Origin of the sequence: Microlunatus endophyticus (assembly GCF_014646195.1) — a bacterium.
GTDB classification, from domain to species: domain Bacteria; phylum Actinomycetota; class Actinomycetes; order Propionibacteriales; family Propionibacteriaceae; genus Microlunatus; species Microlunatus endophyticus.
In genome coordinates, this window is record NZ_BMMZ01000011.1 from 115,343 (window position 1) to 164,356 (window position 49,014).

At 65.5% G+C, this 49,014-nt stretch carries 45 protein-coding genes and 1 pseudogene (1 of these 46 running past the window's edge); 35 read left to right on the forward strand and 11 right to left on the reverse strand.

The genetic code is table 11. The annotated features are described in order from the left end of the window. Positions 1-887 carry the 3' portion of an Lrp/AsnC family transcriptional regulator gene (locus IEY07_RS18960; RefSeq protein WP_188896971.1) on the forward strand. 115 nt of this gene lie to the left of the window's left edge, so the window shows 887 of its 1,002 coding nt (coding positions 116-1,002); the start codon falls outside the window, past its left edge; it ends in the stop codon at positions 885-887. Positions 888-908: 21 nt separating this feature from the next. Here the strand turns inward: IEY07_RS18960 and IEY07_RS18965 are convergent, their stop codons facing one another. Next, the gene (locus IEY07_RS18965; protein ID WP_188896972.1) at positions 909-1,346 is read right to left on the reverse strand and encodes a PaaI family thioesterase; all 438 of its coding nucleotides are present in this window, start codon (positions 1,344-1,346) and stop codon (positions 909-911) included. Positions 1,347-1,514: 168 nt separating this feature from the next. On the opposite strand from IEY07_RS18965, the gene polA reads away from it, so the two are divergent. The 3 genes from polA (at position 1,515) to IEY07_RS18980 (ending at position 5,766) form a co-directional block, all read left to right on the forward strand. Beyond that, positions 1,515-4,205 (forward strand): DNA polymerase I, encoded by a 2,691-nt coding sequence (polA, locus tag IEY07_RS18970; RefSeq protein WP_268239246.1) that lies wholly within the window; start codon positions 1,515-1,517, stop codon positions 4,203-4,205. 92 nt (positions 4,206-4,297) lie between these two features. Continuing rightward, positions 4,298-5,191: an aminoglycoside phosphotransferase family protein gene (locus IEY07_RS18975; RefSeq protein ID WP_188896974.1), complete on the forward strand. Its 894-nt coding sequence runs from the start codon at positions 4,298-4,300 to the stop codon at positions 5,189-5,191. Positions 5,192-5,265: 74 nt separating this feature from the next. Next, on the forward strand, positions 5,266-5,766 hold the full coding sequence (locus IEY07_RS18980; protein WP_188896975.1) for a GNAT family N-acetyltransferase: 501 nt from the start codon (positions 5,266-5,268) through the stop codon (positions 5,764-5,766). On the opposite strand, the gene IEY07_RS18985 is transcribed toward IEY07_RS18980, so the two are convergent. Then, the gene (locus tag IEY07_RS18985) at positions 5,702-6,664 is read right to left on the reverse strand and encodes an EamA family transporter (RefSeq protein ID WP_229670335.1); all 963 of its coding nucleotides are present in this window, start codon (positions 6,662-6,664) and stop codon (positions 5,702-5,704) included. The genes IEY07_RS18980 and IEY07_RS18985 overlap by 65 nt on opposite strands. 209 nt (positions 6,665-6,873) lie before the next feature. Here IEY07_RS18985 and IEY07_RS18990 point away from each other — a divergent pair, with 209 nt between their 5' ends. From IEY07_RS18990 to IEY07_RS19000, 3 genes are read left to right on the forward strand one after another with little or no spacing between them, the layout of a single operon-like run. Further along, positions 6,874-7,389, forward strand: coding sequence for a hypothetical protein (locus tag IEY07_RS18990; protein ID WP_188896976.1), 516 nt, complete (start codon positions 6,874-6,876; stop codon positions 7,387-7,389). A gap of 34 nt (positions 7,390-7,423) precedes the next feature. After that, positions 7,424-8,653 carry a sensor histidine kinase gene (locus tag IEY07_RS18995; protein ID WP_229670337.1) on the forward strand — a complete coding sequence of 410 codons (1,230 nt, stop codon included), beginning with the start codon at positions 7,424-7,426 and terminating at the stop codon, positions 8,651-8,653. Then, positions 8,650-9,303, forward strand: a complete 654-nt coding sequence (locus IEY07_RS19000) for a response regulator (protein WP_188896977.1) — start codon at positions 8,650-8,652, stop codon at positions 9,301-9,303. The genes IEY07_RS18995 and IEY07_RS19000 overlap by 4 nt, the downstream gene beginning before the upstream one ends. 6 nt (positions 9,304-9,309) lie before the next feature. Here the strand turns inward: IEY07_RS19000 and IEY07_RS19005 are convergent, their stop codons facing one another. Next, a complete protein-coding gene (locus tag IEY07_RS19005) occupies positions 9,310-9,615 on the reverse strand; it encodes a hypothetical protein (RefSeq protein ID WP_188896978.1) in 306 nt (101 codons plus the stop codon). A gap of 287 nt (positions 9,616-9,902) precedes the next feature. Here IEY07_RS19005 and rpsA point away from each other — a divergent pair, with 287 nt between their 5' ends. The 8 genes from rpsA to IEY07_RS19045 all read left to right on the forward strand — a co-directional run bounded on the left by rpsA (position 9,903) and on the right by IEY07_RS19045 (position 21,431). Beyond that, positions 9,903-11,393, forward strand: coding sequence for a 30S ribosomal protein S1 (gene rpsA, locus IEY07_RS19010; RefSeq protein WP_188896979.1), 1,491 nt, complete (start codon positions 9,903-9,905; stop codon positions 11,391-11,393). A 75-nt stretch (positions 11,394-11,468) separates the two neighbouring features. Next, a complete protein-coding gene (coaE, locus tag IEY07_RS19015; RefSeq protein WP_188896980.1) occupies positions 11,469-12,071 on the forward strand; it encodes a dephospho-CoA kinase in 603 nt (200 codons plus the stop codon). Between the two features lie 29 nt (positions 12,072-12,100). After that, positions 12,101-13,366 (forward strand): PrsW family intramembrane metalloprotease, encoded by a 1,266-nt coding sequence (locus IEY07_RS19020; protein ID WP_188896981.1) that lies wholly within the window; start codon positions 12,101-12,103, stop codon positions 13,364-13,366. Further along, positions 13,363-14,427, forward strand: a complete 1,065-nt coding sequence (locus IEY07_RS19025; protein ID WP_188896982.1) for a hypothetical protein — start codon at positions 13,363-13,365, stop codon at positions 14,425-14,427. Before IEY07_RS19020 ends, IEY07_RS19025 begins: the two co-directional genes overlap by 4 nt. 74 nt (positions 14,428-14,501) lie before the next feature. Further along, positions 14,502-16,613, forward strand: a complete 2,112-nt coding sequence (gene uvrB / locus IEY07_RS19030) for an excinuclease ABC subunit UvrB (protein WP_188896983.1) — start codon at positions 14,502-14,504, stop codon at positions 16,611-16,613. Between the two features lie 206 nt (positions 16,614-16,819). Further along, on the forward strand, positions 16,820-17,815 hold the full coding sequence (locus IEY07_RS19035; RefSeq protein ID WP_188896984.1) for a TerC family protein: 996 nt from the start codon (positions 16,820-16,822) through the stop codon (positions 17,813-17,815). 30 nt (positions 17,816-17,845) lie between these two features. After that, positions 17,846-19,138: an MFS transporter gene (locus IEY07_RS19040; RefSeq protein ID WP_188896985.1), complete on the forward strand. Its 1,293-nt coding sequence runs from the start codon at positions 17,846-17,848 to the stop codon at positions 19,136-19,138. A gap of 103 nt (positions 19,139-19,241) precedes the next feature. Further along, positions 19,242-21,431: a GxGYxYP domain-containing protein gene (locus IEY07_RS19045; RefSeq protein ID WP_188896986.1), complete on the forward strand. Its 2,190-nt coding sequence runs from the start codon at positions 19,242-19,244 to the stop codon at positions 21,429-21,431. A gap of 7 nt (positions 21,432-21,438) precedes the next feature. On the opposite strand, the gene IEY07_RS19050 is transcribed toward IEY07_RS19045, so the two are convergent. Both IEY07_RS19050 and IEY07_RS19055 read right to left on the reverse strand, forming a co-directional pair. Beyond that, entirely contained in the window at positions 21,439-22,098 is a 660-nt protein-coding gene (locus IEY07_RS19050; protein WP_188896987.1) for an MBL fold metallo-hydrolase, read from the reverse strand. Between the two features lie 13 nt (positions 22,099-22,111). Beyond that, positions 22,112-22,864 (reverse strand): maleylpyruvate isomerase family mycothiol-dependent enzyme, encoded by a 753-nt coding sequence (locus IEY07_RS19055; protein WP_188896988.1) that lies wholly within the window; start codon positions 22,862-22,864, stop codon positions 22,112-22,114. 130 nt (positions 22,865-22,994) lie between these two features. On the opposite strand from IEY07_RS19055, the gene uvrA reads away from it, so the two are divergent. Together uvrA and IEY07_RS19065 are read left to right on the forward strand one after the other, a co-directional pair. Continuing rightward, the gene (gene uvrA, locus IEY07_RS19060) at positions 22,995-26,147 is read left to right on the forward strand and encodes an excinuclease ABC subunit UvrA (protein WP_188896989.1); all 3,153 of its coding nucleotides are present in this window, start codon (positions 22,995-22,997) and stop codon (positions 26,145-26,147) included. A gap of 149 nt (positions 26,148-26,296) precedes the next feature. Further along, entirely contained in the window at positions 26,297-26,731 is a 435-nt protein-coding gene (locus IEY07_RS19065; protein ID WP_188896990.1) for a Rieske (2Fe-2S) protein, read from the forward strand. 18 nt (positions 26,732-26,749) lie between these two features. Here the strand turns inward: IEY07_RS19065 and IEY07_RS19070 are convergent, their stop codons facing one another. From IEY07_RS19070 to IEY07_RS19080, 3 genes are all read right to left on the reverse strand, one after another. Further along, on the reverse strand, positions 26,750-27,088 hold the full coding sequence (locus IEY07_RS19070) for an ArsR/SmtB family transcription factor (RefSeq protein ID WP_188896991.1): 339 nt from the start codon (positions 27,086-27,088) through the stop codon (positions 26,750-26,752). Beyond that, positions 27,085-27,534, reverse strand: a complete 450-nt coding sequence (locus IEY07_RS19075; protein ID WP_188896992.1) for an SRPBCC domain-containing protein — start codon at positions 27,532-27,534, stop codon at positions 27,085-27,087. Before IEY07_RS19075 ends, IEY07_RS19070 begins: the two co-directional genes overlap by 4 nt. Positions 27,535-27,631: 97 nt before the next feature. Then, positions 27,632-28,288 carry a bifunctional 4-hydroxy-2-oxoglutarate aldolase/2-dehydro-3-deoxy-phosphogluconate aldolase gene (locus tag IEY07_RS19080; RefSeq protein ID WP_188896993.1) on the reverse strand — a complete coding sequence of 219 codons (657 nt, stop codon included), beginning with the start codon at positions 28,286-28,288 and terminating at the stop codon, positions 27,632-27,634. 46 nt (positions 28,289-28,334) lie between these two features. Here IEY07_RS19080 and IEY07_RS19085 point away from each other — a divergent pair, with 46 nt between their 5' ends. Beyond that, positions 28,335-28,949, forward strand: a complete 615-nt coding sequence (locus IEY07_RS19085) for an NAD(P)H-dependent oxidoreductase (protein ID WP_188896994.1) — start codon at positions 28,335-28,337, stop codon at positions 28,947-28,949. A gap of 692 nt (positions 28,950-29,641) precedes the next feature. On the opposite strand, the gene IEY07_RS19090 is transcribed toward IEY07_RS19085, so the two are convergent. Next, a complete protein-coding gene (locus tag IEY07_RS19090) occupies positions 29,642-30,010 on the reverse strand; it encodes a VOC family protein (RefSeq protein WP_188896995.1) in 369 nt (122 codons plus the stop codon). 469 nt (positions 30,011-30,479) lie between these two features. Here IEY07_RS19090 and IEY07_RS19095 point away from each other — a divergent pair, with 469 nt between their 5' ends. From IEY07_RS19095 to IEY07_RS19120, 5 genes and pseudogenes are all read left to right on the forward strand, one after another. Further along, positions 30,480-31,004 carry an AAA family ATPase gene (locus IEY07_RS19095; protein WP_188896996.1) on the forward strand — a complete coding sequence of 175 codons (525 nt, stop codon included), beginning with the start codon at positions 30,480-30,482 and terminating at the stop codon, positions 31,002-31,004. A gap of 64 nt (positions 31,005-31,068) precedes the next feature. Then, the gene (locus IEY07_RS19100) at positions 31,069-31,626 is read left to right on the forward strand and encodes a P-loop nucleotide/nucleoside kinase family protein (RefSeq protein WP_188896997.1); all 558 of its coding nucleotides are present in this window, start codon (positions 31,069-31,071) and stop codon (positions 31,624-31,626) included. Positions 31,627-31,860: 234 nt separating this feature from the next. Beyond that, positions 31,861-32,775: pseudogene (locus IEY07_RS24295) on the forward strand (phosphotransferase enzyme family protein). Positions 32,776-32,998: 223 nt separating this feature from the next. Further along, positions 32,999-33,817 (forward strand): SDR family oxidoreductase, encoded by an 819-nt coding sequence (locus tag IEY07_RS19115; protein ID WP_229670352.1) that lies wholly within the window; start codon positions 32,999-33,001, stop codon positions 33,815-33,817. Between the two features lie 30 nt (positions 33,818-33,847). Next, complete coding sequence (locus tag IEY07_RS19120; RefSeq protein WP_188897001.1) at positions 33,848-34,318, forward strand: hypothetical protein; 471 nt, start codon at positions 33,848-33,850, stop codon at positions 34,316-34,318. Positions 34,319-34,608: 290 nt separating this feature from the next. Here IEY07_RS19120 and IEY07_RS19125 read toward each other — a convergent pair whose 3' ends face one another. Continuing rightward, a complete protein-coding gene (locus IEY07_RS19125) occupies positions 34,609-35,145 on the reverse strand; it encodes a VanZ family protein (RefSeq protein ID WP_188897002.1) in 537 nt (178 codons plus the stop codon). Positions 35,146-35,583: 438 nt separating this feature from the next. Here IEY07_RS19125 and IEY07_RS19130 point away from each other — a divergent pair, with 438 nt between their 5' ends. Next, complete coding sequence (locus IEY07_RS19130) at positions 35,584-36,411, forward strand: phosphotransferase family protein (RefSeq protein WP_188897003.1); 828 nt, start codon at positions 35,584-35,586, stop codon at positions 36,409-36,411. Positions 36,412-36,661: 250 nt separating this feature from the next. Further along, positions 36,662-37,153, forward strand: a complete 492-nt coding sequence (locus IEY07_RS19135; protein ID WP_188897004.1) for a GNAT family N-acetyltransferase — start codon at positions 36,662-36,664, stop codon at positions 37,151-37,153. A 93-nt stretch (positions 37,154-37,246) separates the two neighbouring features. Here the strand turns inward: IEY07_RS19135 and IEY07_RS19140 are convergent, their stop codons facing one another. Continuing rightward, positions 37,247-37,855 (reverse strand): P-loop nucleotide/nucleoside kinase family protein, encoded by a 609-nt coding sequence (locus tag IEY07_RS19140; RefSeq protein WP_188897005.1) that lies wholly within the window; start codon positions 37,853-37,855, stop codon positions 37,247-37,249. Positions 37,856-37,994: 139 nt separating this feature from the next. On the opposite strand from IEY07_RS19140, the gene IEY07_RS19145 reads away from it, so the two are divergent. From IEY07_RS19145 to IEY07_RS19190, 10 genes are all read left to right on the forward strand, one after another. Beyond that, on the forward strand, positions 37,995-38,525 hold the full coding sequence (locus tag IEY07_RS19145; protein ID WP_188897006.1) for a GNAT family N-acetyltransferase: 531 nt from the start codon (positions 37,995-37,997) through the stop codon (positions 38,523-38,525). 609 nt (positions 38,526-39,134) lie between these two features. Beyond that, entirely contained in the window at positions 39,135-40,004 is an 870-nt protein-coding gene (locus IEY07_RS19150) for a phosphotransferase (protein ID WP_188897007.1), read from the forward strand. A gap of 147 nt (positions 40,005-40,151) precedes the next feature. Beyond that, entirely contained in the window at positions 40,152-40,550 is a 399-nt protein-coding gene (locus IEY07_RS24840) for an aminoglycoside phosphotransferase family protein (RefSeq protein ID WP_373288891.1), read from the forward strand. Next, a complete protein-coding gene (locus tag IEY07_RS24845) occupies positions 40,510-40,812 on the forward strand; it encodes an HIT family protein (protein WP_373288892.1) in 303 nt (100 codons plus the stop codon). The genes IEY07_RS24840 and IEY07_RS24845 overlap by 41 nt, the downstream gene beginning before the upstream one ends. Before the next feature lie 639 nt (positions 40,813-41,451). Next, positions 41,452-42,624: a protein kinase family protein gene (locus IEY07_RS19165; protein ID WP_188897009.1), complete on the forward strand. Its 1,173-nt coding sequence runs from the start codon at positions 41,452-41,454 to the stop codon at positions 42,622-42,624. 713 nt (positions 42,625-43,337) lie between these two features. Then, positions 43,338-44,099, forward strand: a complete 762-nt coding sequence (locus tag IEY07_RS19170; RefSeq protein WP_188897010.1) for a hypothetical protein — start codon at positions 43,338-43,340, stop codon at positions 44,097-44,099. Between the two features lie 434 nt (positions 44,100-44,533). Further along, the gene (locus tag IEY07_RS24850) at positions 44,534-44,926 is read left to right on the forward strand and encodes a 2'-5' RNA ligase family protein (RefSeq protein ID WP_373288895.1); all 393 of its coding nucleotides are present in this window, start codon (positions 44,534-44,536) and stop codon (positions 44,924-44,926) included. 1,058 nt (positions 44,927-45,984) lie between these two features. Then, the gene (locus IEY07_RS19180; protein WP_229670342.1) at positions 45,985-46,560 is read left to right on the forward strand and encodes a recombinase family protein; all 576 of its coding nucleotides are present in this window, start codon (positions 45,985-45,987) and stop codon (positions 46,558-46,560) included. Positions 46,561-46,883: 323 nt separating this feature from the next. Then, complete coding sequence (locus IEY07_RS24855; protein WP_373288893.1) at positions 46,884-47,261, forward strand: class I SAM-dependent methyltransferase; 378 nt, start codon at positions 46,884-46,886, stop codon at positions 47,259-47,261. A gap of 587 nt (positions 47,262-47,848) precedes the next feature. Then, entirely contained in the window at positions 47,849-48,196 is a 348-nt protein-coding gene (locus IEY07_RS19190) for a hypothetical protein (protein ID WP_188897013.1), read from the forward strand. Positions 48,197-49,014 lie beyond the last annotated feature (818 nt).

A 49,014-nucleotide genomic window follows, 5' to 3' on the forward strand; every position in this document is an offset into this window, starting at 1 on the left:
GCGCGCTACGGCGCCAGGGCATGATCAGGATCTTCGGTCTGGTCAATCCGATGGCCCTCGGCCAGCAGGCGTGGAATGTCCGCGTGCGGTGCCGACCGGATGCCTCGACCTCGATCGCCACCGCCCTTGCGAAACGGCCGGACGTGGCGTGGGTGGGGATCTCCGGCGCCGGTTCCGAGGTGAGTTTCGCCGTCCGGTCGTTGTCTGCCGAAAGCCGGGAGCTGCTGCTCACCAGGAGCCTGCCGCGGACGGCTCAGGTGCTCGACATCGAAGCCCGCGTGATCCTGCACGTCTTCATCGGCATGGAGTCGATGGATTGGGCGGGACTGGAGACCGTCCTCAGCAGTGAGGAGGCGGCGCAACTGGCCGACTCGGCGGTGCCGCCGATCCAGAACGAGCAGGCGGCCGAGAACCGCACCGTCACGCTGGAGCCGTACGACACCGCCATCGTCGACTGCCTCGTCGTCGACGGGCGCGCCGGGACGGCGCGGCTGGCCGAGGCCGCCGGGATCAGCGAGGGACGGGCGGCCCGTCGATTGGCCACGCTGATCCGGAGCCGTACGGTGATGATCGATCTCGATCTGGCAGCGACACTTTTCGGCTATCCGATGTACGCCAGGATCGACATGATGGTGAGCCCGTCACAGCTGGACCGGGTCGGCCGGGAGATCGCCGACATTCCCGAGGTGGGTTATGCCGCGGCGATCAGTGGCCGGACCAACCTGATGGCCTCGCTGACCTGCCGTGATCTCGACCATCTCTACCAGGTGGCCAGCGACCGGATCGGCAGCATCGCCGGCATCGTCTCGATGCAGATCGAGCCCGCTACGCGGATCGTCAAGCAATCGGGCGGCCTGGTCGTCGACGGTCGCCTGATCGAGCCGTGACGTGGCCGGACGGTCGCCGGTTCAGCTGGGCGCGGGAAGCAGCTGACAGGTCAGCCGCGCGGTGCAGATCCTGTGGTCCTGGTCGTCGGTGAGCACGATCTCGTACATCGCCGTCGTGCGGCCGAGCCGGATCGCCGTGGCCACGCCGGTGACGTGACCGGACCGTACGGCCCGGTGGTGGGTGGCGTTGATGTCGACCCCGACCGGGATGGCGTCCGGTCGGGCATGGGCGAAGGCCGCCATCGAGCCGAGCGTCTCGGCCATCACGCACGACGCGCCGCCGTGCCACAGCCCGAACGGCTGGGTGTTGCCCTCGACGGGGACGCGGCCGACCGCCCGCTCCGGGCTGAGCTCGAGCAGCTCGAACCCCATCTTCGCGTCCAAGGCACTGGTGAAATCCTGGGTCCACTCGGGCAGGCCGCCCACTTTCTCGGGCAGGTCAGGGGTCACGTCCGGCATGGGCACAAACTATCGTCAGCCGCGCGATCCGGCGCTGAATGGCCGCTGTCGGTGGAGCCGTCTAGAGTCGGGTTCGTGCCGACGCAGACCCAAGCCGTACGAGCCGCCGCCAGGAAGGCGGCCGCGAAGAAAGCAACGCCCGCGCCGGAGCCGGAGAAACCGCGACTGTTGCTGATCGACGGGCATTCGGTGGCGTACCGGGCGTTCTTCGCGCTGCCGGTGGAGAACTTCTCGACCAAGACCGGGCAGCACACCAACGCCGTGTTCGGATTCACCTCGATGTTGATCAACGTGCTCCGCGACGAGCGGCCGACCCATGTCGGGGTGGCCTTCGACGTCAGCCGGCAAACCTTCCGGACCGAGGCCTACTCCGACTACAAGGCCAACCGGTCCAAATCGCCGGACGAGTTCAAGGGCCAGGTCGCGCTGATCCGGGAGGTGCTCGACGCGCTCAACATCCGCTACGTCGACAAGGACGGCTTCGAGGCCGACGACATCATCGGCACGCTGACCAAGCAGGCCGAGGAGCACGGCATGGAGGTGCTGATCTGCTCCGGTGACCGGGACTCCTTCCAACTGGTCGACGAGCAGGTCACTGTGCTCTATCCGCGGAAGGGTGTTTCGGACCTGGCACGGATGACGCCGGACGCGGTGCTGGACCGTTATCTGGTGACCCCGGCCCGCTATCCGGAGCTCGCGGCGCTGGTCGGGGAGACCAGTGACAACCTGCCGGGCATTCCGGGCGTCGGTCCGAAGACCGCGGCCAAGTGGCTGGACACCTACGACGGCCTGGAGAATGTGATCACCCATGCCGGTGAGATCAAGGGCAAGGCCGGCGACGCATTCCGGGAGCGGATCGCCGACGTCCAGCTGAACCGCCAGATCAACGCGCTGGTCTGCGACCTCGAGCTACCCCTGGGCGTGGACGATCTCGGGTGGCAGGAGTGGGACCGCGAGGCGGTGCACACGCTCTTCGACGGCCTCGAGTTCCGGGTGCTGCGGGACCGGCTGATGGAGTATCTGCCGCAGCACGATGCCGACGCCGAGCCCCAGGGCGGTTTCGAGCTGGCCGGCTCGGTGCTGGATCCGGGACAGTTGGGCGAGTGGCTGGCTGAGCACGCCGGCGTCGGACGGGTCGGCGTCGCCCCGATCGGCCACTGGGGTGCCGGCACCGGCGACATCACCGCGGTTGCGCTGGCCGCCGGCGACGGTGCGGCGGCGTACGCGACCACAGCTGAATTCAGCCCGGAGGACGAAGAGGCGTTCGCCGGCTGGCTCGTGGATCCGCAGCGGCAGAAGGTGATCCACGACGCCAAGGGCCCGCTGCTGGCGATCTGGGAGCGCGGCTGGGAGCTGCAGGGACTGGTGTCGGACACCCAGCTGGCCGCCTACCTGGTCCGGCCGGACCAGCGTACGTATCAGCTGGACGACCTGACGGTCCGCTACCTGAAACGCGAGCTCAAGATCGACGTCGCCGAGCTCGAGCCGACCGAGGAGGACAGCCAAGGCCAGCTGGCTCTGGAGTTCGAGTCCGAGGATGATCACCAGACGATCGCCAACGCCGCGATGGTCCAGGCCCGGGCCGTTGTCGATCTTGCCGCGGCGCTGGATTCAGAGATCGATGATCATGGTGGCACCAAGCTGTTGCAGGAGGTCGAGCTGCCGCTGCAGCGGACGCTGGCCCGGATGGAGCGGACCGGGATCGCCATCGACGTCGATCATCTGCAGGAGCTGGAATCCGACTTCGGCTCGACGGTCGACGAGGCCGCCCAGGACGCGTACTCCGTGCTCGACAAAGAGATCAATCTGGGCTCGCCGAAGCAGTTGCAGGCAGTGCTCTTCGACGAGTTGGGGATGCCCAAGACCCGGCGCACCCGGACCGGTTACACCACCGACGCCGATGCGCTGCAGGGCCTGTTCGTCAAGACCGAGCACCCGTTCCTGGCCCATCTGCTCAAGCACCGCGACGCGATCCGGCTGAAGCAGACCGTCGAGGGACTGCTGGCGGCGATCTCCGACGACGGCCGGATCCACACCACCTACATGCAGACGATCGCGGCCACAGGCCGGTTGTCCAGCACCGATCCGAACCTGCAGAACATCCCGATCCGGACCGAGGCCGGCCGGCGGATCCGTGAGGCATTCGTAGTCGGCAAAGATTTCGACTCGCTGATGAGCGCCGATTACAGCCAGATCGAGATGCGGATCATGGCCGACCAGTCCAAGGACGCCGGGCTGATCGAGGCGTTCAACTCCGGTGTCGACTTCCACACCGTTACGGCATCGCGAGTGTTCGGCGTTGCTGCCGACTCGGTCACCCCGGCGCAGCGGGCCAAGATCAAGGCGATGAATTACGGTCTGGCGTACGGGCTGAGTGCGTACGGCCTGAGTCAGCAGTTGGGGATCGAGGTGTCCGAGGCCAAGGGCCTGATGGACGAGTATTTCGAGCGCTTCGGCGGTGTCCGTGACTATCTGCGGTCGTTGGTCGAGGACGCCCGTCAGACCGAATACACCGAGACCATCCTCGGCCGGCGCCGCTACCTGCCGGATCTGGTCAGCGACAACCGGCAGCGCCGGGAGATGGCTGAGCGGATGGCATTGAACGCACCGATCCAGGGATCGGCGGCCGACATCATCAAGATCGCGATGCTGGACACGGAGAAGGCATTGGACGATTCGGGAATGAGATCCAGGATGCTGCTCCAGGTGCACGACGAGTTGATCTTCGAGATCGCGCCGGGGGAGCGGGATGATCTTGAGGCATTGGTACGCGACAAGATGGGCCACGCGGTCGAGCTTGCGGTGCCACTGGACGTGTCGGTGGGTATCGGCAGGTCCTGGTTCGACGCTGCCCACTAGGGCGATGGTTCCGTGCGCTACGGACCGAGCAGGCAAGGGATACGCTCGCGATGATCTCGCCGGAACAGTGCGACATCGACAGAATGTCGCACGTGCCCGGACCAGGAGACCTCGAGCTGTCCGATGTGCTGCCCTTGTCCGGCGGAGTCTCCGGGTCTGAGGTGGCGCGAGCCCGCTTGTCAGGTCAGGACGTCGTGGTCAAGCGCACCTCGCACTCGGAGCTGGTCGCGCTCAGGCTGTTCGCTGATCTCGACGAGCCGATGCTGCCGGTGCTGCTCGCTTCCGGGATCGATGATCGTGGACCGTGGATCGTGATCCCTTTCCACAGTGGTGAACCGGTCGGCATCATGGGTGAAGCACCCGACATCGTGCATCGCTGTATCGGCCGGCTGCACGCCAGCTTCGTCGGCCGGACGTCCGGTCTGGCTGGTGATCTTGAACCCATCGACGAAGAGTTCGTCCGCCGCGCGCTCACCGAATTCGGTCCCGATCAACTGCGGCGGGCGCGCGGGGTGCTGCGGGAGCAGCTGTTCACCCGGGCCTCCCACCTGCTCGACCGGTTGGCGACGGATGCCGACTTCGGCAGTTGCGTCGCGGGATTCACGCCGACTGTCCTGCATGGAGATCTCTACGGCCTCAACGTGCTCCGGTCGACGGGACCGGGTTCAGTGCCGTTGATCATCGACTGGAACGCCGCCCGGATCGGGCCGGCGATGTTCGACACCGCGATGACCTCGGCCTACGACAGCTCCGCCCGGCGTGCGCACGACCAGGGCTGGGCCGAGATCGCTGGAGCATCACCGGACGAGAGCGAGAACAGGGTGGCCCACGCCTGGTCGTCGGCCTTGATCAACGCCATGTATGCAGGCACAGTCGCGGTCCGCTCTTCGGCCCGGGACGCCGAGCAGATGATCATGATCGCCGAGGAGTCCCTCCGGACATTCCGACTGCTCCGCCGACGTGGTCGGGCAGCCCGCCTGACCTGACCAGGACGACCTTGTCGATCCGCTCTCGTCCGCCAGGGCAGGACCGTCACCCCACGCACGAAAGAGGTACATTCATGCAGATCCGCGACTGCACGCCGTCCGACATTCCGGCGCTGATCGATCTCACGATCGAGACCTTCCGGCCGCTGTTCGTCGGATCATTGGTCGACCTTCGGCCCGAAGTGACCGCGCACGATCACGGCCGATGGGAAGACGACTATCGCGCCGAGGTCCCGTCGCTGTTCGCACCGGCCGAAGATCGATTCATCACACTGGCGGAGGAGGACGGAAAGCCGCTCGGCTACGTGGGCTGGAACATCACGAACCAGACCTCGGGCCGGCTTGAGATGGTCGCCGTTCACCCCGATGCCCGGCGCAGGGGCGTTGCGCGGGCTCTCTGCCTGTCCGTGATCGACCGGCTGAGGGACGGCGGCGTGGTCGTCGTGCACATCGGAACCGGTGGTGATGCTTTTCACGCGCCGGCGCGCGCACTCTACGAGTCGCTGGGATTCATTCCGTATCCCACGGTCGACTACGCGCGAGCGATCCAGCCCGACCTGCGTCTCGGCGGATGAGCTCGCCAAGCCTGACCAGGACGACTCCGGCGATGATCGCCGCCGCACCGGCGAACTGCATTGGGGTCGGCACCTCTGCCAACAGCAGCGCCATCCAGACGATCGCGAAGATCGGCTCGCCGTAACCGATGAAGCTGGCCACGGTCGCCCCGAGGCGCCGGGTCGCGACGATCCCGGTGACGTACGGCAGCACGGTGGCGATCAGGATCAGCGCGATGATCATGGCCGGTGCCGGCCAGCCGCGATCGGCCAGAGTCGCGGCTCCCGCGCTCATCCGGACGGGCAGCAGTCCGACCGCCGCCACGATCGCCAGCAGGATGCCGCCGATGCCGAGCCCTAAACCTGCCAGCGCCACGGGCGGCAGACCGTGGGTCTGCGAGGCGCCCAGCGCCCAGTAGACGGCATTGCCCAGTGCGGCCAAGAGGCCCAACCCGATGCCCAACGGGTTCAGGTGAACCGAGCCGATCACTCCGGACACCAGCACCAGACCGACCAGGGCCACCACGACGCCGAGCAGGGTCAACCGGGCCGGAGCCTTCCGGGTGCGGGCGGTGGTCCAGCCGACCAGCAGGACCGGACCGAGATATTCGATCAGAAGCGCCAGGGCAGGTGGGATGAACCGGACCGCGCTGAAGAATCCGAGCTGAGCCAGGGTGACCGCAAAGATCCCGAAGCCGAGCAACTGCCAGCGGGCTCGCGACACCACGCCCCAGTCCCCGCGCAGTGATCGCAGCGCCGGCAGGAACAAGACCACTGCGGCGCCGAGGATCCGTACCGTCGTGATCGCTCCGGACGACCAGCCGTCGTCGATCAGCGAGCTGGCGAACATACCGCTCAGGGCGAACGACGCGGAGCTGACCAAGGCGATCGTGAGCCCGCTTCCACGGTGGTCCGGCACTCGAATCTCCTCAGGTCGTGAACGTCGGACCTATTGTCGTGCCTGTCGTTCGTGGTGCTGTGTTGTTTGTGGGTGGGTTGCCGCCGCGCCCGTGGGTGACCTCTCCACCCGGACTTCTCCACCCGCAACTCCACCCGGAGTTGGTGGGCTCGAGCTCGGCTTTTCCGAAGACTTGAGACATCACCAACCCGGACCTGGAGGTCGAAACGATGTCACCGCAAACCGTCCTCACCATCCTGATCGGCATCGCCGTGCTGATCTTCATCTCATTCCGCCAGATGCGTTGGCAACAGCCGGCCCGGCAGCTGCGGATGCCCCTGATTCTGGGCATCGTCGGCGTCGTCGAGGCCTCGAGCAGCTGGAACAATGCGCTGCTGTCCAAGATCAGCGGCCTGGATGTCGTCCTGATCGGCTTCGAGCTGTGCCTGGCTGTCCTCGGCGGTTGGCTGATGGGCCGACTGAGCCAGGTTGCGACCGTCAACGGATCCACCCAGACCCGGCTGCGGCCCGCCGGGCTGGTCGTCTGGTTCGGCTTCATCGCGTTGCGGATCGGGATGGCCACGCTCGGCGGCTTCCTGGGAGCGACGCTGGCCTCCAACACCGCGGTGATCATCTTCATGGTCGCGATCGTCAAGGGGATCCAGGTGCTGGTCGTCCGCGAACGGATCGCCCGGCACGAACTCGGCCAGGTCGACCAACGCGCCGATTCCGTGCTGGGTTCGTAGGATCGCGGTTGTGGACCGGGTCCCGAATCTAAGGGTGGCTATCGCCCGGCAGCTGCGCAGCAACCAGACCAGTGGGGTGCTGCTCCGGCTGCTGATGGCGATAGCCGCCTTCTGGTATTCGGTGGTCCTGGGCGCCTTCAGCCATGCGACGGCCGAGACGGTGGTGGTGATCATCGCCTTTGTCGGTCTGCTGGGGCTGCTGTATTCGGGGTTCTACGACAACGTGTCGGAGAGCACGCCGCTGTGGCCCTTCCCGGTGGCTGCGGTGGTCTGCGTGCTGGGCGGTGTGATCGCCGCCCCGACGAACTTCACCGGCTGGTTCCTCTTCGGCACCGGCTGCGTCATCCTGGTCGGTCGGCCGCGGGCCCCGTACCTGCTGGCGGCGGTCGGTTGGGGCGCCGGGGCGATCACCCTGGTTGCCCTGCAGGTGCGGGCCGAGCCGACCACCTCGGTGTTGCTGTGGAACACCGCCGGCGTGCTGGGCATCCTGCTGCTCGGGATCACCCGCAGGCAGTCGGCGATCCGCCGGCAGCAGCAGGCCGAACTGGTCGAACGCAGCCGCCAGCTGGAGCAGCGCAGCCTGGAGCTGATCAAACAGACCGAGCAGACCCGCACCGAGACCGCCCGCGCCGCGGCACTCGAGGAGCGCAACCGGATCGCCCGCGACCTGCACGACCTGCTGGCGCACGCGCTCGGCGGGCTGGTCGTCCAACTGGATGCCGCCGAGGCGGTCCTGGACGCGGGCGGAGGACGGGATCAGGTCGGCGAGCGGCTGCGGACGTCGCGGCAACTGGCCGTCGAGGGACTCCGGGACGCCCGGGCGGCTGTCCGCGAGCTGCGCAGTGACGAGCGGCCCGACACGGCCAGCGTCACCGACGCCGTCGCGGCGGTGCTCAACGGCCCGGTCGGCATGCGGCTCGGTCTGCGGCTGGACATCGTCGGTCCGCCACGGCTGATCCCGAGCCAGACCGCCGAGGCGTTCGCGGCGGTCGCCAGGGAGGCGATCACGAACATGAACAAACATGCGCCAGGCGGCCGGGCCTCCGCGTCGCTGATCTTCTCCGGGCCACAGGTCAAGCTGGAATTGATCAACGCCCTGAATCCGGATCGTGGGCACGGCGAGCTGGCCGACAGCGGAGACGGTTTCGGGCTGGAGAGCATGCAGCGGCGGATGAAGGACGTGGGCGGCGGACTACGAGCCGGTGCGGAGGGCGGCCGGTGGGTCGTGACCGCCGACTGGCCGGGAGAAGGAGTGGCGGAATGACCGAACCGGACCAGAGCGACGACGTTCGGGTGATCGTCGTCGACGACCAGGACATCGTCCGGGACGGGCTGGTGACCGTCCTGTCGCTGATCGAAGGGATCACCGTCGCTGGATCCGGCAGCAACGGCCAGGAGGCGTACGACTTGGTCGAGTCCCTGCATCCCGACGTGGTGCTGATGGACCTGCGGATGCCAGTGATGGACGGCGCCACGGCGACCGCTCGGATCCTTGCCGAGCATCCTGGCACCGGCGTGCTGGTGTTGACGACCTTCGACGATGACGCCTCGATCGCGGGTGCGCTGCGGGCCGGTGCCCGCGGCTATCTGACCAAGGACGCGTCCCGGGCCGACATCGCCGCCGCGATCCGGTCGGTCGCACGCGGCCAGGCGACCTTCGACCCGGCGGTCTCGGCCCGTCTGGTGTCCGGCCTCGGCACCGGCACGGCGCAGTCGCCGACCGCGCTCTCGGAGCTGACTCCCCGGGAACAGGAGGTCCTGGGCCTGATCGGTGACGGCCTGAACAACGCCGAGATCGCCGAACGGCTCTTCGTCAGCACCGCCACGGTGAAGACCCACATCAACAATCTGTTCGCCAAGCTCGGGCTGCGGGACCGGGCCCAGGCCGTACGCTTCGCCAACGACCTGCGCTGACCCGCCTCACCGGCCGGTTGCGGGGCGCCAGCTGAACGCCTCCCGCCACCACTGGTCCTCCTCAGCCCAGGACCGCAGCGTGTCCAGTGCGGCATCGGTGACCGGCATCTCGGCGACCAGCGTCGTGCCGCCCTCGGTCAGCTCGATCTGCCACCCGTCGGCCAGCCGGCGCGCCGTCGCGGAGCGATCCGGCCAGTCATCGCGCCGCAGCACCAAATGGTCGGTCGCTTCGTCGAGTGCCGCCAGTAGAACATCCGGGCCGACATCGGTCAGCTCGTTCCCGGCGGCGTCGGTCACGCTGTACGAGGGCACGCTTCGATTGTGCCAGGATGACCCGCGACCGACGACACGCCGCAAGTATGAGGGAATTAGTGACTCCTCGGCGGATCGGGGAATGCCCCGGACGGGCCCGGGGTTTACCCGTCTGCAACCTGAGCGGAATTGACCGCCTTCGCGGCACGACGTTAGGCTGTAACGTCGCTGTGGTCTGCGCAGACCTCGGACCGAGGAGGCCTCGCTCGCATCCGTGCACGTGGATGGGAAAGCCGCCCGCAGCAACACCGTACAACTCACTACATCCATAATCGGAGCCCTACTACATGACGTCCTCCCTTGAGGCAGCCCCACAGGTCGCCGTCGACGACTTCTCCTCGCCCGAAGAGTTTCTCGAAGCCGTTGACAAGACCATCAAGTACTTCAACGACGGTGACATCGTCACCGGCACCGTTGTCAAAGTCGACCGGGACGAGGTCCTGCTCGACATCGGTTACAAGACCGAAGGCGTGATCCCTTCCAAGGAACTCTCCATCAAGCACGATGTCGACCCGCATCAGGTCGTCAGCGTCGGCGATGAGGTCGAGGCCCTGGTCCAGCAGAAAGAGGACAAGGAAGGCCGCCTGATCCTGTCCAAGAAGCGGGCTCAGTACGAGCGCGCCTGGGGCACGATCGAGAAGATCAAGGAAGAGGACGGTGTGGTCACCGGCTCGGTGATCGAGGTCGTCAAGGGTGGTCTGATCATCGACATCGGCCTGCGCGGCTTCCTGCCGGCCTCGCTGGTGGAGATGCGTCGGGTCCGCGACCTGCAGCCCTACGTCGGCCAGGAGCTCGAGGCCAAGATCATCGAGCTGGACAAGAACCGCAACAACGTGGTGCTGTCCCGCCGGGCGTGGCTGGAGCAGACCCAGTCCGAGGTTCGCCAGAACTTCCTCACCCAGTTGCAGAAGGGCCAGATCCGCAAGGGTGTCGTGTCCTCGATCGTCAACTTCGGCGCGTTCGTCGATCTCGGCGGTGTCGACGGCCTGGTGCACGTCTCCGAGCTGTCCTGGAAGCACATCGATCACCCGTCCGAGGTGGTCGAGGTCGGCCAGGAGGTCACTGTCGAGGTGCTCTCGGTCGAGATGGACCGCGAGCGGGTCTCGCTGTCGCTGAAGGCGACCCAGGAAGATCCGTGGCAGGCCTTCGCCCGCACCCACCAGATCGGTCAGATCGTCCCGGGCAAGGTCACCAAGCTGGTGCCGTTCGGTGCGTTCGTCCGCGTCGAGGAGGGCATCGAGGGCCTGGTGCACGTCTCCGAGCTGGCCGAGCGTCACGTCGAGATCCCGGAGCAGGTCGTCCAGGTCAACGACGAGGTGATGGTCAAGATCATCGACATCGATCTCGAGCGTCGCCGGATTTCGCTGTCGCTGAAGCAGGCCAACGAGAGCGTCGACATCCACGCCGAGGAGTTCGACCCGACGCTGTACGGCATGGCTGCCAGCTACGACGACCAGGGCAACTACCTCTACCCGGAGGGCTTCGACCCGGAGACCGGCGAGTGGCTCGAGGGCTACGACGAGCAGCGGCACGCCTGGGAGCAGCAGTACGCCGAGGCGCAGGCCCGTTGGGAGCAGCACAAGAAGCAGGTTGCCGACGCTGAGGCTGCCGATGGCGCCGCTGCCGAGGCTCCGGCTTCGTACTCCTCCGGCGGCAACGGCGGTGGCAACACCGCCGCCCGGACGCCGGCGGCCGCACCGCAGGCACCGGAGGGTTCGCTGGCTTCGGACGAGGCGCTGCAGGCGCTCCGCGAGAAGCTCACCGGCGGATCGAACTGATCAGCTGATCACAACGACGGCCCCGCACCGATGGTGCGGGGCCGTCGTCGTCTTCCGACCTTGTAGCCTCCTGGCATGGCACGGCTGAGGATCGGACTCACGGGCGGCATCGCCTCCGGCAAGTCGACCGTCGCCGACCTGCTGGCCGAGTGCGGTGCGGTGATCATCGACTCCGACCTGCTGGCGCGCGAGGTGGTCGAGCCCGGCACCGACGGACTTGCCGGAATCGTGAGCCGGTTCGGTGACCAGGTGATCGCCGGCGGACGGCTCGACCGGGCCGCGCTGGGCCGGATCGTTTTCGCCGATCCCCAGGCCCGCCACGACCTGGAGGCGATCATCCACCCGGCCGTACGCCGCCGGGCCGCCGAGTTGGAGGCCGCGGCAGGACCCGATGCGGTGGTCGTCCAGATGATCCCGCTGCTGGTCGAGACCGGCCAGCAGAACGCTTTCGATGCTGTGATCGTCGTCGACGTGCCCGAGCGGGTTCAGCGCGACCGGTTGATCGCCCGCAACGGACTGTCCGGGCAGGAGGCCGACGCCCGGATCGCCGCCCAGGCCACCCGCGAGCAGCGGCTCGCAGCCGCCACCGTGGTGATCGACAACAGCACCGACCTGGCCGACCTGGAACAACGCGTACGGCAGGTCTATCGGGAGTTGACCGGCGAGCCCGGTTGCTAGGTGAACCTTTGATCGGCCACCCTAGCGCCGTGAGCTGTCAACGCTGTGGTGCGCAGACGCCCGAGGTTGCCCACTTCTGCCAGGTCTGCGGTCTGGACCTGCGGAGTGAGGATCTGCGCCGGGCCAAATCGTTCGCCGTGAAGCCGGACGAGCCGGTCGCCTCCTTCAACCTGATCTCGACGATCATGCCGCGGGGCGCCGGTCAGCGTCCCCAGACCTACCGGATCGCACTGGGCATCGGGATGGCCGTCGCGCTGGTGGCAGCGATCTTCGGCGCGCTCCCGGTCGCCATCCTGGTCGCCGCCTTCACCATCCCGGTGGTCTACATCGTCTACCTCTACGACGTGAACCTCTGGGAGGACGAGCCGGTCGTGGTGACCGTCGCAGCCTTCCTGCTCACCGGGGTGTTGGCACTGGCGTTCACCGTCGGCTGGATGCAGTTGCGGCCGACGGTCGCCCAGACGCCGGCGATCGGCGGCGGAACGGGAATCGGTCCGAGCGTCTCCGGATTCCTGCTGGTTGCGATCGCGGTACCGATCATCGGCCAGATCCTGACCCAGATCGGCCCGGTATACCTGGCCAGCCGGCCCAAATTCGACGACCTGATGGACGGGCTGACCTTCGGGGTCATCTCCGGGGTCGCGTACTCGACCTTCGACACCCTGGTCCGGCATTCCGGTGCCCTGTTCGGCGGGCTCGGCAGCCACCAGGATCCGGCGACCTGGGTCGTGCTGATCTTCCTCGAAGGTCTGGTCAAACCGCTCATCATGGGCACCGCGGCCGGTATCGCGGGTGCCGAATTCTCCGGGCTCGGCCGCGGCTACGACGGCTTCACCCTGCGCTACCTCCGCGGCTTCGCTGAAGCGGTGCTGGCCAACATCGCCTACGCCGCCGGTTCCTACCTCTTCTCCTTCCTGTCCGGCTCCAAGGGCACGCTCCTGACATTGCTGTGGGGGCTGCTCATCCTCGGCGTGCTGATCCTGCGGGTCCGTAATGTCCTGCACACCGGACTGATGGAGGCCGCGCTCGAGGCTGCCGCCCGCAGTGATGACTCGATCGGGGAGTCCGGCGAGCTGGAATTCTGCGCCGCGTGCGAGATGCCGCTGGTCGCCGGCGCCGCATTCTGCAACAACTGCGGCACCGCAGTGCGCACCAGTCCCCGGACCCAGCCGGTGGGCGCGGCGACCGGCCCCGCGGATCCGCATCCGCCGGCGCTGCCGGCCGCTCCGCCTGAACCCCATCCGTCGTCGATCCCGACGGCTGACCGCGACGAGGACCAGGGAGGCCAGGCATGAGTGACAATCCCTGGGGCAGTCGGCCGAACGACCCGCAACCGCCGCAGCAGCCGTCGTACGGAGGTCCACAGCAGCCGTCAGGTCAGCCCCAGTACGGGCAGCCCCAGTACGGGCAGCCCCAGTACGGGCAGCCCCAGTACGGGCAGCCTCAGTACGGGCAGCAACAATCCGGCCCCCAGTACGGCCAGCAGCCCCCGTACGGCCAGCCCTCGTACGGCCAGCAGCCCGGTTACGGGCGGCAGCAGGGATACGGGCACCAGCAGGGATACGGGCAGCAGCAGGGATACGGGCAGCAACCCCCGGGCTACCCGCCGTCGCAGGGCGGCGGACCCGGCGGCCGCAAGCGGCGCAGCACGGGGATGATCCTGGGGATCGTCGCGGGCTCGATCGCCTTCCTGGTGATCGTCGGGGTGATCATCGGCATCGTCAGCAACAACCACGCCAGCGCCGGCCCGACGGCCCCGATCACCCCCGATTCCGGGACGCCGACCGCCCACGCGCCGCAACCGCAGCCCGGCCAGCCCAGCGATGAGCCGAGTGACGAGCCGACCAAATCCCAGCCCACCTCGGGCAGCACCAACTCCGGGGGCGGCGGCACGACATCCGGTCCGATCAGCTTCGGTGGCTGCTCACTCACCCCGGCAGCCGGCTGGACCAAGCACAGCGTCAAGGCGTCGAAGGGGGTCGCGTCGGTCACCAACAGCGACGGGGACGTGTTCCAGGCCCAGTGCGTGCAGCAGGACGCCGGCGCTGATCCGAAGGACGTGCTCAGCAAGTGGTTCGACCAGATCGCCGAGGACTGCACCGACTCCGACAAGCAGCCGGCCGAGACGATCGACACCGGTTCGACCTCACTGACCGCGGCCCAGGCCCAGATGACCTGCTCGGTCTCGGACAGCCAGGGCTCCTACGACGAGGGCATCGCCTCCGCGGTGGCGGTCCGCAAGGACGGGATGACTGCGGTGACGACCATCATCTACACCAGTTCCAGTGACACCAACCAGATCAGCCAGGACTACAGCGACATGACGCTGACGGTCTGGAAGAGCCTGGAGAAGTAGGGCCTACGCTCCCCGGGAGCTCCGTGCGGGGCGACTGGGGAGGCACTGTCAGTGGGGCGGCATACGCTGGTCGTATGCGTCCTGTCGAAGAGCTCCAGCGCACCGTGCACCCGTTCCGGGTGGAGAGCGAATTCCAGCCCTCGGGCGACCAGCCGGCAGCAATCGACGACCTCGAGCGGCGGATCAATGCCGGCGAGCAGGATGTCGTCCTGCTGGGCGCCACCGGCACCGGCAAGACCGCTACGGTCGCCTGGCTGGCGGAGCGGTTGCAACGTCCGGTTCTGGTGATGCAGCCCAACAAGACCCTGGCCGCCCAGTTCGCCAACGAGCTGCGGCAGTTCTTCCCGAAGAATGCGGTGGAGTATTTCGTCTCCTACTACGACTACTACCAACCCGAGGCGTACATCCCGCAGACCGACACCTACATCGAGAAGGACTCCTCACTCAACGAGGAGGTCGAGCGGCTGCGGCACTCGGCCACCAACTCGCTGCTGACCCGGCGGGACACGATCGTGGTGGCGACCGTGTCGGCGATCTACGGGTTGGGTTCGGCGGCCGAGTATCTGCGGCAGGCGATCATGCTCAAGGTCGGACAGGAGATCGACCGGGACCAGCTGCTGCGCCGGCTCGTCGACATCCAGTACACGCGCAACGACCTGTCCGGCGCCCGCGGCACCTTCCGGGTCCGGGGCGACACCCTCGAGGTCTTCCCGAAATACGAGGAGATGGCGGTCCGGGTCGAATTCTTCGGCGACGAGATCGAGCGGTTGATGGTGATGCATCCGTTGACCGGCGAGATCATCTCTGAGGACGAAGAGGCGATCCTGATGCCGGCCAGCCATTACTCGGCCGGCGCCGACACGATGGAGCGGGCGATCAAGGGCATCGAGGCCGAGCTGGAGCATCGGTTGGCCGAGCTCGAGACGGAGAACAAGCTGCTGGAGGCGCAGCGACTGCGGATGCGGACGACCTACGACATCGAGATGATGCGTCAGATCGGCACCTGTGCCGGCATCGAGAACTATTCGATGCACATGGATGGGCGCTCGCCCGGCGAGCCGCCGAACTGTCTGCTGGATTACTTCCCCGAGGATTTCCTGCTGGTGGTCGACGAGTCGCACGTGACCGTCCCGCAGATCGGCGGGATGTACGAGGGTGACGTGTCCCGTAAACGCACGCTGGTCGACCACGGTTTCCGGCTGCCGTCGGCAGTGGACAACCGGCCGCTGCGGTTCGAGGAGTTCGTCGAGCGGATCGGCCAGACGGTCTATCTGTCGGCAACGCCAGGCAACTACGAGCTGGCCCGGTCCGAGGGCGTGGTCGAGCAGATCATCCGGCCCACCGGCCTGATCGATCCGGAAGTGATCATCAAGCCGACCCAGGGCCAGATCGACGATCTGATCGGCGAGATCCGGACCCGCGCCGAGAAGGACGAGCGGGTGCTGGTGACCACGCTGACCAAGAAGATGTCGGAGGACCTGACCGACTATCTGCTGGAGAACGGCGTTCGGACGCGTTACCTGCACTCCGAGGTGGACACCCTGCGGCGGATCGAGTTGCTGCGCCAGTTGCGGATGGGGGAGTACGACGTCCTGGTCGGCATCAACCTGCTGCGTGAGGGCCTCGACCTGCCCGAGGTGTCGCTGGTGTCGATCCTCGACGCGGACAAGGAGGGCTTCCTGCGCAGTGACAAGAGCCTGATCCAGACCATCGGCCGTGCGGCCCGGAATGTCTCCGGCCAGGTGCACATGTACGCCGACAAGATCACTCCGTCGATGGCGGCGGCGATCGACGAGACGAACCGCCGTCGCGACAAGCAGTTGGCCTACAACAAGGAGCACGGCATCGACCCGATGCCGCTGCGCAAGAAGATCGCCGACATCACCGACATGCTGGCCCGCGAGGATGCCGACACCACCGACATGCTGGCCGGCACCTCGATGGGCAAACGCGCCGGCAAGGACCGGAAGTCGCCGACACCGCGGCTGGGTGCCGACAGTGTGACCGAGCAGGCCCGCAAGATCGCCGGTATGCCGGCGGGTGATCTGGCCGATCTGGTCCAGGAGTTGACCGAGCAGATGCACACCGCCGCGGCGGATCTGCAGTTCGAGGTGGCGGCCCGGTTGCGGGACGAGATCTCCGATCTCAAGCGCGAACTGCGGCAGATGGTCGAAGCGAACCGGTAGTTTCGGGCGGGTTCGCCTACACTGGTGCGCGGAGGGGAGTATTCCTTCGCGTCTGGCATCGTCATCACGGGCAGTCACCCGACTGCAGCCCGCAATCCGGGCTCCCGGTGCCGTCGGTTGTACGACCCTGAGCTTGTCGAAGGGATCGTACGGCGGAAGAGACCTCCGAGATCGCGCAACCGTGCGCACTGACTCTCGGAGGACATGTGGACGTTTCTGTCACCACCTGGCTGATCACCATCGGCGCGATGGTCCTGGTCCTGGGCTTTGACGTGTTCGTCATCGGCCGCAGGCCGCACGAACCGTCGATGAAGGAAGCCGGGTTGCTGATCGGCGTCTTCGTCGCCCTGGCGGCGCTCTTCGGGATCGGGGTCGGGCTGTTCTCCGGTGGCCGCTACGCCGGTGAGTTCTTCGCCGGCTGGCTGACCGAATACAGCCTCAGCGTCGACAACCTCTTCATCTTCGTGATCATCCTGACCAAGCTGAAGGTGCCGCGGCAGTTCCAGCAGTACGCCCTGATGGTCGGCATCCTGCTGGCACTGGTGTTCCGCGGCGTGTTCATCGGCTTGGGGGCCGGGCTGATCGAGTTGTTCAGCTGGATCTTCTTCATCTTCGGCGCCTTCCTGATCTACACCGCGATCAAGCTGTTCGTCGACTACCGCAAGGATGATCACGACGACGCCGTCCCGGACAACCCCGTGATGCGGTTCGCGAAGCGCCGGCTGCCGTCGACCGAGGAATTCCACGGCACCAAGCTGACGGTCCGACTGTCCGGTCGCCGTCTGATCACCCCGATGCTGTTCGTGATCATCGCCCTCGGCAGCACCGATCTGCTCTTCGCCCTGGACTCGATCCCGGCGATCTACGGGCTCACCCGCGAGCCCTACCTGGTCTTCACCGCCAACGTCTTCGCCCTGATGGGCCTGCGCCAGCTGTACTTCCTGATCGGCGGCCTGCTCAAGCGGTTGGTCTACCTGTCCCTCGGACTGTCGGTGATCCTGGCCTTCATCGGCGTGAAGCTGGTCCTCCACGCGATGCACGAGTACCACCTGGACGAGCGGCTGAACATCCCGTTCTCCCTGGACGTGCCGATCTGGTTGTCGCTGACGGTGATCGTCGCCACCCTGGCCGTGACCACCGTCGCCAGCTTGATCAAGTCGTCCCGGGAGCAGTCCGGGGCAGTGCCCTCCGATGCACACTGATCGGTCCGGCGATGGGATGATCGTCTGGACATGATCGCACCAGAGTTGGGGACCGGGCCGAAGGCGTACCTCCGGTTGTTGCGTTATCCGCCCGCGGCCGGCCCGTTCGTGTCGGCTCTGGTCGCCCGGCTCACGGTGTCGATGGCGCCGATCGGACTGCTGCTGGAGGTGCAGTCCGAACGGCACGCCTACGGCGGTGCCGGCATCGTCACCGGAGCGTATGCGATCGGCATCGCGATCGGGTCGCCGGTCTGGGGCCGGACGATGGACCGCGCCGGCCAACGCCGTACGCTCCTGATCACCTCGCTGGTCAGCGCCCTGCTGCTGGCCGCCGACGCCATCTCGGCAGCCCGGAACGCCCCGATGGCCGCGCTGGTGCTGCTCGCCTTCGTTGCCGGGCTCGCGTTCCCGCCGATCAGCCCGGCGATCCGCTCGGCCTGGCGGGTGATCTTCCCCGACCAGGCGTCGCGCCGGGTGGCGTTCGCCCTGGACGCCACCGCGATGGAACTCAGCTTCGTCGCCGGACCGCTGTTGTTGTCGGCGATCCTGGCGCTGACCAATCCGGTCGTCCCGGTGCTGGTTGCCGCCGGGTGCATGGCCGGCGGCGGCATCGCCTACTGCCGTACGGCCGCGGCCCGGAACGCTCCCGCGTTGCACTCCGGCGACCAGGCGCCCCACCATGCCGCGCACCACCGGTCGGCGATCACGGTCCCGGGAGTCGCGTCGGTGCTGGTCGTGATGCTGATGCTCAGCGTCGGCTTCGGCCAACTCGACACCTCGATGGCCGGTACCGCCAGCCGGATCCTGGGCGGCAACGACCGGGTCGGATTGCTCTTCATGTGCATCGCCGGCGGCAGCGGAATCGGCGGCCTCATCTACGGGTCGAAGAACTGGGCACTGGAGGAGCGCCGGACGCTGCCGTTGACCACCGGCGCCTTCGGCATCCTGCTGGCCGGGATCGCCACAGCGGTCGGCAGCGGCCATCCGCATCTGTGGGTGCTGATGCCACTGCTCTTCGGCACCGGCCTGACCATCGCGCCGAGTCTGATCATGCAGCAGGGACTCCTTGATCAACTGACCCCGCCGAACCGGCTCAACGAAGCGCAATCCCTGCTCTCCTCGGTCAATCAGGTCGGCGCCGCGGCAGGGACCGCAGTCGCCGGCGTGGTGATCGACTCCCGGGGCCTCTTCTGGTCCTTCATCGGTGCGGCGGCCGCGGTCGCGTTGTGCTGCCTGTCGGCCTTCGCCGGCAACGCCCGCTGGTCGCGTCTGGTCACCGCACCCGGCCGAGCGTCCGCTGCCGTCGACGTCGGCGCCGACTGACCAGCGCCCGCGAGAATTTTTGCCATCACTATGGCGCAGGCTGGTTCTGCTTCACTAACCTCTGGGTCACCGACACTGTCGTCGTTCCCCCACGGAGGCTGTCATGCCAGCTCAGTCCGGCTCCGGAAGAGTCACCCGGAGAAAGTTCCTCACCACCAACGGCTTGATCATCGCCGGTGCCGCCGGCGTCTCATCCGGTATCGGCTCGAACATCTTCGGGCCCGCATCGGCTGCCTCGGCCGATCCCTCTCACCACCTGCCGGCATCCGGAGTGCGCTGGTCACCGGGACGGCTACTGCCGACCTTCGCCGAACCGGGTCACCTGCACGCGGCATCGGTCGCGACGCTGACGGGCGAGGATCAACTTCTGGTGGTGACCCTGCAGGGCATCGTCAACCGCACGAGGCCCGAGCTCTACTTCGTCTTCGACACCGGTGACGATCCGGTCGACCAGCGCTGGCTCGACGACTATGGCAAGGGCCGCTCGACCTGGCACGCCGACGCGCTGTCGCTGGTCCACAGATACCGCTCCCGGGTCCGGGGCGCGATCGTCTACGACCCCGATGTCGCGGACACGATCAACATCGCGACGACGATGGCCGGGCTGGAGGACGCGGTGGTCGCCACTGCCGACCAGGCGGCGACGTACGGACTGAAGATCATCAAGGACCTGCGCGGCCAGTTCACCGGGCAGGACAAGGTGGCGATCTACCAATGGCAGCTCGATCATCTCTGGCCGCGGTGTGATCACCGGCTGCTGACCGGCCTGACGCCGACGCAGGTGGTCGACGTCCCCGGCGTCACCTGGACCGAGATCGCCCGTGAGACCGAGCAGATCAGGGACTCGTCCAACCGCGCGACCCTGACCTGGGACCTGAGTCAGGAACTGGGTGGCGAGGGGGTCTTCCTTCGGTTCGCCGATTCCTTCACCGACGACGGGTGGGGTGCCTCCGTCGGACATCTGACGGCCACCGCCGACGGCACGGTGATCGCGGACTTCACTCCCGGTACGGACGCGGAGACGCCGTTCCTGTTCTCGGGCAACTCCTCGATCGGCGGCGACCAGAACCGATTCGCCGACGGCGGCAACTACTTCATCTACGAGTTCCAGCCGCCGGCCGGCACCGCCAAGCTCACCGTCACCGTAGACATCTGGAACCAGTATCTGGTCACGGCGACAGACACCGCGCCGACCCGGGTGGAGCCGGACGCGAACTTCCGCGACTATGTGGTGGCCAACCGCGCGATGGTGTTCTGGCTCGACCCGAACGGCGACCCGGGCACGCTGATGGGGGAGATCTTCGACCGGTCGGCGGTCAAGGCCACGCCGTATCTCGGCTGGTTCTCCAACGACGTCGCGGGTGAGTGGGGCGGAGTGGACATCGCCTCCCAGCACCGCGGTGAGGTGTTCGCCGCCGATTTCTACATGAACGGCACCGTGCACAGCGGTGTCCGGGCGCCGATCTCGACCAAGATCAAGAGGCGCCGACCGGCGCAGCCGGGAAACAAGATCATCATCACCATGACCTTCGGCGAGGGCGACAACATCCAGTTCTGCCAGCGCCGGCTTCGTGATCTCTGGGACGACCCGAACCGCGGCAAGGTGCCGACGAACTGGACGATCGACCCGGTGCTGGCCGACATCGGCCCGGCGATCTACCAGCACTACCAGCGGACCGCGACCGGCAATGACCTGCTGATCTGCGGCCCGTCGGGGGCCGGTTACACCTATGGCCCGTCCTGGCCGGGCGGCAGTTTCGTCGACTACGCGAAGCTGACCGAGGCGTACCTGGAGCGCACCGGACTCGACCTGGTGTACGCCTACAGCAGCGGTGACGGATCAGCACCTTTCAGCGATGCGGTGCTGCAGGACTACCGGAGATACACGCGGTTGCGCGGCATCATCAAGTCCTCCGGCCTGGGTGCGATCGAAGTGACCGGGCAGCTGCCGGTGATCGAGAACTGGAGTGCCCCCGGCGGTGCCGACGATTTCAAGTCGGCGCTGGATGATCATGTCGGCGACTGGGACGGGAGTGCGCCGTTCTTCGTCGCGGCCGGGATCGATGCCTGGAACTGGATGCCGACCGATGTGGCGGCACTCGGAGACCTGCTGAACGCCGATGGTCGCTATCGGATCGTGCTGGCCGACACCTTCTTCGACCTGTTGCGCTCGGCGACCAGCCCGCAGCCCCAGGCCGAGGCGCAGTCCTCATCACGTCGGCGGGCCGGTTCGCTGCCCTCGTCGGCGGTGCCGACGGTCAGGGCTACAAGCGGGGCCACAAGCAGGAGTTGACGCCCGGTCACCAGCCGCGAGTGCGCCACTGGGACAGGTGTGGCCGCTCCCGGCCGATGGTGGTGTCGTCCCCGTGCCCGGGATGAATCTCGGTGTCGTCGTCGTAGACGTCGAAGAGCTTGGTTTCCACGTGGTTGATCAGTGACTGGAAATCCGCAGCGGAGTTGGTCTTGCCGACGCCACCGGGGAAGAGGCCGTCACCGGTGAACAGGTGGGTGACCTCGCCGCGGTAGACGACCACCACCGAACCAGGGGTGTGACCGACCAGGCCGATGATCTCGACGTCTTCGTCATCGCCCAGCGGAAGCCGGTCGCCGTCCCAGACGCCGCGAACCTCGGACACCCCGGCGCCCTGGCCGACCGCGGCAGCGTCCGGCTGCCCGGCGCACAGCGCTGGCTGCCAGCGGCCGGCAAGATCACCCAGTGCCTGCCAGTGATCGCCGTGACGGTGGGTGGTGATGATCGTCTGTGGGGCGGGGTCGGCGAGTGCGGCGATCCGGTCCGCATCGTTGGCCGCGTCGATCAGGATCGACGGCCCGGTGCGCGGCTGCAACAAGTAGGCGTTGTTGTCCATCGGCCCGACCGACAACTTGATCAAGGTCACGGTTGGCGACAGCTGCCGCACCAACGGGCCACCCCCGGGCTCGACGTGTCCTGGTCCTGGCATCGGATCCTCCTGATCAGCCGAAGCTCGGCAGCTGCGGGATGTCGCCCTGGAGTCCCTCGGCGTCGGACCGGCGGGTGATCCATCCGAGGAGCCGGTTGGCGGGCCCGCTGATCTCGATCACCTCGGCCGCCCGCTGCGGCTCAACGTCGTACGTCCGTCCCGATCCGGTGGTCAGCCGCAGCCGGGGGTATTCCGACCGCGGGGCGATCCGGAACACGGCCCAGTCGAGCGCCAGCTCGGCGGCCCGCGGGTCGACGTCGTCCACGGTCAGGCCGACGTCCAGATCGAGGTGGTGGACGGTGACCTCGAACAGCCGCCCGGTCGGCAGCTCCGCGGCCGGCAGTTGCTGGCCGTCGCGCAGGCGCACGACCGCATCCCAGGCACCGGATTCGGTCACTGCGTCGAACTCCTGCGCCAGCCGGCCGATGGCGACATCGAGGTCGGTCTGGATCTCCAGTCCTCCGCGGGCGGCGCCGGCCTCGATGGCGGCGTCGCGATCCTCGGGGTACATCTGCTGCTCGACGCCGGTGCGGGCCCAGTTCGCCAAGCGACCGATCGCATCGGCGTGCCGGGCGATGTGGGCGGCGACGTGGGCCCGGGTCCAGCTCGGCAACAAGGAGGGCTGGTGCCAGGCCTTCTCCTCGACGGCGATGGTTTCGCCGAGCAGGCGGCGGTTGGCCGCTGCGAGCAAGGACCGCGTTTCGGCCGTCGGATCGGGTGCCTCGTCGGTCGGCGTAGGTTGGTCCGCGGCCGGCTGGGAAGTCATGTCCCAACGCTATCGTGCCCGGATCTGCGACCCGGACGACGCCCACATCCGGTGTTCCGGGCGAGAGGGTCGCAGGCCGGCGACCCCGACGGAAACCGGATTGTCGGTGGTCCGTCCTAGACTCCCGGACGTGACCGATCGTCTCATCATCCGCGGTGCCCGCGAGCACAACCTGCGCGACGTCTCCCTCGACCTGCCCCGGGATGCGTTGATCGTGTTCACCGGCCTGTCCGGGTCGGGCAAGTCGAGTCTGGCGTTCGACACCATCTTCGCCGAGGGTCAGCGGCGGTATGTCGAGTCGCTCTCGGCGTACGCACGGCAGTTCCTCGGCCAGATGGACAAGCCCGACGTCGATTTCATCGAGGGGCTGTCGCCCGCGGTCTCGATCGACCAGAAGTCGACCAGCCGCAACCCGCGATCGACCGTCGGCACCATCACCGAGGTGTACGACTACCTCCGGCTGCTCTACGCCCGTGCCGGTCACCCGCACTGTCCGGTCTGTGGCGAGCCGATCAGCCGGCAGACCCCGCAGCAGATCGTCGACCGGCTGCTGGAGCTGGAGGACGGCACCCGGTTCCAGGTGCTGGCCCCGGTGGTCCGTGGCCGCAAGGGGGAGTACGTCGACCTCTTCCGGCAGCTGGCGACCGGCGGCTTCAGCCGCGTCCGGGTGGACGGCGAGGTGCACCAGGTGACCAGCCCGCCGACGCTGGACAAGCAGAAGAAGCACACGATCGACGTGATCGTCGATCGGCTGGCGTCGAAGGCGTCAGCCAAGCAGCGGCTCACCGATTCCATCGAGACCGCGCTGGCGCTGGCCAACGGGCTGGTCTCGATCGACTTCGTTGATCTCGATCCGAAGGATCCGGGCCGCGAACGCGGCTACTCGGAGAAGATGGCCTGCCCCAACGGCCACGACATCTCCATCGACGAGTTGGAGCCGCGGCAGTTCTCCTTCAACGCACCCTGGGGCGCGTGCCCGGAGTGCTCGGGTATCGGCACCCGGATGGAGGTCGACCCCGAGCTGGTGGTGCCCGATCCCGACCGCAGTCTCGACGGCGGTGCCTTGGCGCCATGGTCCAGCGTGCACGTCGCCGACTACTTCGACCGGCTGATCGCCGCGCTGGCCAAGAGCGAGGGCTTCAGCACGACTACGCCCTGGCGGGATCTGCCGGCGAAGGCCAAGAAGCTGCTGTTGTACGGCGTCGACGGCCAGGTGCACGTCAGCTACAAGAACCGCTACGGCCGGGAGCGCTCCTACAACGCCCGGTTCGAGGGCGTGGTGTCCTACGTCGAGCGGCGGCACGCCGAGGCCGAGACCGACAGCTCGCGCGAGCGGTTCGCCGGCTACATGCGCGAGGTGCCCTGCCGGGCCTGCAACGGCGCCCGGCTGAAGCCGACGTCGCTGGCTGTCACCGTCGGCGGCAAGAACATCGCCGAGGTCGCCGGGCTGTCGATCGACAAGGCATCGGAGTTCCTCGCCGGTCTCGAGCTCAGTGCACGGGAGAAGCAGATCGCCGAGCGGGTGCTCAAGGAGATCAACGAGCGGCTGCGGTTCCTGCTCGACGTCGGCCTGGACTACCTGTCGTTGGACCGGCCGACCGGGAGCCTGTCGGGTGGCGAGGCCCAGCGGATCCGGCTGGCGACCCAGATCGGCTCCGGTCTGGCCGGCGTGTTGTACGTGTTGGACGAGCCGTCCATCGGCCTGCACCAGCGCGACAACCGGCGGCTGATCGAGACGCTGGTCCGGCTGCGTGACATCGGCAACACCCTGATCGTCGTCGAGCACGACGAGGACACCATCCGGATGGCGGACTGGGCGGTCGACATCGGTCCTGGGGCCGGTGAGCACGGCGGCCACGTCGTGGTCTCGGGTACCGTCGACGAGCTGCTCAAGAGCGAGGAATCGCTCACCGGTCAGTACCTGTCCGGCCGCAAGCAGATCCCGCTGCCGGCCAGCCGGCGCCCCGGCGACGGTCGGGTGGTGACCGTGCACGGCGCGACCGAGCACAACCTGCAGAACATCGACGTCGACTTCCCGCTCGGTCAGCTCATCGCGGTGACCGGTGTCTCGGGCTCGGGGAAGTCGACCCTGGTCAACAGCATCCTCTACACCGCTCTGGCCAAGCAGATCTACAACGCCCGGGCGGTGCCGGGCAAGCACCGGTCGATCAGCGGTCTGGACCACATCGACAAGATCATCCACGTCGACCAGTCGCCGATCGGCCGCACGCCGCGATCCAATCCGGCGACCTACACCGGGGTCTTCGACCACATGCGCAAGCTGTTCGCCGAGACGCCGGAGGCGAAGGTCCGCGGCTACCAGCCGGGCCGGTTCTCCTTCAACGTCAAGGGCGGTCGCTGTGAGAACTGCATGGGCGACGGCACGATCAAGATCGAGATGAATTTCCTTCCCGACGTGTACGTCCCCTGCGAGGTCTGCCACGGCGCCCGCTACAACCGCGAGACGCTCGAGGTGCACTACAAGGGCAAGACGATCGCCGAGGTGCTGGACATGCCGATCGAGGAGGCGGTGCACTTCTTCGCCGCGATCCCGGCGATCGCCCGGCACCTGCAGACGCTCAACGAGGTCGGCCTCGGCTACGTCCGGCTCGGCCAGCCGGCCCCGACGCTGTCCGGGGGCGAGGCCCAGCGGGTCAAGCTGGCCAGCGAGCTGCAGAAGCGTTCCACGGGCCGCACCATGTATGTCCTGGACGAGCCGACGACTGGTCTGCACTTCGAGGACATCCGCAAGCTGCTCGGGGTGCTCGGCCGGTTGGTCGATGCCGGCAACACGGTGGTGGTGATCGAGCACAACCTCGACGTGATCAAGACCGCCGACCATCTGATCGACATGGGTCCGGAGGGCGGCTCCCGCGGCGGCACGGTGATCGCCACCGGAACGCCCGAGACGATCGCCCAGTCGCCGGGGTCGTACACCGGCTTGTTCCTGAAGGAGATTCTCGACGGGCACGACATCCCGGTCGGCCCGGCGCAACCGGAACTGCTGACGTCAGCGGTGGCTGACGCACCGCGTTCCCAGAGGACCACCAAGAAGGCGGCCACGAAGAGCCCGGCCAAGAAGCCGGCGGCTAAGAAGACTGCTCCGCAGAAAGCTCCTGCGAAGAAGACGACGGCCAAGCAGACCGCAACAACGAAGACCGCAACAACGAAGACCGCAGCAACGAAGACCGCGGGGAAGAAGACCACCGCAAAGAAGACCACCGCAAAGAAGACCACCGGCGGGACCCGCCGTGCGGCAGGGCGGAGGGATTCGGCGGCCTGAGGCGGGTGCAGCCCTGAGCTGGATCTGGCACCCGGTTTGAACTCGGCGGCGGTTTGTGTCGTTAGTTGAGGCATCAGCCCATTCACTGACGGATGCAGCCGCCGACGACGCCGCCCACCCTCCGACCGACGACTGGAGTCACTCCACCCATGATCGACGCATTCCTCAAGGTGTCCGACACCGGATCCCGCCGCGACCTCTTCCGCTCGTTCGGGCTGGTGGCCCTCGGCGGTGGAACCGCGGCCGTGCTGGCCGCGTGCTCCGGGCCAAGCGAGAGCTCCAGTGCGGCGTCGTCGGCGGGACCGTTGACGGTCGCCAAGACGGCGGTGCCGAGCGGCAGCGGCATGATCAAGGACGGCTTCATCGTCACCCAGCCGACTGCGGGGAGCTTCAAGGCATTCAGCAACATCTGCACTCACCAGGGTTGCCCGATCACCGACATCTCCGGCGGCACGATCATGTGCAACTGCCACGGCAGCGAGTTCAACCTCGACGGGTCGGTCAAGCGCGGACCTGCGAGCCGGCCGCTGACCACGGCCAAGGTCACCGAGGACGGCGCCAATCTGGACGTCTCGGGCGCCTGAGCACTCTCGATCTTCCGGCTAGCGGATCGATCGCTCCGCCCGGCGCTTGAGCGCCTCGAGCTGACGGTCCCAGGCCGACGCCTGACGTTGCAGCCAACGGGCTGTCTCCTCCAGCGGCGCCGGACTCACCTCGAAGAGCACTTCCCGGCCGCGCTTGGACGATGTGACGAGCCCCGCCTCGGTCAGCACCGCGAGGTGCTTGGCGACGGCCTGTCGGCTGATCGTCAGGCGTTCGGCGACTGCGGTCGCGGTGATCCCGCTGGCCGAGGCCACGGTCTCGAGCACCTCGCGTCGGCGCGGGTCGGCGAGCGCGGTGAAGACGACGGCGACCTCGTCGGGCGCGGAGGGATCGGTCATTTCTCCAGGTGGGCCTTCGCGGCCGCCAGTTCCTGCTCCCAGCCCTCGGTGTTGGCGTCGTAGGTGTTGCGGCGCTTCTCGTCGGTCGTGCCGACGGCGAAGCCGCTCTCGACCACCCGGACCACGGTTCCGCCGTCCACCGGCTGCAGGGTGAATTCCACCAGCGTGCGGAGTTGGTCCGGCTGATCGTTGTCGCTTTCGCCGGCGAGCCAGCGGAAGGACACCGACTCCGGCTCGACGGATCCGACGACTTCGATCAGCCAGTCGCCGTGCTTGACGTCCGAAACCTTCCAGACGTTGTCCCGGATCGCCTCGATGGCGTGCTCGCGGATCTCGCCCTCATTGATCCACCAGCCCGGTTCGGACACCAGCGGCCACACCACGTCCACTGGTGCGGCGATGGTGATCTCACGTTCGATGGTGTCCGGAACGGTAGTGGCGTTCATGATCATCTCCTGGATTCCTGGGACATCGGAGCCTCCGATGTGCAACTCAAAGGTTGCACGTTTCTCCAGGAAGTGCAACCCTTGAGTTGCAAATGGGTCATGACCGGGCGGCGGCGAGTGCTGCGCTGAACCGGCGCGCCTTCTCGGTGATCACATCCCAGCGCTGGTCGGCCATGTCGGACGCCGAGCACAGCTCGCTCCCGGCCCCGACTGCGAATGCGCCGGCGGAAAGCCAGTCGCCGAGATTGTCGGCCGAGACCCCGCCCGTCGGCATCAGCGGCACATCGGGGAACGGGCCGCGCAGAGCTCGCAGATAGCTGGGGCCGACCAGCGAGCCCGGGAAGATCTTGATCGCAGCGACCCCCAGCTCCAGGGCGGCCATCAGTTCGGTCGGGGTCAGCGCGCCGCTCATCGTCGGCAGCCCGGTGTCGGTCATGAAGCGTACGAGATCGGGCGCCGTGCCGGGGCTGACCAGGAACTGGGCGCCTGCCACTGCCGCCTCGGTGACCTGCGGCCGCCGGGTCAACGTCCCCGCGCCCACGATCGCGTCCGGGAAGTCCTGCCGGATCCGCGCGATCGCCGGAGCGGCGTCCGGGGTGCTGTAGGTGACCTCGATCGCCGTCACGCCGCCCGCGATCAGTGCCTCCGCTGCCGCCACCGCCGCTTCGGAGGTAGGAGCCCGGAGTACGGCGATCACGCCGGCATCGGCTACGGCTCGCAACGCCTCGGGGAGAGTCTCGGGATTCTGGGTCATGATTGTCAGCGTATCCGTCGGCGTCACGGGCGTTACGCTCTCGTCCGTGAGTGTTATCTCTCCGGTCATGATCGTGCTGGCGCACCCGAGTGCCGCCGGTTTCGATCATGAACTCGCCGACCGGGTCAGGTCGGTAATCGGACAGACCGGCGTCCGGCAGCACTTCCACGACCTGTATGCCGAGTCGTTCGACCCGGTGCTGACCGAGAATGCCCAAGGTGAGGCAGAGGTCTGGTCGCGGGGGACCAGTGCCGAACAGGTTCGTGCACGGGTCGCCGCGGCGCCGGATCCCCTGGTGCTGCGTCACCAACGCGAGCTCGCCGAGGCGAGGGGACTGGTGGTGATCCACCCTGACTGGCTCGGCAAGCCGCCGGCGATCCTGGCCGGCTGGCTGGACCGGGTGCTGCTGTCGGCACGACAGAATCCGGCACCACAACTGCAGCGGGCACTGGTGATCAACACCTGTGAGGCAGACGGGACGGCGGCCGAATCAGATGCCCTCGGCGTGCTCTGGCGTGATCAACTCGGCCCCTACCTGGGGTCGCCGCTCTTCGAGCGGCTGACCTTCCGCGGCGTCGGAACCGCCGATGATCAACAACTCGGACGCTGGCGGAATGCGACCGACCGGGCTGCGGCCTGGGTCAGCGGAGCAGCTCGCTGAACAGGCGCCACGATCGCTCGCGTGGCGGTCGCTTCGGACGACCTATGACTCGCACGATCGATAGGGCGTCCACCGCGCCAGGCCGGCGCGGTCGCCGAGGGTAGTGGGAACCACTACGCATTCTTCGCCGGCCAGCCGCTCCACATGACGCCCGTTGACCGGGCAGCGAGCCGGGCGGGGTCTACGGGCAACCGCCGCTTTCGCGGTGATCAGATCGTCTGACGTGTCTCGCCAGTGGAGCGGTCACCGGGCAGCGAACCTGTTGCGGTCGGTGCGGGCATTTGACGCAGCTTGCAATAGGTTGGCACAGGCTTCGATGACTTGCGGTACTTGGAGTGGTGGGGAGTCGTCGCCGAGGCTGACGCCGGCGGGGATGAGGTCGTTTTGCGGCTGCGCGCTGGTTTGAGTGGCTCGGGTGAAGAGGCTATCGCCAGTGTGTGTTTCGGTTTGGTAGTACGAGCACGTCAGATCACGTGCGGGTATAGGTCAGTCCTGGTCGGCGAGGGGGCGAGCGCGTCGTGGATCTGCTGGACGACGGCGGGTAACAGGTCGGTGGACACACTGGTCATGGCTGTGGAGACGAACGTCTGATACGGCCGGGCTGACCTTGAACTCAGCCTGGTCAAGGGATCGGTTCGAACAGGTTCCGACAGGCCCGACGAGCGAACGGCTCCGGCGGCCCAGGAAGCTGGTCAGATCTCGTTAGGTCCTTCGAACCAGACCTCGATCCCGGACGGGGACTCGACGGCGACTAGTTGGGTGCGGAAGCGGGTCCCGCCTTCTTCGGTGACGATCCGGTGCGTCAGCGTGTGTCGATTGCAGGTCGCGATGACCTCGTCGAGTTCTTGAGCCGTGGTGAGTGCGAACTGCCAGCGCAGCCCGGAAGCATACGCAGGTTGCATCGCCGATGCGGCCTGCAGACCGATGATTGCCTCGCCGCAGCGAACCGCCAGGAAGCCGGGAAACTCGTCGCCCTCGTAGGCATCCTGGAACCCGAACAGGCGGTAGAAATCTCGCTCCGCGTACTGGTCGCGGACGTACATGATTGGATGTATTTGCATCCTGCGATGTTCGTCTTCTGGAGTGAGTTCCGCAATCCGGCTCCTCTCTGCGGACATTTTGCATCGCAGGATTTGCCCTTCTTGGGCACTGATCGGTATCAGAGAAGGGTCCGGAACATCTAGAGTCCGGTCGACCTCTGCCCGCTGGCGGGTCGCTGGGGATCTGGAGCTGCGGCTTTGCATCTGACGTCGTGGGACGTCGTCGTGAATTCTCAGTGGTCCGATGTAGTTGAGGGCTGCCCGGTCTGGGATCGGATCCGGCACCCGTTCACCCGCTCGAACTGGTGCCCGGTGAGCGTGCCCGCTGGTCTGCCCGCAGACGGGTGTCGTCATCGGGCAGCTGCCGGCGGCGTCGGCCGGCGGAACCGCTTTCGGGCTGGAGGCTTGGGGTTACCAGGTCAGCGGGCCTCGATTCGGTGGATGGCTAACTGACTGGCAGACGATCGGCAGATCCCCGACAGTGAGGGCTGTGATCACTATCGTGAGCGGCATCCCTGGCGCGGGCAAGACGACGGTTTCGAGGCTGCTGGCCGACGGGTGGCCGCGATCGGTCCACTTGGAGGGTGACCGGATCGGTGCGGAGTTCATCGTGCGCGGATTGCTGCAGCCGGGCGACGAGCCGGTCGAGGAATCCGAGGCGCAACTGGTTCTCCGTCGGCGCAACACCGCGCTGCTTGCCGACTCCTTCGGGTCGGCCGGCTTTGAGGTCGTGGTCGATGACGTCATCTTGTGGCCGGGCGGTCTGCGGCTGTACCTGGACCTGCTGCCCAGTCGACCAATCCGGTTCGTGGTCCTCGCGCCACAGCTGGATGTGGTCGCCCAGCGCGACGCCGGCCGCAGCAAGCACGTGTTCGAGCAGTGGCGCCACCTCAACGATCAGCTGCTCCGATGGACAGATCAACCTGGACTACGGTTGGACACCTCAGGTCTGAACGCCGAAACGACTGTACGGATAATCCGTCAGCGCTGGGACGAAGCGCTCATCGCCAGCTGATAGCAGTAAACGACCGAGGAAAATCATGTGTGGAAGTCGGGACCACGGTGGCAGCCTGCACTTCATGGCTGCAGCCGGCTCGTCGGTGCGAGGGATTGTGCTGCTGTGTGGCCGCTCATTTTCGGGAAAGAGCACGGTGGCCGCACACGCTGCCCGCCACCTCGACGCCGCCGAGGTCGTCTCCCTAGACGTCATCAATGCCGAACGCAACCTGCGCAGTGGTGCGGGGTTGCCGATCGAGGAATGGGCAAAAACCTTCGAGATGGCGCAATCGAGGGCCCGCACGCTCCTGGAGTCAGGAACCACGGTGATCGTCGACGACACGAGTTCCCCACGGTTTCTGCGCGATGCGTGGAGGCGATTGGCCGCTGAGATGGAGGTTCCTCTGGTGCTGGTCTACGTCAACACTCCTGTCGAGGTGTCCCTTGAGCGTCATGCGGCCAACCGTGCTGCCCGCAGCCGCGCCGATGTCGATGATGAAGTCCTCCAAGAACACCTGGAGTCGTTCGAGGCTCCGACACCGGATGAGGATCCGGTCTGTCATTCGACCGCTGACGGGAATCTCAGCGAGACACTCGATGAGCTTGAGCGCCGCTTCGTTGCCGCCAAAGCTGACCAGTGATGCATCGCCCGCGAACTGCCCGGTCACCGCACCCTGCCGCGTGATCACCGGGCACCTGGCTCGACCACCGTGCCCGCCCGGAACCGGATCGCTGACCGGGCAGTTTCGGCTAACTACTTGCCTGAACGGTCAATCCCGTTGCCGAGGGGCCTCGCGCATACCTAGATTCGCCCGGTGAGCAATCCACAGAGTGCGAGCCGCTGGGCTCGATCACTGCCCACCACGACTATGGCGATGGACCTGGTCGCCGACCACTATCCAATCCAGCCCACCGCGGCCACCCTCGTGCGCACATTCAACAATGACGTCTACCGGATCGACGCTGACGATCAGAGTTATGCCTTCAAGGTGTACGGCTCGGGCCGATTCACCACCAATGAAGTCCGCTGGGAGCAACAACTCGCCCACCACCTCGCGAGCGCCGGTGTGCACGTGGCGGCCGATGTCGCGTTGACCAGCGGCGACTCCGTCGGAATGTTCGAAGCACCAGAGGGTCAGCGACTCTTCGCGCTGACCCAGTGGGTCCCCGGCGACAAACCCCAACCGCCGTGGGACGATGCGCTCTATCGAACCGTCGGATCAAGCCTCGCCAAGCTCCACGCTGCGGCTGATTCATTCACCAGCAGCCATCCGCGGCAATCCCTGCGGCGGGGAGACGAACCAGAACGGGTCATCGCTGTCCTGACTGAACACAGCGAGCGGAAGCTTCTGGTGCAGCAAAGCGCAGCTGTCGCTCAACGGGAGCTCGAGCGGCTCGCCAATTGAGGATTGCGCTGGGGCATCAAGCATGGGGACCCGTCACTGGACAACATCCACGTCAGCGACGGCAACCTCCTGTACTTCTACGACCTCGACCTCGCCGGCCCTGGCTGGCAAGTCGAGGACCTTGCCGGGGCGCTATCAACCGAATTTGCCGAACCCTTCTTGGATGGCTACATCAGCCAGCGCCCGCTAGCCGCGGTCGATCGCGCGGCCTTACCGTGGCTCCGAATCCTCGGCCATATCGACAATCTCAAGTTCCATCTCATCGATAAGCCAGCTGCCATGGGTACGGCGACCCTTGCTGCGGGCTGGGTCGACCGCGGATTCGAGGGATTGATCAAGGCCGCACACGACGCAGGTCTCGACTGCGCCGAATCGGCCCGATAGACCTTCGGTTTACGTGCGCTGTGGTGGTGGTAGTGAGGTTTGCATGGTCCCAACCAGTTCGGGGCCTGTCTCTTTGAGCTCCCTCGGGTGGACCGGTAGATTGTAGGTCAGCGAGGTGAAGCGTCGGAACGCCTCGTGGCCGGAATGGCGTTCCCGTGGCGCGTAGTTTCTACGTGCATTGGAGCAGGCCATGTCCCTCGTTACCGTCAAGCCCACACTCGTCATGGGAGCCCGTGGCAGCATCGGCCGACACGTCCTCGATGAGCTGATTGCCCGGGGAGAACCCGTCCGCGCGTCCGCCCGGAAGCCGGAGGCGGGTCAGTTCCCAGAGAATGTCGACGTGTTCGCCGCCGATCTCACCGACCCGGCCAGCCTCACGGCCGCGTTCGAGGGCGTGGGCCACGTCTTCCTCTACGCCAACCACGACGGCGTCGCCGGTGTTATCGAGGCCGCGAAGCGGGCAGGTGTCGAAAAGATCGTCCTCATGTCCTCGGGCAGCATCATCCACCCGACATCGGCCGGAAACGCGATCACCGAAGAGCACCGTGAGATCGAAGATGCTTTTGCGGCCGCGACGGACCTGACGGTCGTTCCGATCCGGCCCCTGGTCCTGGCGACGAACACGCTTGGTTGGGCCTGGCCGATCAAAGCAGCCGGTACGGTGCCGCTTTACAAACCGGATGCTGTCACGGCGCCGATCCACGAGAAGGACATCGCCGCGGTTGCCGTCGCAGCTCTTCTCGGTGACGAGAACGTCAGCGGCATGCTCACCGGTCCCGACCGGATCAGCCAGCGTGACCAGGTCGCGGCCATCGGCGCCGCGATCGGCCGGGACCTTGCCGTCGTCGAACAGACCCGGGAGGAGGCGTCGACCAACCTCTCGAAGTTCATGCCCGAAAGTGAAGTGGAGGCCGTCCTGCAATTCCTCGATGACGCCGACGCCGGAAACTCACCGGCGACGAACACAGTCCGTGACGTTCTCGGCCGAGTACCTCTCGGGTTTGACGTCTGGGCGGTTGACCACGCACGCGACTTCAGCTGAGCTAACCGCATGACCGCCTACGACCCTGAGATGTGGCACGAACTATTCGTGATGACCGGCGGCGCCGCCGCCGCGCTGGCCGGACTGATCTTCGTCGCCGTGTCCCTGAACCACGAGGCGATCCTCGAGATCCCGGCGCTGCCGGCTCTCGCAGCCCGCACGCTCAGCATTCTGATCGGGCTTGTGCTCTTCTGCCTCGTGAGCCTGGCGCCTGCTCAACCGCGTGTGGTGCTGGGGATCGAGATCCTGGCCATCGGACTCGCGCTGACCGCGGTGGTCCTGGTGACCACGTTTCGGAACCTCCGCGGTGCCGACCAAACCCGGTGGAGAGTCAGCCTCGTGGGACTCGCGATCATCGGCTCCATCCCCGCAGTGGTTGCGGGTGCATCTCTCATCGCCGGAAAGGGAGGCGGCTTCTACTGGCTACTCACCGAGTTCGTCACCGGGATCGTCGTGGCCGTCTATTACGGCTGGATCCTCCTCATCGAAATCCGCCGATGACGAGTCACCAACTACGACGACGAAGGCATCACCGTCCGAACCATCCTCGACCTGCCTGCTCCGACCCGCGCTCGATAGCCGTTCGTTGGCCGACACATTGGCGGCTGCTCGCAAGCGTCCGGCGACGGGCAGACCCTCTGGGCACCCTCACCGGGCACGCTGGCCAGCGCGGATCCCACGGTCACAGGGGAATCGTTGACCGAGCGTCCGACCACGATCGGCATTGACGCACCGAAACAGCCAGTCCACTGCAAGCTCATCCAAGGCAAACCAGCCGGACGCGAGTCCCACTATTCCGATAGCACGCGGACCTTGCTGCGTGTAGCCAACTGCCGAGCGAGCAAGGTCGCCGCAGCCCCCGCGACACCCAAGAAGGCTCCGGCAGAGTTCGTCATCCAGTCAATAGAAGAACACGCCCTGGAGATGTACGGCTGCACGAATTCCACGCACGCAGACAAGGCGACCAGCCCGAGCCAAGTCAGCACGGGACGGCGGGTGACCAGTGACACGAAAAAGCCGGCCGGCACGTAAAGAATCACATTCGGCCAAGCATCTGCGATCCCTCCCGAAAACACTGCTGCCAGATCCCCGTCGAAGTCGACCAAGTTCTGCACGCACGCCGTCTTCGCCATCTGGATGCCCCCGTCAGGCCCCAGAGTCGCCCCAAGAATGCCGCCAACTGCCGCGACCGCGGGCCCGACCAACCACCAGGGCCGGACCGTGCGTCGGGAAATCAGCCTCGCGATCGGCACCGCAATAACCGCTATGACAGCCAGGGCAATCAAAGTCCCCGGTGTTTCCAAAAGGAGCCGTACGTCCCAGTACACGCGACCCTCCACAAGGTAGCCACCAGACGCTATCCGATCTCGTCACCGCCGACCGGAACCAACTCGCCATCAATTCACCTCGGCTGATGCCCGCAAGCCGTTCCCTTGCCCGATGGAGGTTCCTCTGCATACACCAAGATCACGATCGGGCATCGTCACCGTAGGAGGATCGACCACCGGGCATCTGCAGGGCTGAGTGCTGATGCCCGGTGAACAGGCGGCAGCAGGTCCCGTGACCGGGCCTTCGAGTAGGGGACCTCCACCGGGCACCCAGCAAGAATTGGTTGGCGACCCAACGTCCCCACTGACAAGGTAGGCGGCGTGACGGAACAAGCCGCGAGGATGCGACGATCCCTGAGCACTGACCAGGTGACAGCACTCGCGGCGAGACTCCTCGGTGACAAGCACGTACAGGTCGCGCCCGTGAAGACTCCCGGGATGGAGACGCGGTCGTTCCGGATCGCCGGCGGCAACAGGACTGGGTGCCTTCGCATCGGCTCCAACCTGCGCAGCTTCCACAAGGACGCCTGGGCCAAGACGACCTTCGGGAAGGTGCTGCCAGTGCCACAGGTCTGGGACTACGGAGAACTGCCCAACAGGTTGACCTACTGCCTCACCAGCTGGGCACCCGGAAGAACACTCCAAGACCTCACAGCCGATGAGATCAACCGAACCACACCGCTCGTGTTCGACGCCTGGACGCGGCTGCAGACTGACGCGATCGACACAACATCGGGCTTCGGTGACCTTGATCCCGACACTCTGGCCGGACCGTACACTTCCCACCACGACCGACTCCGGGCCGAACTCAACGATGCCCGAAAGTGGCCCACCACCTGGACCGAACCTCGCAGCAGCGCCGTCTCGGAATTGCTCGAGAGGTATGAAACCCTCATCGAGGCATGCCCGAACGACCGAGCTTTCATTCACGGCGACTGGGGAACCAACAACATCCTCGGCACAGCCGATCGCCTCACAGCAATCCTGGATTGGGAAGCAGCCGGCATCGGTGACCCCCTCCAAGACATCGCCGGACGGTTCTGGGCATTCTGGCCGCCGGTCTCGACCTGCGTCAGCGCCTTGGCCTCCTACGCCGACCAACAGCTCGGCACGCTGCCGAACTACAGGGAACGGGCACTCTGCTACGACCTCCAGACCGGCATAAGCGAAATCACCGAATGCCTTCAGGACGACGAACTCGACTTTGCTGAGCGATGCCTGGATCGATGTCTGGACCTACTCGGCGATTTCGATGACTCGGCCTGATAGACGTTCGCAGACCGACACCAGCTGCCTGCTGCCCCGAAGCCGACCGTCGACGAACATACCATCGGGCAGCCTCACTGGGCACCCGGCAGAGCGTGGAATCGTTGTGTCACAAGGGATCCTCCTACCGCGACGATGCCTGGTCGTGATCTTGGTGTCTCACTGGTGGAACGATCACCGGGCAGGAAGTGTCCGGGCTGGTCCGTAATCCATTGGCCAGCATCTCGCGGGAGCTCTAGCGTGCCGGGTAATGCCCGACCTCACCATCCGCATGGAGACGCCGTTTGATTACAGCGCGATTGCTGTGGTGACCCGGCTGGCGTTCGGTGGACGACAGATTGAAGTCGACATGATCGAAGCAATTCGTCACTCCGATGAGTACGTCCCTGGGCTGGCGTTCGTGGCGGAGGTGAGCGACGAGATCGTCGGGCATTGCATGCTGGGACGCAAGCGCCTCGCCGGAAAGCCCGCGCCTCCGGTTCTGGAGCTTGGGCCCCTCAGCGTTCACCCATCGTGGCAGCGTCAAGGGATTGGAAGTCGACTCGTCTTCGCGGCGCTGGAGGTCGCCCGTCAGCGCGGACGAGAGGACTTGGTTGTGCTTCTTGGTGAGCCGATGTACTACCCGCGGTTCGGCTTCCGGCCGGCCACGGAGTTCGGCATCAGTCCGGACTGGTCCGCGGCGATGGTCTTCCCGCTAGTCGACGACGTCTCGACCTACGACGGGACAGAGATCCCGCACTGACCGCCCGTTCACGGATCCGCTTGTGCTACAGAACTTGATCATGGTCGAGTCAGTCTGACGCTGCACCGCCGGAGGAACCGCTACCGGGGAGCGTCAAGACCGCCCGTTCGACGCCGCAAGCGGTACCTCGGGCCCGACTTCAGCTTGGTGCAGGCGTTCTAGGACCTGGTCGGCGGTTTGCGCTGTAGTCATCTGGCTGGTGTCGAGCCAGAGGCCGACGCGAGGAGTACGTTCCACCGCGTCTTTGAGAACTTCCGGGGTGAGGGTGGCGGTGTAGCCGCCTCCAGGGCGTTGGTTGTACCTGTCCCAGATCGCTTCGACCGAAGGATTGAGCATGACGAAGTGAATCAACCTCGCGGGGTGGGCGCTGATCGCAGATTCGATGAACCGGTGGGCTTCCTCCGCGAAGAGGTTGTCGCTGATGATCGCGTCGAAGCCAGCATCGCGGTAGAGGTTGGCGACGGCCAACGCAGCCTGATATCTCAACCGCAGTTGATCAAGCGCTCCGGCTGGCGGCGGGATGTCCATCGTGATCGATCCGGTGATGATCAGGCGCTGGATGAAGTCGCCATCTATGTGAATCGCTCGGTGCCGTCGGGCTGCGATCTCGCGTCCAATCGTGGTCTTGCCTGCAGCCGTGGGACCAGAGATGACGATGAGCAGGCCGACGCGGGATCGGTCGTCGGTCGTTGGGTGGGACATGGGACGCGATTCTGCCCCATCCGAAATATTCGGGCCTTCCGAAATCCTGCGTAGGCGGCCCAGTGATGGATCGTTTGTGGGAGGGCTTGCTGGGTGAAATGTGTTGCCGGAAGGGTGATGTGCTGGTCAGACTGAGCGGGTGCTGCCGTTCGAGACATCACGCCTGATGCTGCGCGACCCGCGGATCACAGATCTCCAGCCGCTCACTGAAATGTGGACCGACGCTGCGGTCGCCCAGTTCATGGACGACTACGGTCCGCGGGATCCGGCCGGTGTACAGGAATGGCTCACCCAGATCGTCCGAGCCCTTGAAGACTGTCCGGAGAGCAATCCAAGCTCGGTGCAGTTGACACTAGCCCGCAAGGACGACGCCGCCGTTGTTGGCTGGCTCGGACTCGGCGCGAGCAGCCGAGGCGTGGCGGATTGGGATTTCGGGTATGCCGTGCATCCCGCGCATCGCGGGAACGGCTATGCGGCCGAGGCGTTGGCCGGAGCGGTCGACGGCTGCCGCCGGCGGTTCGGAATCGAAACCTTCTGGGGCGAGTGCCACCGGGCCAACGCTGCCTCCGCACGGGTCATGACGAGGGCGGGTTTCTCGGAGATCGCGTCGAGTGATGACGGGAACCGGCGGTTCGTGTTGGGATCGTCCACAGCTCTGGCTTCTGCGTAAATCTCTTCTGGTTCGGCCGCCGAGCTGCCCGGTGCACGATCCGCTTGTGCAGAACTTGATCATGGTCGAGTCAGTCTTAGGCTGCACCGCCGGACGAACGGCTAGCGGGCAGGCTGCTGCTGCAGATGGCCGTGTGGCGACATCGAAAGCTTATGGTTGAGGTCGATCTGGCTTGGTGGATCAGCGTGTGGCGAGATCGACCTGCTTGTTCGTGGGCTCAATGTTCAGACTGTTGCATGTGATTTGGGCGGCCCTTGACGCTGAAAACTGGCCGCTGCTGTTGGTGATCGTTTGCTAGGGTCGGTGGCGTGATGCGTTCTCCCGGCGTCAGAGGCACGCGCTGACCTTGTGCCAGTAGGCGTGCCAGCCTTCTAGATTCTGCCCGGTCGACAGACCGGAAGCGGTCAGCGCGGTTGTCTGCGTCCTTGTCCCTTTCTGTCATGGAGATCGCTTCACGATGTTTCTCGTTCTGTTGACTTGCCACGCCGTCCCAGTCGGTTCAGAGACTTCGAGCCGTACTGGGAGTCCGGACGCTTCCCCGCCCATTGCGCGCCGTGCCACACGCGCCGTACTTACGGCGAACCATGCGCGCACCGGAAATGCATAGGGATGGAGCCGCCACAGGCACAGCGCGCGCTGCTCGCAGCGACATCAACCGCATCGGCTCTTGGCCTGGCGGTCGATGAGGCCGTCATTCTCAACGACTCCAACCGTATGGTCGTCCGCCTGATGCCGTGCGACACCGTCGTACGAGTTACCCCGACGACACATCACGCGGGCCATCAGGTGAGCCCAGAGCGTGAGGTAGAAGTTGTCCGGCGGCTCAGGCAGATGGACAGCCCGGTCGCCGGGCTCGACACTCGAGTGGAGCCACGTGTCGTCGAGCGTGATGGCTTGAAGATCGCGTTCTGGACCTACTACGAACGGGCGCAGTCATCGCCCATTCCACCAGCCGACTATGCCCGCGCACTCGGACGTCTTCATGCCGACCTACGGCACACCGAAGTCGCCACGGCTCACGTCATGGACCGCGTCGCCGCCGTGCAAAACGATGTCGCCAGCCACGACCTCACTCCGGATCTGACAAGTGCGGACCGACACTTCCTGGCCAGCATGCTGCGCGATCTGAGTGGATCGATCGCTGGCCAGCACCCTCCTGAGCAGTTGCTGCATGGCGAGCCGCACTCGATGAACGTGCTTGGCACCGAGAAAGGGCCATTGTTCATCGACTTTGAGAACACCGCCCGAGGGCCGGTCGAGTACGACCTTGCCTGGACGCCCACAGAAGTGAGCGACTGTTATCCGGGAGCCGATGAGGATCTCGTTGGTGAGTGCCGAGGTCTGGTGTTGGCAATGGTTGCAGCGTATCGGTGGCGCAGCGACGACCAGCACCCGAGCGGCAGAGAATCAGGCCTCGCCTTCGTGAACGTTCTGCGAGCCGGTCCGCCATGGCCAGCTCTCGATGATGTCTTCTGGTAACACTCAGCAGCCTCGATCGCCGAGTTTGGGCGATGCGGTTCAGCAGTCGGAAGCGGAAAGGTCTTACGTCAGTTGATCAAAATCCCTGAGGTGCTCCGAAATCACGCGGTCGCAGCGGGTGCCGAAAGTTGGCTTGCTGATCTTCCCATGCTCGTGCACCACGTCGAACAGCAATGGGATATCGCCGTCGGTCGACCGCTCGCAGGTGCCACCGAAGCCTACGTCGCGGAGGCGACGACCAGCGCTGGGCAACCGGTCATATTGAAGGTGCTTCTTCCACTGAGCGGGAGAATGGGACGTCACGAGGTCACTGCCCTGCGCCTGGCTGACGGGCAAGGGTGCGTCGCACTGCTCCGCGACGCCCCCGACCTCGGCGCGCTCCTGCTCGAGCGGCTAGGTCCGCCCCTGTTCGCGCTGGGCGTGCCGATCGTTCGCCGTCACGAGATCCTGTGCGATACAGCAGCGAGGATGTGGCGACCGGCGCCTGATTGTGGACTCCCGACCGGTGCGATTCATCCCGGACCTGCACGCAGTGTCGGAAAGTGAGTGCGGGCCGGTGCTCCATATGGTCGGCCGGGTGTCTGCTGCTATTACTGGCGCGTTCGATGTGACTGGCACGACGGTCGTGGAGAACAACGGCCATCCTGGCCAATCCGTAAGGCATCTACATTTCCATGTGATCCCGCGGTGGGAGGGAGACGGCTATCCGAGGCGGTCGGAGACGCCCGAGTTAGACACCGTGTTGGTCAAACAGGCCGATCGGTTGGCCGCAGAGTTGGGCTCGCCGACAACAGGTCCAACTCGGTAAGTCGGACCCCAGCAGGCGCCGTACCTGGGGCACCAAGATCACAACTCGACGTCGTCGCCACATGAGGATGTCTTGCGGCGACGATGCATGGTCGTGATCTTGGTGTCCGTAGGGAACGGTCACCGGGCAGGGAACGATGGCCGTGCCGAAAATCAGCGGCGCATATCGGCGTTTTCGACCCTGTCTCGATAGTCAAGACGGGTGATTTGGTTCAGGAGTTGGTGGGCCCAGGCAGGGTTCCTTACGGGTTTGTACTGGCTTCGGAAGCGGTTGGGTTCGTTGACTTCGGATGCACCATTGATCGCGCTGCTCTTCGCCCATGCTCGATGACAAACAGCTTGCGGTGACTGGGTTGATCCCAGGTAGCCCTGGGTTCGGCCATTCTCCTCCGCCCTCCGTCAGGGATAGGAGTCTGGCATCCTCGGCCGAGCCGCCGACCGTTGCCAGGTCGGAACCCGCCTGCTGTCTCCCAGGCACTGAGTCACGTGCACGCCCATCTATCAAGAGGACTCGCGCCCCTGATGGCGAAGACTACGACGTCGTCACGCAGACGTCTTGATCGGACCCGGCCGATAGTCTTGGAGCATGGGCGGGAATTCCGGCGACAACCGGCGCAGCGTCGAGAGCTGGGCCTGATCGGTGGCCACTCCCAACGAGTTGATGCTTACAGACCTGAAGGCCAGGTACGAGGAGCAGCCGAGCTCTGTGACCTTCGACCGGCTGTACACGGACGACGCCGAGTTCGGGCACATGTTCAGCGTCCTCCAAAAGCAACTCAACGAGCACTTCGAGAGCATCAACGGCAGGGCGCGAACCACCAGGCACTACTGGGCCGACTCCAGCCGGGAGTTCCTCGCGCTGATCGATGACATCAACAAGGACCTCTATAGTCTCAAGCGGGCAGGCATCGACGTTACTCTCGATCCGCGCTACCAGGACGGGATCGAGCGGTGCCAGCCGTGGCTCTCGTACAGCGGTGGGAGTGCCGTCCCGGAGGACTTCGTCGAGGTCGAGATCATCAAGTACGAGGCGGTGTTCACCCGGCCGACGGAGATCGTCGTCCTCGCCAGCCAGCCCGAGAGGGTCAAGCTGAAGATGGTCGGCTCGGGCTCCTACGCCAACGTGTACTCCTACGTCGACCCCGAGTACGGCATCAGGTTCGCGGTGAAGCGCGCGAAGCGAGGCATCTCGGAGCGCGACCTGGCCAGGTTCAGGCGAGAGTTTGAGATCATGGAGCGTCTAAGCTTCCCATACATCGTCGAGGTCTACCGATACGACGAGCACCGCAACGAGTACCGCATGGAGTTCTGCAACGACACGCTCCGGGCCCACATCAGCAAACGCAACGCAGCGCTGAAGTTCTCCACGAGGAAGCGCATCGCGCTGCAGTTCCTCTACGGCCTGAACTACATCCACAGCGCAGGCGTCCTGCACCGCGACATCAGCCTCCAGAACGTCCTCGTGAAGACCTACCCGAGCGGGGCGGTCATTGTGAAGCTTTCGGACTTCGGACTCTCCAAGGAGGCGGATTCGGACTTCACCCTCACCCAGACCGAGCTCAAGGGCACGATCCGCGACCCGCAACTCGAGAGCCTTAAAGCTTACAGCACCGTTAACGAGATCTACTCGATCGGCTGGGTGCTTCACTTCATCTTCACCGGAAGGGAGTCGCTCTCGCACGGTAGCGACACCGTCACCGGCATCGTGAAGCGGTGCACCGATCAGGACCCTGCCGGGAGATACCCGACGGTCCTGGAGCTGATCGCCGACGTGGAGACCCTTGAGCCGGGCCCGACGGACGCACCGGCATGACGGAGTCCTACCGGAACCGCGCTGCTGAGCCCGGCGTGGCCGCTGGCTCTCGACGGCGGTGAGCCTCGATCTCTCACGGTTCAGTCCCTCTTGTGCGAGCCTGCCGCGAGCGTCGCCAGGTACCGCTCGGCGACGCGGCTTCCGAATGGCCGAGGCCTTCCGTAGAGCCACTCAACCAGCAGTGCCGTCAACGATGCAGCAGCCCCGGGCGCAGGATCCACGCCCAACCCGGCGAACCCGGGACTGCTCGCTCCGATAGCAGCGAAAATGCCCCCGCTGACCACAGTGTCCCTGAACGACGCTCGCGGTACCTGCCTCCCGCAGGCAGACAGCTGGGTCCCGCATCGCTTCTTCGAAGGACGCGATGGCGAGGCATTCTGTCTGCCCCGACCTCGTGTCGTCGTCGAGTCGATCCAACCCGAAGCGAACGCTCGAGGCGAATGCCTCGAATGCATCCCCGCGTCGGATCGCGAGGGCATCGGCCACCGAGAGCCTCGCCGCGTCCAGATCCGGAACTTCGCCGAGGGCGAGTCGGCTCAAGTGCCACCCAGAGGGTGCGGCAGCAGTCGGAAAAGCTCCGTCAACGCGGTGATCCCGCGCCGCCTCCCCCGGACTGAGTTCTGGCAGGGAGTAGAACGGCTGCCCGGTCGAGGATGGCAACCGGTCCGGCGGAGGAGGCAGGCGGCGTCGGTTGTCTCGGCCATACTCGCTGCATGCGACTGACCAGCGAAGGACCAGATGTGCCCGACGAGGTGTCCGCGGCGATGCAGCGGGGCCTCAACGCTGCCGGGCAGAGCGATGCGCTGGTAGTAGTCACGGACGACTTCGTTGGTGCGATCCGACGAATGGATCCCGACAGCAAGGATTACGAAGCGGAACGAGGGTCAGGAGTCGTCGCTGCCCGCACAGTCTCGACGCGCAGCTGTGAACCGGTGATTGTCATCAATGCTGCGATCGCGCTCGGCGGGGATCGCAGCGCGGATGATGTCGAACGACTCTTGGCCCACGAGGCTGGCCACGTCTCGCTTCACGGTCGGTGCGAAGCGGTGAGCCTTCAGTCGTTCGGGAAGGCCCACCCGCAGTTGGTCGCCACACTTCACGGGATCGCCCAAGTAGCCATCGAAGAACTCCGTATTGAGCGCCAGTTGGCGACTCTTGGCTATCCGATGGCCGAACGTGCTGACATCGAGTCGCTCGAGGGCCAGCTGTTCGAACTGTCCGCCACAATCTTCGATGCGTTGTGGACCCCCGACATTTCGCCTCGTCTGTTGGCGGAGAAGGTCCTCAGCGGCATGCACGGTTTCACCGTGACCCTCGCCTACCTCGCCGGCTGGGAGGTCGGGTACGGCCGCGACTCGTTCACGCCGACGCAGCTTTCTACGTTCGGCCAACACCACTGGCAGGAACTCGTGGGCGATAGCTGGGCGGCCCGCCTTGCTTTGTACCGTTCGATCCCGCCCGCAGATGCTCCATAAGCACCCAACCAACGCACCGACGACCTTCGAGCTGCGGTCGACATCGAACGCCAGCTTCTGCGTAACCTGGGATTCAGTGTGACCATGGATGCGGCTAACGGAGAGTCCTTCACGCGAACGGCAAGTGACGAACTGCTTACCGCCCGATGGGGAGTCCTCGCAACGGAAGCTGATCGACGCGGAGGTTTCGCGTAAAGAACGGGAGTCCCTGGCGCGAACCTCCGAATCCCGGACAAGGATCCGATTGTGGAATCGGAACTTGATCAAGGACGCGTCAGCCGGGGGAGAGTCGTACCGATGGATGAAGGCTCAGCGGCCGGCTGCTCAGTCGATAGCCTGCGGGTGTGCTAGCCGAGTTGGTCGTGATTGTCCCGTTGGCCTCAATGAGCGTGGGGGAAGAGTTCGAATCTGGCGCTGGAGCGATACCGCTGCATATGACAGTGCTGACGAAAGTGCGCGTTCCCCGGGATCAGTCGGTAGTGGCCGCGGTGCGCGCCATCGCGGCTACCACCGCACCGTTTAACGTCGTGGCTAGCGGTCGGGCAGGATTTGGTCACGAGGGCACTGTGCAGGTGACGACCGTTGAGATGTCAGATCCGCTGCGCCGACTGCATTTGCGTCTTCTCGATGATGTGCGCCGAGCGGGCGCAGATCCGGTCCAGCTCGCATATAACGGTGATGGGTACCGCCCGCATGTCAGCGACACCCGTGACGGGCAGCTGATCAGCCCAGGCGAGCGGCTGGCGCTGACGACGCTGGCGATCCTCGACTGCTCCCGACCGACCCGGCGGCTGGCGGACAAGGTGGCATTGTCGGGCACAGCATAGGAACTGCTCAGGCTGTGCTGCCCGCTGGAGGATCCTCTGCAGACATGATGCGGATCCGTGTTCGTGGTCGTTCGCCAGGGAGCGGTCGCTGCGCAGAGAATATTCACGGGGCAGAGACCTGTGGCGCATCTCGGCGTTGCCGGCGTTCGTGGGTTGATTATCGGGTGATTCCGTTGAGGATTGGTAGGCCTGGGTGCGGGTTCCGCCGGGCAGGTCGATTGGCCCGTCGATTCGGCCGGTTACTGCTGGCGCACCGAGTAGTTCGCCGTCGGGTGGATCGCCGATCACGATCGCCAGCCAGTTCCTGGGGTATGGCTGCTTGGATAGCCGCGCGGTCATCGCGATGTAGGTCGTCTCGTCGGCTCCGGTCAGGAACACCTGTACGTCGAAGTACCCGGCGGGGTCTGGGACGACCGCTGCTGTGGCGGGTTGGGTCACGATCAGCCCGTGGGTGACGGTGAGGCAGCTTGCCCCGATGTCCGACGACACACGACGGGGCGATGCGCGGTGGCATCGACCGGTGCTGACTTTGATTACGGGGAGGAATTCCAGCCGGGCGTCGCCGGTCGTGTTGACGGGACGTCGGGGCGTTGACTCCGGTGGTGCGGATCCGACGACGAGGCTGCTGACGATGACGACGACTATCAGCAGCGCGGCGATGAGTCGCCAGGACCACTGCCGAGAATTCACGACAACAAGCTAGTCGAAAGCAAGTTAGTCGAAGCGACCTGATGTCGTTCGGGGTTGCTACTGGTCACATGTCCGATCCGGGCCAAGTGGCTTTGCCGCCGCTCGGCCTCGGGTCTCCGCAGAGATCCAGAGTTCCCGGTTAGCGATCCCTGGACATCGGTTCTGTTGCCTGAATTGTCACGTTGAACCGATGGGTTCGCGGGTCGTGGGTTCGATGTGATGGGCAGCATCGTGTTGCTCCCCGGTGGTGTCTGTCGCCGGGTTCCTCGGGAGGGCTGAGTGATGACGGAATTACTGGTCGGCTATGCGCGGGTGTCGACCGAGGAGCAAGACCTGACGGTGCAGCGGGACGGCTGGAACGTCTGGGTGTGAATCCGGAACGGATCTACGTCGATCATGGATTGACTGGGACGAATCGGGACCGGCCAGGGCTGCGGGAAGCGATGGCCGCCTGCCGGTCGGGTGACACGTTGGTGGTGACGAAACTGGACAGGCTTGCCCGGTCGGTGCCGGATGCTCGAGCGATCGGGGAGGAGCTGACGACGGCTGGGGTGCGGTTGAGCCTTGGTGGTTCGGTCTACGACCCCAATGATGCGATCGGTCGGCTGTTGTTCAACGTGTTGGCGATGGTGGCGGAGTTCGAAGCCGATCTGATCCGGATGCGGACGGTTGAAGGGATGCGGGTCGCCAAGGCGAAGGGTCACCTGCGTGGGAAGTTGCCGAAGCTGAGTGTTCGGCAGGAAGCACATCTTGTAGAACTGTTGGAGTCGGGCCGGTACAGCACCGGTGAGGTGGCGGAGTTGTTCGGTGTTGCGAGGTCGACGGTCTACCGGGCTCAGCAGCGAGCGAGAGTGAAGGCGGCGCCGTTGGCGAAGGTCAGCAGTGGTCCTACCGTGGCTGCGGCGACTCCTGATCGTCGGCCGCGGCATGCGATTGGGCGGTGAGGTTCTGGTGCCCGGTAAGGCTGCCCGGATGGTGCCCGCGAAGGCATGAAACCGGGCAGCCTGCCTCAGGACCCAAGAGGAACGATCACCGGGCAGCGAACCCCAACCTGTGCCGCGCCGTCGATCGAGTCGGCGTGGGCGATCTTAGTTCAGATCCTCGGGCTCGATCCTTTGGCGTTGTTGCCGACGAGTATGACCGGTGGCGTCCCAGTTACCCTTTGGCCGCGGTCGACTGGCTTGTCTCGTCCACCGGCGCGGGTAGCTGACGTCGGGGCCGGGACGGGAAAGTTGACGGCCCTGCACTGTAGCCCGAGGGGCTGATAGTGGAAGCGGTCGAACCTGATGCTCGAATGCTTGCCGTCCTGACCCACAATGTTCCGGCCGCGCGACCATACTGGTCTGACTCGACTGTCATTCCGGTGGAGGACGGATCGCTGGATGCCGTCCTGGTTGCTGACGCGTGGCACTGGTTCGAACCGGAGGAGACGATCGCCGCGCTGCGTCGCGTGCTCAGGCCCGGTGGTCGGCTGGGCTTGGTATATGAGCGTCAGCGCGGAGCCGGTGGACCCCTGGGAGATCGAACTGGCCGGGGCGTGGGCAGCATCTTCTACTGGGTCTGTTCGCCGAAGGTCCAAGTCCTAGTGCGAGTCGTCCAACGACAAGACCGCTTCTGCCGAGCGGGCGGGTCGGCATTCCCGTAGCGTAAGCAGTGGCGCTTGGTGGACAGCGCGGGTGGCCGATGATTAATCGTCCGGGAACTGCCCGGTGATGGGACCTTCCCCCGCAATGAGCCGCAATGAGCCGCCATCGCCGCCGAACTGCCAGGTGCCCGGGATCGATCCGGGCGCGACACTAATTCGACGCTTGGCTGCCAGTGAACCCGCCCGTTGGTCTGCCCGTGACCGGCTCGACGCGGGCATCAGCCGACCGTATCGGTCGTAGAACCATTCGCGGTCGGGTGTGTCGGCTGGTTGCCGATGGCTCGACCTGGCACAGGGCAGCGGTCTTGTGATCGAGGGGCCCGGCGGGCATGTACATCGACCGCGGTACGTGCCAATCATCCCTAGGGATGATTCTCAGGGGGTCTGGCAGCTGGGGCTATTCATTCAATCGGCTGTGTCATAGATTTCTATGTGTGCGGTACAAATGATCGCCGCGGCGCTGTTGGCGTCGACGACGGTACGCTCGTCTTTCGTTGAAGATGTCGTCTGTCAATATGTGGCCTCAGCTCCCGGCGTTTACGGGACGGGTCGATTATTTCAGGAGCTTATAGTCTAAGGAGACTCTAATGAGCGCAAGAATAGGTTTGCGCATTGCAGCCGGCCCTGGAATTCTGGGCTTCTTGTGCGCGGGTGGTGCCGGTCTGATCAATGCGTCAGCGGATCCCGTGAAGCCGCTGGTGTTTGTGGGTTGTACTGGGAAGATCGTGAATGTGTTTGGACCAGGAAATCAATCGACCGCCCAGTGCACTGACCAGAAGGGTTACACGCAAATCCGCGCCATCGCGGAGTGTAAGTCGCACAATTTTGCTTATGGGGCATGGGTCGCGGATAATTGGTCGCTCAGCCAGACCAATACCTGTTACACTGGAGTAATGGGTTCGTGGGGCTCCGGCTACTACTACCAGGCCCGTTGATAAGATCGGTAGACTGTGGATCTCCGAGGTGACGGTGTTAAATGTGAACACTGAGCGACGTGGCAAGAGGTTACTGATTGTCGTGGTCCTGGCTTCGTTGTTATATGCAGGAGTCTTGCTCACGGCGTTCACAACTGTTCTCAGCAGCAGTCCTGTAGTCACGATTCCGGAGCGAGTCCTGGGTCTACCTATTTCCGATAAGTCAGACGCCACTTCGGTTGCTCAGTTGTTTCTGCGCTTGGTCGCCGAGAGAAAATTAAACCTGGCGTGTACTCAAGTGTTAGCCGCTGGACTGGTGAACCCTTGCATGGATGACCTCCAGGGTCGCGACTTTACATCGGTGTTCCGGATCGGCGATTCGATTCGAGTCGTGGATGCTTCTATGGACGGGTCCACCGCGATCGTAGATGCGGATGATACGCGGCCAGTGATGAAAGGGGCCTTCTCACTTGGACTGCAACAATTCGATCGACGATGGCTCGTTGAGAGTTTCGATGGAACGAGGATCACCGGATCGCCCTAGGTAATTGAACGTCATACTGGCTCTAGGCCAAGGTCTGCCCAATGAGCCGTAGCCCACCACCACGGTCGCGATACCTGTCAGCGGATGTGATGGAACTCGCCTGCCGAGACAAACGCGGTCCGCTCGTGGCACTGTCCGGTCAGGGATCCTCTTGCGATGCCCGCCTCGGTCTGGATACTTCTCGATTTTCGTCATACATTAATTGCATGGATGCTGGCGAGACCATCAACGGGAAACCCGTCACCGAAGAGCAGATCGCTGCCTGGGCTGCCGAAGCGGAGGCAGGCTACGACGT

Coding starts and splice junctions, on each gene's coding strand:
- IEY07_RS18965 (WP_188896972.1), bottom strand. CDS start 1,346: ATGCCGGACGTGACCCCTGACCTGCCCGAGAAAGTGGGCGGCCTGCCC.
- IEY07_RS18980 (WP_188896975.1), top strand. CDS start 5,266: ATGCAGATCCGCGACTGCACGCCGTCCGACATTCCGGCGCTGATCGAT.
- IEY07_RS18990 (WP_188896976.1), top strand. CDS start 6,874: ATGTCACCGCAAACCGTCCTCACCATCCTGATCGGCATCGCCGTGCTG.
- IEY07_RS19000 (WP_188896977.1), top strand. CDS start 8,650: ATGACCGAACCGGACCAGAGCGACGACGTTCGGGTGATCGTCGTCGAC.
- rpsA (WP_188896979.1), top strand. CDS start 9,903: ATGACGTCCTCCCTTGAGGCAGCCCCACAGGTCGCCGTCGACGACTTC.
- coaE (WP_188896980.1), top strand. CDS start 11,469: ATGGCACGGCTGAGGATCGGACTCACGGGCGGCATCGCCTCCGGCAAG.
- IEY07_RS19025 (WP_188896982.1), top strand. CDS start 13,363: ATGAGTGACAATCCCTGGGGCAGTCGGCCGAACGACCCGCAACCGCCG.
- uvrB (WP_188896983.1), top strand. CDS start 14,502: ATGCGTCCTGTCGAAGAGCTCCAGCGCACCGTGCACCCGTTCCGGGTG.
- IEY07_RS19040 (WP_188896985.1), top strand. CDS start 17,846: ATGATCGCACCAGAGTTGGGGACCGGGCCGAAGGCGTACCTCCGGTTG.
- IEY07_RS19045 (WP_188896986.1), top strand. CDS start 19,242: ATGCCAGCTCAGTCCGGCTCCGGAAGAGTCACCCGGAGAAAGTTCCTC.
- IEY07_RS19050 (WP_188896987.1), bottom strand. CDS start 22,098: ATGCCAGGACCAGGACACGTCGAGCCCGGGGGTGGCCCGTTGGTGCGG.
- IEY07_RS19055 (WP_188896988.1), bottom strand. CDS start 22,864: ATGACTTCCCAGCCGGCCGCGGACCAACCTACGCCGACCGACGAGGCA.
- IEY07_RS19065 (WP_188896990.1), top strand. CDS start 26,297: ATGATCGACGCATTCCTCAAGGTGTCCGACACCGGATCCCGCCGCGAC.
- IEY07_RS19070 (WP_188896991.1), bottom strand. CDS start 27,088: ATGACCGATCCCTCCGCGCCCGACGAGGTCGCCGTCGTCTTCACCGCG.
- IEY07_RS19075 (WP_188896992.1), bottom strand. CDS start 27,534: ATGAACGCCACTACCGTTCCGGACACCATCGAACGTGAGATCACCATC.
- IEY07_RS19080 (WP_188896993.1), bottom strand. CDS start 28,288: ATGACCCAGAATCCCGAGACTCTCCCCGAGGCGTTGCGAGCCGTAGCC.
- IEY07_RS19090 (WP_188896995.1), bottom strand. CDS start 30,010: ATGCAAATACATCCAATCATGTACGTCCGCGACCAGTACGCGGAGCGA.
- IEY07_RS19100 (WP_188896997.1), top strand. CDS start 31,069: ATGGCTGCAGCCGGCTCGTCGGTGCGAGGGATTGTGCTGCTGTGTGGC.
- IEY07_RS19115 (WP_229670352.1), top strand. CDS start 32,999: ATGGGAGCCCGTGGCAGCATCGGCCGACACGTCCTCGATGAGCTGATT.
- IEY07_RS19120 (WP_188897001.1), top strand. CDS start 33,848: ATGTGGCACGAACTATTCGTGATGACCGGCGGCGCCGCCGCCGCGCTG.
- IEY07_RS19130 (WP_188897003.1), top strand. CDS start 35,584: ATGGAGACGCGGTCGTTCCGGATCGCCGGCGGCAACAGGACTGGGTGC.
- IEY07_RS19135 (WP_188897004.1), top strand. CDS start 36,662: ATGCCCGACCTCACCATCCGCATGGAGACGCCGTTTGATTACAGCGCG.
- IEY07_RS19140 (WP_188897005.1), bottom strand. CDS start 37,855: ATGTCCCACCCAACGACCGACGACCGATCCCGCGTCGGCCTGCTCATC.
- IEY07_RS19150 (WP_188897007.1), top strand. CDS start 39,135: ATGGAGCCGCCACAGGCACAGCGCGCGCTGCTCGCAGCGACATCAACC.
- IEY07_RS24840 (WP_373288891.1), top strand. CDS start 40,152: ATGCTCGTGCACCACGTCGAACAGCAATGGGATATCGCCGTCGGTCGA.
- IEY07_RS19170 (WP_188897010.1), top strand. CDS start 43,338: ATGCGACTGACCAGCGAAGGACCAGATGTGCCCGACGAGGTGTCCGCG.
- IEY07_RS24850 (WP_373288895.1), top strand. CDS start 44,534: ATGACAGTGCTGACGAAAGTGCGCGTTCCCCGGGATCAGTCGGTAGTG.
- IEY07_RS19190 (WP_188897013.1), top strand. CDS start 47,849: ATGAGCGCAAGAATAGGTTTGCGCATTGCAGCCGGCCCTGGAATTCTG.